Raw genomic sequence first — 57157 nt, forward strand, 5'->3', positions numbered from 1 at the left:
TCGGTGTAGCCGGGGAGGGCGCGCTGGATCGCGTCGGTCACGTTGAAGGTCAGCGCGAGGGCGAGCGCGAGCATGAGCACGCCGCCCGTCGCGCGGATGCCGCGCTGGTGCTCCCGGAACGCCTTGACCCGCTCCGCGACGCGGCGGCCCGCGAGCGCGAAGACGAGCAGCGGCAGAGCGGCGCCGAGCGCGAACGACACCGTCAGCACGACCGTGCCGACGCCGATGTCCCCGGTCGCGCCGGCCACGGTGATCGCCGCGAGCACCGGCCCGGCGCACGGCACGTACACCGCGCCGAGGCCAAGGCCCAGCAGGAAGCCGCTGCGGTTGGCGGTGCGGTTCCGCTTCGGGGCGAACCGCTGGAACGGCCGCTCGAGGACCTCCTCGAAGCGCGGGACGAGCAGGCCGACGCCGAGCAGCGCGAGCACGACGATGCCGGCCCAGCGCAGGAGGTCCTGCGGCAGGTCGAGCAGCGCGAGCACGAACGACCCGAGCAGCGTGAACAGCGTGAAGCTCGTGACGAGCCCCGCGATCACGAGGTACGGGCGCCACGCCTCGCTCGTGAGCCCGCGCCGACGGGGGGCCGCGTCAGCGTCGACCGTGGCCGTCGCACCCGCGGCCCGTCCGGCGACCGCCGCGCCGGCCCCCGTCCCGAACGACGGCTGCGCCATGGCCCCGACCTGCAGGCCGGCGAGCGCGGGCGTGCGGACCACGGCCGGAGCCGCACCTCCTCCCGCGCCGCGGGCGCTCTGCACGCCGCCCGAGAAGAAGATGACGGGCAGCACCGGGAGGATGCACGGCGAGATGCCGGTGATGAGGCCGCCGACCAGTCCGATCAGCGCGAGCGTGAGGAGGTCCATGACCGCCGTTCGGCGCGGCGGGCGGTCCGGATGGGTCCGGCGGCCGGTCGCCGCCGTCCCACGTCCCGGCACGGACCGGTCCCGCGGGGCGCCGCGCGGTCCGGCCCTGCGCTCGCCACGGGTCCTTCTCGAGATGCACGACCACGCTGCCCGCGGCACGTCATCGGCGGCGGGCCGGACGCCGTGCCGCCCGTTCTGTACGGATTCGTCCCTCGTCCGTACTCTCATCCCCGTGCCCACCGCGCCGTGCCACGTCGCGTCGGCGCGCACGACGACGGACCACGACGCCCGGGTCACCTGAGGCGTCCGGCGAGCGGCCGGAGCCCGCCGCCGTCGAGGGAGAGCCGATGAGCACGACCGCCACGACCCACGCCCCGCCCGGAGCAGCACCCGCGGCCGCCCCCGCCCCGACCCCCACGCCCGCGGAGCAGGCGGCCCGTCGGGCCCGCCAGCACGCGACCGTCGTCGCGTCGCTCGCCGCGGTCGTCCCGACGCTGCTGGCCGCACAGGGCATGGCGAGCGTCGCGATGGACGTGCTCGGGTTCACGCTCGTCGCGGCCGTGGCGCTTGCCGGGTTCCTCGAGCTCGCGCTCGTGAGCTCGGCGCTGCTCGCGCGCGCGTCCGCGCTGGCGGGTCGGCCGGGTGGCGCGGACGCCGCGGCGGTGTGGGCGGTCTCCGCGGTGTCCGGGCTGCTCGCAGGGACGCACGAGTTCGTGGGGCCCGAGGTCGACGGCGTGCGGTCCTGGGAGAGCGACCCGAGCACGCTGCTGGCCGCCGGGGTGCGCGTCGTCGCCCCGCTCGTCGCGGCGTGGCTGTGGGAGCGGGTGCTGACGGCCGCACGGCGGGAGCACGCCGACCGGACGCTCGTCGAGGTCCGCCGCGACCGCCGCCTGCTCGCCGTGGCCCGCGCGGCGCTCGTCGTCCGCCGGCTCGAGGAGTCCGGTCACGCGCAGGGCCGGCGCATCCGCTGGGCCCGCCGCCGGCTCGACCGCGCGCACGTCGCCGCCCTGCGGGCCGTCCCGCCCGGCGCCGACCTGCCGACGGTGCTCGCGGCCGTCGGCGCCGTCGACCTGCTGCCGACCGCGACCGGGCTCGGCCGGTTCCCCGGCTCGGGCGCCCATGCGCTGCCCGTCGAGACGCCGGCCCCCGCGAGCTGGCGGACGCCGGCCCCGGACGCGGCGCTCGTCGACGAGGCCGCCGACGGCCTGGACGCCCGGCCCGTCGGGACGTTCGGAGCCCCGGTCGCGGCAGGCGCCGTCGGGTTCACCGACACCCACACCGCCCAGCGCCCCGTGGTCCGCGCCGCCGAGGGCGCCATCCGCGAGGCGGCGATCCGCCAGCTCGCCGCGTCCGGCCTGTCGCAGCGCAGCATCGCCGCGCGGGTCGGGGTGTCGAAATCGACGGTCGCCCGCGTGCTCGGCGCCGCGGTCGAGGTGTCGCAGGAGACCGGCGCGCTGCCCCTCCTCGCGCACCGCGTCCCGGCCGGTGCCGAGCGGTAGGCCGCGGCCGCGCGGGCGCAGGAAAAACTTCTGCACATCCGACCCATCCGATCCCCCACCCGCTCCGAATCACCCTCGAAGGTCCCGCTCTCGGCGGGACGGACGAAGCATCCGGTGGGGGCACCCGCACCGGACCTCGAGAGGGAGAGTCCGATGATCAGCACCAAGCGCACCCAGTTCGCCGCCCTCGGTTTCCTGGCGGTCGCCACGCTCGGCCTGTCCGCGTGCAGCTCCGACTCGGCGGCTGACGACACGGCCGGCGCGGAGACGACGGCCGAGGAGAGCATGAGCCCGGAGCCCATGGAGACCGAGGACGAGATGATGGCCGACCCGGCCGCGAACCTCGTCGGCCCCGGCTGTGCGGGCTACGCGGAGACGGTGCCCGACGGTCCCGGCTCGGTCGTCGGCATGTCGCAGGACCCGGTCGCGGTCGCCGCGTCGAACAACCCGCTCCTGACGACGCTCGTCTCGGCGGTGTCCGGCCAGCTCAACCCCGAGGTCGACCTGGTCGACACGCTCAACGGCGACGAGTTCACCGTCTTCGCGCCGGTCGACGACGCGTTCGCGAAGATCGACGCCGCGACGATCGAGACCCTCAAGACCGACACCGCGCTGCTCTCGAGCATCCTGACCTACCACGTCGTGCCGGGGCAGCTCTCGCCCGACATGGTCGTCGGTGAGCAGAGCACCGTGCAGGGCGGCATGGTCGAGGTGACCGGCTCGGGCGACGAGCTCATGGTCAACGGCGCCAACGTCATCTGCGGCGGCGTGCAGACCGCGAACGCCACGGTCTACCTCATCGACTCGGTGCTCATGCCCACCAGCTGATCACCCGCGCGACCGCCCGGCGACGGGCACCACGGACCGGCGAGGCCCCCGCTCAGGGTACGGAGCGGGGGCCTCGCCCTCGTGCGCCCGGAGGTGGCCGCCGGCCCCGAGCGGCGCGCTGCCCGACGAGCGTCTCCGCAGGTCGCGGGCGCCCGCTGAGCCCTGGCCGGGCACCCGCGCACGTCCTAGCGTGGGGCCATGATCCTCGCGGAAGACGTGCTCCTGCTCCTGACCGACGACGTCACCGGCAAGCCCGTCGTCGACACCACGCGCCTCGACCTGGCGCTCGCCGGCGCCGTGCTGCTCGACCTCGCGACCGCCGGACGCGTCGACGTGAGCGGGCCCGGTGAGCCGGTGAAGCCGGGCCGGGTCGTGGTGCGCGACCCGCGGCCGACCGGCGACGGCGTGCTCGACGAGGGCCTGCGCCGCATCGCCGCGAAGGGTCCCCGGAAGCCGGCCTCGGTCGTGCCGGAGCTCGCGAAGAAGCTCCGCCCCGAGCTCCTGGCGCGGCTCGTCGAGCGCGGGGTGCTGCGCCTCCAGGAGGGCAAGGTGCTCGGCATCTTCCCGACGTCGGCGTGGCCGGCCGTCGACCCCGCGTACGAGGACGGCCTCCGCCGCGGGCTGCACGACGTGCTCGTCGTCGGCCGCACCCCCACGCCCAGCGAGGCCGCGCTGGTCTCGATGCTGCAGGCCGTCGACCAGGTCCCGCGCGTGCTCGGCGACGTCGGCGTCCCCAAGCGTGAGCTGCGGCACCGCGCGAAGGCCGTCGCGCAGGGCGGGTTTGCGGACTCCGCGGTCAAGGGCGCCGTCGAGGCCGTCAATGCCGCCGTGATGGCGGGGGTCATGGCCGCGACGGTCGCGGCGACGAGCGCCGCCGGGAGCTGAGCCTCAGGCCTCGGTCGGTGCCAGCACCACGACGGGGTCGGTCGTCGGCTCCTGCGAGCCCCCCGCCGGCTCGACGGTCACCGCGAGCGCGTCCCCGGGGGCGAAGTCGTCGGCGAGCCCCCGCAGCGCCCCGGACTCGTCGGGCATCACGACGTCGGGCAGCGGGACGCCGTCGCGGATGACCCAGAGCTGGTACTCCCGGCCGGCGCCCGGGTCGTCGAGCCCGGTCGCGGTGAACAGCGCCTGGTCCTCCCCGAGCACGCCGACCGCGGTGCCGCCGCCCTCGACGTCGGCGCGCACGACCTGCGTGCCCGGCTCCGCCAGGAGCTCGGCGAGGACGCGGGCCTGCTCGCCGGCCCGGCGGGCCTCCTGGTTCTGCTGCCACGCGAGCACGCTCGGCACGGCGGCGGCGCCGAGGGCCGTCGCGGCGACCGCGAGCCACGTCGTGCTGCGGCGCGGCGGGCGCCGGCGGGCGTCCAGCTCGGTCACCCCAGCGGGCGCGGGTGCGGGCGCAGCCGGAGGCGCGGCGGCGGTCGGCTCGGCGCCGTCCGCCACCCCGCGACCGGGGGCCGCGGGTGCCTCGTCGCGCACCCCGCGCACGCCGGCCTGCGGGGTCGTGCGGATCGCGGCGAGCACCGACGCCCGCACGTCCGCGGGCGCGGGCACCTGGGCCGCCGAGCCCAGCAGCGCCGCGGTCGCAGTCAGCTCCGCGAGCTCGCGGGCCGCGTCGGGGTCGCGCGCGACGAGCCGCTCGACGGCGCGGCGCTCGACGTCGTCGACCGCGTCGAGCGCGTAGGCACCCAGCAGGTCCCGCACGTCGGGGGTCTCGTCCCGGCCCGCGCCGTCGGTCGTGCTCATGCGGCCACCCCCAGGCAGTCGCGCAGGCGGAGCAGGCCGTCGCGGATGCGGGACTTCACGGTCGCGAGCGGCGCGGCGAGCTCGTCGGCCACCTCGCGGTACGTGCGGCCGCCGTAGTAGGCCAGCACGACGGCCTCGTGCTGCGTGGGCGTGAGCCCCTCGAGGCAGTGCCGCACGCGGGCGCGGTCCATGCTCTCCTCGACCTCCTCGGCCACGACGTCGAACGGCCGCTCGACCTGCTCGTCGAGCGCGCGCTGGTCCCGGTTCCGCTGCGCCTGCACCGCGCGCACCCGGTCGACGGCCCGGCGGTGCGCGAGCGTGAGCGCCCACGTGCGGGCCGAGCCGCGCTCGGGGTCGAACCGGGCGGCGGTGCGCCACACCTCGACCATGACCTCCTGGAGCACCTCGGCGGCGTGGTTCCGGTCGCGCAGCACCGCGAGGCACGTCCCGAACACGGCGGGCGAGAGCGCGTCGTACACGAGCGCGAACGCGGCCTCGTCGCCGGCGGCCGCGCGCACGAGCAGCGCGTCGGTGCTCTCCGGCTCGTCGGCCACGGGCTCGGGGGCCGGCAGCACGGGCCCGCCGGGAGTCGTGGTCACGAGCGACAGTGTGCCCCACGGCCGCGGCGCGCGACCCGGCCGCTCGGCCGGTGCTCGGGTCGGGGACATCGGGTGGGCTCCTCCTCGGGGCGGGTTCTGCGCAGGGTTCGGAGCCGAGCGGCCCGCGGATGGCCCCGGGGACGTGACGAACCTGACAACCGTCCAGGAGTGTCGGAACGTTCACCGCGGGGCCGTCCGTGCCGATCCTGAGGCATGACGTGCGTCGAGAGTGCGGACGAGGTGACCGGGGACACCGGCGCCCTCGTCGTCGTGCCCGCCGCACCCGACGCTCCCGACGCCGCGGAGATCTCCCGCGAGCTCGACGTGCTCGACGACCAGCGCGGCAACGACCTCGTCGCGATGCTCGCGCGCGCCCTCGAGCTCGAGCAGGCCGCCCGCGCGATCGGCGACGTCGGGCTCGTGTGGCGCGCCCGCCTCGTCCGCGCCGACGTCTTCGAGCGCCAGGGCCGGCTCGCCGAGGCCACGCGCATCATGTGGCAGGTGCACGACCACGCGACCGACCACGGCCGGGCGCGCCTGCTCGCCCGCAGCCACCTCGGGCTGTCCTGGGCGTTCCGCGACATCGGGGACCACGCCTCCTACCTCGAGCACTCCGTGAAGGCGCTCGACGCGCTCGACGACGACGCGCCGCCCTCCATGCGGGCGCACTACGTGATGCGCCTCGCCGACGCGCTCGACGAGTCGGGGTCGATCGACGAGGCCCGGGCGCGCTACACGCAGGCCGAGCAGCTCGCGGTCGAGGCGGACGACGTCGTGCGCCGCCTGCGGTGCCTGAACAACCGGGCCTACGGCGAGTACGCGGCCGGCGACTTCGACCTCGCGCAGGAGACCATCGACCGCCTGCTCGACGTGAGCGAGCGCCACGGCATGCCGCTGGGGTCGCACGTGTGGGACACGCTCGCGCGCGTGCAGATGGGCCGGGGCGACCACGCGGCCGCCGTCGCCAGCGCGCGCCGGGCCCTCGAGGAGAACGGGAACCTCGCGACGCGCGAGGTCACGGCGGACGCCGAGTTCCTGCTCACGCTCGCGACCGCGCTGCGGCTCCTCGGGGACCACGACGCCGCGCAGGAGACGCTCGACCGGTGCCGCACGCTCAGCGACACGCACGGCCTGCGCTACCGCACGGCACAGGTCGAGGAGGAGCAGGCCGAGATCCACGCGGCGCGCGGGGACCACGAGCGCGCGTTCCACGGGTACAAGCGGTTCCACGCGCTCGAGAAGGCGCTCGTCTCCGAGGAGCGGGAGGCGCAGGCCCGGCTCCAGCAGGCGATGTTCGAGACGTCCGAGGCGCGGCAGGCCGCCGCCCGCTTCCGCCACGAGTCCCTGCGCGACCCGCTCACGCAGCTGCTCAACCGCCGCCACGTCGACCAGACGCTGCCCGGGCTGCTCGTGGACAGCCGCGCGCAGGGCCTGCACCTCGCGGTCGCGCTGATCGACCTGGACCACTTCAAGCGGGTCAACGACACGTTCTCCCACGGGGTCGGCGACGAGGTCCTCGTGCGGGTCGCGCGCCTGCTCGACGACGTCGCGGACGCCGTCCCGCTGCCCGGCTCGGCGTTCGCCGCACGGCTCGGCGGCGAGGAGTTCCTGCTCGTCGTGCAGTCGGCGACGGGCGACGGCGTGGTGACGTACCTCGAGGGCCTGCGCCGCGCCGTCGCGGACCACGACTGGTCCCCGCTGACCCACGACGTGCCCGTGACCGTGAGCGTCGGGCTGGCCACGAGCCACCCCGACGACACCCAGCGCACCCTGCTCGCGCGCGCCGACGCGCTGCTGTACGCCGCGAAGCACGCGGGCCGCAACCGGGTCTCGACCGACCCGTCGGACTGACCCGCTCGGGCTGACGACCTCGGGCAGCCGTGCCTACGCTGGTCCCCGAGCCCGCGCACCGGCGCGCGGGCGTGGTCGACCGGGGGGTCGGGGCATGACGACGACAGCACAGCAGGGCGCGACCGAGTACCGCGCCGAGGACCTCAGCCGTGAGATCCAGGAGCAGGGCATCACGGTCGTCCGGGGCGCGTTCCCGCCCGAGTGGGCCCGCGACCTGGATGTCGACCTCGCGCGCGAGTTCGTGGAGGCCCTGCGCACGCCGGGCGGCGTCGCACCCCGCGGCTGGAACCGGTTCTACTTCGAGCCGTACGCCGAGCGGGTCCGCGGCTTCTGGGACCTCGCGTCGCACCCGGTCGTGATGGCGCTGTCCGAGCAGATGTTCGGGCCCGACTGGCAGATCGTGGAGCTCGGCTGCGACGTGCCCCTGCCCGGCGCGGAGAACCAGCCGTGGCACCGCGACTTCCCGATGCCGGCCGCGACGCGCGACGAGCACCGGCTCACGTCGATCGCGGTCAACGCCTCGGCGGTCGACGTGGTCGACGGCCCCTTCCAGGGGGTGCTGGGCACGCAGCTCGAGGTCGGCGAGGACTTCGAGGGCGCGATGTTCCCGCCCGACGAGCGCACGCCCGAGTACGACGCCCGGCTCCAGGCGTTCTACGCGAAGGGCGGCAACTTCTCGGTGCGGTCCGGCCTGATGCTGCACCGCGGCTCGGCGATGGGGAACGGCTCCCGCATGCGGCAGGTCATGATCCTCGGCATCGTCTCGCCCGAGGACCGGGCGGTCGTGGACCGGCTCAAGGACCCCGCCGACCCGCACCCCCCGCGCATCCGGCTCTCCGCGGAGGCGTACGAGCGCGTCGACCCCGCGCTGCGTGCGCACCTGAGCCACGAGATCGTCGCCGACACCGACGCCGAGCTCCCGCCCTACCGCACCGAGCACTCGTTCGAGGGGCTCAAGATGGACCAGCGGAAGTCCTGACGCCCTCTCGGCACGCCTGTCGGACCGGCACGGCACGATGGGCGCATGGCCCCTGACCTGCCCGAGCTGCTCCTGCCCGACGCCGAGGCCTGGCGGGCGTGGCTCGACGAGAACCACGCGACGTCCGAGGGCGTGTGGCTCGTGCTGCACAAGAAGGGCGGCACCGTCACGACGCTCGCGTACGCGACGGCGCTCGACGAGGCCCTCTGCTACGGCTGGATCGACGGGCAGGGCCGCGCGCGCGACGCGGAGTCGTCCTACCAGCGGATGACGCCGCGCCGGGCGCGCAGCCGGTGGTCCGCCCGCAACGTCCAGCACGTCGCGCGGCTCGAGGCCGAGGGGAAGATGCAGGAGGCGGGTCGCGCGCAGGTCCGCGCGGCGCAGGCCGACGGCCGGTGGGACGCCGCCTACGAGGGGCCCAAGAACACCGTGGTGCCCGACGACCTCGCAGCGGCGCTCGCCGCCGAGCCCGCGGCCCAGGCGTGGTGGGACGTGCTGACCTCGACGAACCGGTTCGCGTGCATCCTCCGGATCACCGGCGTGAAGCGCGCCGACACCCGGGCCCGCAAGATCGCCGAGACCGTCGAGCGCCTCAGCCGCGGCGAGACGCCGTACCCGCAGAAGCGCCGCCCGGACGAGGCCGGCTGACGCCACCGCACCGATGCCACGGCGCTGACCTCACCGCGTGGCGAGGTCAGGCAGCGGCCGTCCTGACCTGCGGAAACGCTGCGGTGCGGAGGGCAAGGGATTCGAACCCTTGAGGATGAGTTCATCACCCTAACGGTTTTCAAGACCGTCGCTTTCGGCCGCTCAGCCAGCCCTCCCCACGCCGCCAGGACCGCACGACGCGCGCCCATTGTGCCAGTCGCGCGGCCGCCGGAGCCCGGGCCGGGGGAGGTCGCACGGGGGACGTCGCACCCTGGCGACGTCGGCCCAGGACGCCGCGACAGGTCAGCTGTCGCTCTGGGTCCACCAGCCGGGCCGGCGCCCGGGCGAGACGACCTGGAGGCCCTCCTTCGCCGCGGTGCGCGCGAGCTTCCCGTCGTAGGTGGCGATCCGGTCGACGTCCGGCTCGGTCAGGGCAACCCCGAGGTGCAGCGCCTGGAACGGCGTCAGGCCCTTCGCGCGGGTCACCGCCGCGCCGAACGCCTGGTCGGAGAACGGCACGACGCGCAGCCGCTCGGTGACGCCGTGCGCGACCGCCCGGTCCGCGGAGCCCTTCCACGCCGCGGCGCGCCGCAGCTCGTTGACCCCGAGCGCGGTGGTGAGGAGCTCGGCCTCCCACACCGCCGCCCACGCGCACCAGTCGCCGGTGCTCGTGGCGTCGATGAGGTACCTGCTCAGCGCTGACCCGTCGACATACACACCCATCTGCACGAGCCTACCGACCGCGGGGACACATCGGACGAACCGGGCACCGCGCGCGCCCCGGCGCCCGGTCACGGGTGGTGCCCGGGCGCAGGGACCGAGCACCCCGGACACGCCACCGGCCGGCCCCCACGAGGGAGGACCGGCCGGTGGTGAGGTCGAACGCAGGCGTCAGGCGCCGCGCAGCCGCTCCATGGCGAGCTGCACGAGCGCGATGAGCGCCTGCTTGGTCGCCGCGCGCGAGCGGGCGTCCGTGTAGAGGACCGGGACGTGCGCCGGGATGGCGAGCGCCTCACGGACGTCGTCGAGCTGGTGCTTGGCGACGCCGTCGAAGCAGTTGACGCCCACGACGAACGGGATGCCCCGGCTCTCGAAGTAGTCGACGGCCGGGAAGCACTGGTCGAGGCGGTCGGTGTCCACGAGGACGACCGCGCCGATCGCGCCCCGTACCAGGTCGTCCCACATGAAGAGGAAGCGGTCCTGGCCCGGCGTGCCGAACAGGTAGAGCCACAGCGCACCCGGCAGCGCGATGCGACCGAAGTCCATCGCGACCGTCGTGGTGGTCTTGCGGTCGGAGACCCCGCCGGCGTCGTCGACGCCGACCGAGTGCTCCGTCATCGCGGCCTCGGTGTTCAGGGGCTCGATGTCGGAGATGGACCCGATGAAGGTCGTCTTGCCGACGGCGAAGCCACCGGCGACGACGATCTTGACGACAGTGGGCGCGACGCTGCCTGGAGTGCCCGCCGGGGCGGCCACTGCGGCGTCAGAGGGCGGAAATGCCATTGAGAACACTCTCCAGCACGCTCAGGGACAGGGCGGGGGACTGACCGGTGTGGACCTCAACCGGCTGGGACGTGTGCACACGGATGTACTTCGCGTCGGCGAGGTCGGAGACCAGGACCCGCACCACGCCGAGCGGCAGGTGCAGGAGAGCCGACAGCTCGGCGACCGAGATGTAGTTGTGTGCAGCGTGCTGCAGGATCGCCCGCTTCTCGGGGGGCAGCCCCTGGCTCGTGACGGCACCGGGCATGACCTCGACCAGGGCCTCGAGAGGCAGGTCGGAGCGTGCCGAGCGCACGCGGCCACCGGTCACGGCATAGGGCCGGACCGTCCTGGCCTCGTACTCGATGTGGTCGCTCATCGCGTCCTCACGCCACCGGGGTCCGGGTGGCGCCGTCGACGGGCAGCTGGCCGCGCATCTCGCTGATGAGCTGCGGGGTCAGCGTCGCCTCGGTCCGCGAGACGAGCATCGCCATCTCGTAGCCGATGAGGCCGACGTCGCAGCTCGCCTCGGCGACGACCGACAGGACGGAGCCGTTCGAGACGCTCATCAGGAAGAGGAACATGTTGTCCATCTCGATGATGGCCTGCCGCACCTCCCCCGCACGCAGCTGGCGAGCCGCGCCCCGGGTGAGGCTCGACATGCCCGAGACGATCGCCCCGAGCTGGTCGCCGCTGGTGCGGTCGAGCTGGTCGGACATGGCCATGAGAAGACCGTCGGCGGACACGACCAGCGTGTGCCGGGTGCCGGGCACGGTCCGGACGAAGTTGTCCAGGAGCCAGCCGAAGTTGGCTGCCTCGGTGCTGAGCGCTGTCACACTTCCTCCTTGCGGTGGCAGCCGGAGTTGACTGCGTGCTGTGTCGTCACCATGTCGGCGACGGCGGGGTGCTGTGCTGGTCGGCGGAGCCGATCAGCGGTTCGGAGCTCGTGGAGGCGGCCGATGCATCGTCCGGCGCCTCCGCGGCACGGCGACCGCGTGACGTCCCCTGCTGGAAGCTCGACAGCCGCGAACGCAGCTGGTCGGCATCCCGGGGGTTCCCACGGTCGGACTCCGGCGCCGCGAGAGGCGGTGCAGCCGGGATCGCGTTCGGTACGCGCTTGGTGAGCGACGCACTTCCGGTCGAGCCGTTCATCGCGGCCGGCCGGTACGCGGACAGCTGGCTCAGCTCGGAGAGAGCCTGCTCCTGGATGTCGGAGCGGAGCGCCAGCATTGCAGCGACCTCGTCGTCCAGGGCACCGATGCGCGGTGCCGCTGACGGCGGGGGAACAGAGCGCGAGGACTCGGGGCCGCTCGCGGTGCCGGACGGGCGGGCAGCCCACTCCGGCGGGGCCCAGGACGCCGGGGGCGCCGCCGGGGCGGGACGGTCAGCCGTCGGCGGCCGGAAGAAGGCCGACAGCGGCTGCGGGGCACCGGAGCCCGGGTTCGCCGGCTCGGGAGCCGGGCTCGCCGGGGGCTGCCAGCCGCCACCCGTGGGACGCGTGCTCTCGCGTTGCGGGAACGGCGCCGAGGGCGGTGCCTGCGGGGCGGGCGGCGCGAACGTCGAGACCGGAGCCGGCTGAGGCTGCGCCGGGGCGGGCTCGGCCCAGGCCGAGGTCCGCAGACCCGCCGCGGGGGCGGGCTCGGACGTCGGCTGGAAGCCGCCCGCGAACGGCGACGGCGTGGCCGGGGTCCCGGCGCCCGGGGTCGGGGCGTCGTCCTTCTTGCGACCGAAGAGCCCCCAGCGGCGGCCCTTCTTGGAGTCGTCGCCGGCGTCGCCGTTGACCAGGTCCGTGAACGCCGGTGCCTGCTCGGCGGGGCGCGTCGAGGCCCACGACGGGGTCGCGGCGCGCTCAGGAGCGGGAGCGGCGACCGGCGCCGGTGCGGCGGCGGGTGCCTCGGCCTGGGCGTGCGACTCCGCGAGGAGCTCGGCCTCGACCGGGGTGAACAGCTCCGTCTGGGCCTGGGCGTCCACGAAGGACGACCCACGCGGGCGGCGCTGGGCGAGCGGCTCGGGCTCGGGCTCGGCGGCGGCCCACGACTCGACGGCCGGGTCCTCCTCGAGCGCCGGGACCGTCCACTGCTCGGTCTCGGCGATGTGCGACGCGGGCTGCGCCCACGACGGCGAGTCGACCTGGGCCGGCTCCTCGAACGCCGGGGGGGCGGTCCAGCCGTGGTCGGCGGACGCGGGCTCCGGGCTCTCCCACGCCTGCTCGGCGACGGGCTGCGCGTCCCACGACTGCGCGGCGGCAGGCTGCTCGTCCCACGACTGCGCGGCGGCAGGCTGCTCGTCCCACGACTGCGCGGCGGCAGGCTGCTCGTCCCACGACTGCGCGGCGACGGGCTGCTCGTCCCACGACTGCGCGGCGACCGGCTCGGACCACGCCTGCTGCGCGGCCTCGGGCTGGTGCCAGCTCTCCTCGGCCGGGGCCGGGGCGTCGTGCTGGGCGGTGTCGCCGTTCCAGGCCCGCGACTCGTCGAGGATCGGCGCGAAGCCGTCCCGGACGTACGAGGCCGTGTAGGGCGAGGTGTACCGCGGGGCCGGCTGGTCGGACTCGACCGGCGTGGCCCAGCCCGAGTAGCCGCTGTACGCGGTGAACTCCGGGTAGGCGCCCGTCGGGGGCGAGACCTCGTGGCGCGGCTCACGCGTGCGCTCGGCGACCGGCGTCGGCTCCCACGCCTCGGCGGCGGTGGACTGCTCGACGTGCTCGACCGGGGCGTGCGCGGCCGGGGCGTCCTCGACGCGAGGGGAGCCGGACAGCGGCGCCGAGTCCTCCCACGCGGGGGTCGGGGACCACGCCTCGGCCTGCGGCGCCGGCTCGGGAGCCTGCTCCCAGCTCGACGTCGCGGCCCACGGCGCGGGCTCCTCGGTGCGCTCGGGCGCCTGCTCCCAGGAGGCGGCCGGGGCCCACTCCTCGGCGGCCGGCGCGGCGGGCCGCTCGGCCGGGGCGTCCCAGCTCTGCGTGGGGGCCCACTGCTCGGTCTCGTCGGCCACGGGTGCGGCCGGCGTGGACGCGGCAGCGGCAGGCTGCTCGTCCCAGCCCTGGCTCCACGAGCCGGTGGAGGACTCGTCCTCGTCGGGCACGAGGCCCGGGACGACGAAGCCCTGCGCCGCACGCTGCGGGGCGTCCGCCTGCTCGTCGCGCTGCGGCGCGCCCGGGAGGTCGGCCGGAGCCGGCGCGGGCAGGTCGCCACGGGTGCGGAAGCCGGAGAACAGGCCGACGCGTGCCTCGGGTGCGGCCGGGGCGGCGGGGGCCGGCGTGGCCTCCTCCTCCGGCTGCGCCCAGGCGGGCGTCGCGGCACGGGCACGGGTCGGCAGACCCGACTTGACCGGGGCCGCCTGGACCGCGGGCGTCCACCCCGAGCTGTCCCCGGCGAGCTCGGGCGACAGGGCCGTCGCCTGGGCCTGCGGGAGCACGATCTTGCTCTCGTCGAACGTCTTGTGCGACCGCTGCGGGAGCACCGGGTTCTGCGGCAGGGGGATCTCCGCGGAGTCCTCGTCGCCACGCAGGCGCCGGCGGGGCAGGCCGAGCGACGTCTCGCCGTCGGTCAGCGCCTGCAGGTCGACCGCCTCGACGACGGGCGCCTCCTCCGCGACCGGCATCCGGCGCTCGGGGGCCTGCGTCAGGGCCTGCTGCGGGGGCATCGAGCCGAAGACCGGGGTCTCGTTCGTCGTGAACAGCGTCACCGGGAACCGGACGGTCGTGACCGTGCCGGTGCCGCGCGGGCTCTTCGCGAGCGTGACCTCCGCCCCGAGGCGGTGGGCGATGCGGCCGACGACGAAGAGGCCGAGGCGCTGGGCGCCCAGGGAGTCGCTGGCCGAGGTCGAGCGGATCTTCTCGTTGGCCGACTCGAGCTCGGCGTCGGACATCCCGAGGCCGTGGTCGAGGACCTGCACGATCACGAACTCGCCGACGACACCCGTCTTGACCTCGACCGGCGTCTCCGGCTCGGAGAAGATCGTCGCGTTCTCGAGGAGCTCGGCGAGCAGGTGGGCGGCGCTCAGGGCGTTGAAGCCGAGCATCTGCGGGTCGACCGTGAGGTCGAGCTCCACGCGGTCGTACTGCTCGATCTCCGACGAGGCGGTGCGGATGACGTCCGAGAGCGGCATGGCGTCACGGACGCGGCGGCCCGAGTCGATGCCGGCCAGGACGAGGAGCGACTCCGCGTTGCGTCGCATGCGCGTCGCGAGGTGGTCGAGGCGGAACAGGTTCGCCAGGGTGTTCGGGTCTTCCTCGGAGCGCTCGAGCGAGTCGATGAACGACAGCTGGCGGTTGAGGAGGACCTGGTCACGACGGGCGACGTTGATGAACATCTCCGCGATCGAGCCACGGAGGGCGGCCTGCTCCTGCGCGACCTGGAGGGTCGTCGCGTTGACGGAGTTGAACGCGGCGGCCAGCTGGCCGACCTCGTCGGACGACTCGACCGGGATCTGCACGAGCTCGAGACCGGGTCCCTCACCGGGGACCGCGACCTGCTCGACGAGCTTGGGCAGCTGCTCGCGGACGTCACCGGCCGCGGCCGTGAGGCGCCGCAGCGGGACGGTGATGCCTCGGGCGACGACGACCGCGAAGGCGAAGGACGCGGCTGCGGCGAGCAGCGAGATCACGATCGTGATGATCGCCGCGGTGCGCTCCGCCGAGGCGGCGACGTCGGCCTCGGCCTTGCCCTCCGCGAGCATCTCGATACGCACGTCGTTGATGCTGACGAGCTGCTTCTGGATGTCCTCGGTCCACGCGACGGGGTCGACCGCCGTCACGGAGCCGGCGTTGCCGGTCGTGAGGAGGTTCCGCTTGCGCGTGAAGTCGGACGTCGGGTCCTCGCTCGGGAGGCGGATGTCGTCGCCGAGCGCGGCCAGCGCGACTCGGGCGTTGGCACGGGCCAGCTCCGTCGACGTGGTCTGCGTGTCGAAGTTGCGGACCGCCGCGGGCGACGAGGCCTGCGTGATGATGAGCCCCGTACCCTGCGTGAGCTCGTTCGCGAGGCTCTCGGCGAGGGTCACGAGCTCGTGGTACGCCGTGACGTACTGCGCGACCTCGCGGTTGTCCATCGTCTCCGCGACCTGACCGACGAGCTGGATCTGCCCGCCGATGATCTGGTCGTAGTTGCGCTTGATGATCGCGGCCTGAGAGTCCGTGTCCACCGAGCGGCGGACGGCCGGGAGCATCTCGTTGTGCGCGAGCTGTGACTCGGCGAACGCCGCGGTCACGCTGGCCGGGAACTCGTCCTGGTCGATGCGTGCCGTGAGCGGCTTCAGCTCGGCGAGCGTCTTGTCCGTTGCGGCACGGGCCGCGTCCAGCTGGGCCTGGTCCCTGGCAGGGGACAGCGAGAGCGCGCGCTCGGTCTGGAGGTTCGCCCCGAGGGGGGCGTACGCGTCCAGCACTTCCACGACGGTGGCAGCAGCGGCAGCGGTCTTCGCCGAGCGGAAAGCCCCGTACGAGATGTATCCACCAGCGATGAGCAGCACGATCATGGGCACGGCGAGGACAGCCAGAACCTTGGCGCGGATGCCAAGCCTGCGCAGCATGTCGACCTCTTTCCTTCACCCGACGCGGGCGTCGCACCGACGACGCCCGACGGAACCGCTCTGTGGAGAGGTTGCCGCACGCTTCTCATCGGCTACTGGACAGTGGACCATTAGCCCCGCGCAGAGTTTGCCACGACCTCACCCGCAGCGGTACGCCCCGGGTCCCCCTAACGTGGCGCTCATGCGAGCCGTCGTCGCCGCCCGAGCGGGCGGGCCGGATGTCCTGGTGTGTCACGAGATGCCCGATCCGGCTCCGGGACCCGGTGAGCTGCTGCTCGACGTGGTCGCCGCGGGCGTGAACCGGGCGGACCTCCTGCAGCGCGCGGGGAGCTACCCGCCGCCGCCCGGGGCGCCGGACTGGCCGGGCCTCGAGGTCTCGGGCGTCGTCGCGGCGCTCGGGGACGGCGTCGCAGGCCCGCAGGCGGGCGGCTGGGCGGTCGGCGACCGCGTCGCGGCGCTGCTCGCCGGCGGCGGCTACGCGTCGCGCGTGACCGTTCCTGCAGGTCACGTGCTCCCCGTGCCCGACGGCACCGACCTGGTCGACGCGGCCGGCCTGCCGGAGGCGGTGTGCACCGCGTGGTCCAACCTCGTCGACGTCGGCCGGCTCCGGGCGGGCGAGGTCGTCCTCGTGCAGGGCGGCTCGGGCGGGGTCGGGTCCGTCGCGGTGCAGCTCGCCGCGGCGCTCGGGGCCCGTGTCCTGGCCACCGCGGGGGGTCCGGAGCGCGCCGCGCGGTGCGAGGAGCTCGGTGCGGCCCTGGGGATCGACCACCGGGCCGGCCTTTTCACCCGGGTCGTGCAGGACGCGACGGCGGGTCGAGGGGTCGATCTGGTGCTCGACGTGCTCGGCGCGGGGGCGCTCGCGGACAACCTGGGGGCGCTCGCGACCGACGGGCGGCTCGTCGTCATCGGGCTGCAGCGCGGCCGGCGGGCCGAGATCGACCTCGGGCAGCTGCTCACGAAGCGGCTCAGCGTGGCCGGGACGACGCTGCGCTCGCGACCGTCGGCCGAGAAGACCGCGCTCGTGGCCGCCGTCCGCGAGCACGTGTGGCCGATGCTCGCCGACGGGCGCGTCCGGCCGGTCGTGCACGCCCGGCTCCCGCTCGAACGCGCCGCCGACGCGCACCGCCTGCTCGACTCGGGCGAGGTCTTCGGGAAGGTGCTGCTGACGACCTGACGGCCCGGGCTCCGGCGGGGCGTCGCGCTCCGCCGTGGGCTGCGGGCACCGCCGCTCGGGGCCGCGCGCGTCGAGGGCTCAGGTCAGGTCGAGCGCACCCGCCGCGAGCGCCGGGGCCAGCACGGGCGTGAGCGGGAGGCGCGGGATCAGCGTCGCCTGCACCGCGTGGTAGAGGTCGGCCTTGCCCTCCCACACCGTGCGCGAGACCTGGTTGTCCGTCCCGAGCTCGTGCCACCACGACCCGCCCGCGCGGTCGAGCAGGAACAGCTCCGCGTAGTCCCACCACGTCCGGTACCAGGTGTCGAACCGCTCGTCGCCCGTCGCGGCGTGCAGCGCGGCCGCCGCGGCGATCCCCTCGGCGACGACCCAGTGCATGCGCTCGCGCACGACGGGTGCGCCCACCCAGTCGACGGTGTAGACGAAGCCCGGTGCGCCGTCGACGTCCCAGCCCTCGGCGACCGACGCGTCGAACAGCGCGACCGCGTCGTCGAGCATCCAGCCGGGAGCGACGTCGCCGCGGGCCGTGAGCGCGGCGCGCGCGTGCAGGGTGAGCCGCGCCCACTCGAGCCAGTGGCCGATCGTCGCGCCGTACGGGCGGAACGGGTGCGCCGGGGTGTCGGCGTTGTACTCGAGGTCGGGCTGCCACCCGGAGTCGAAGTGCTCGGGGATCCGCCAGTGGTTCTCGCGCGCGTACCCGTGCACCACCCGCTCGACGACCCGGACCGCCCGGTCGAGCCACACGCGGTGCCCGGTCACGTCGGCCGCCGCGAGGTACGCCTCGACGGTGTGCATGTTCGCGTTGACGCCGCGGTACGCGTCGAGGTCGGTGAACGTGCGGTCCCAGCTCTCGACGGCCATCCCCGCCTCGTCGTCCCAGAAGTGCCGCTCCGAGACCGCGAGCGCCTCGTCCAGCAGCGCCCGTGCGCCGGGCCGCCCCGCGGCGGTCGCGCTCGACGTCGCGAGCACGACGAACGCGTGCGGGTAGGCGGCCTTGTCCGCGTCGAGCGGGCCGTCGGGGCCGACCTCGGCGAACCAGCCGCCGTGCTCCGGGTCGCGGAACAGCCCGTCGAGCGCCGCGAGCCCGTGGTCGACGAGCGCGCCCGAGCCCGGGCGGCCCAGCAGCACGCCGAGCGAGTACACGTGGGTCATGCGGCAGGTGATCCACAGCTCCGCGGGGCCGTCGACCGGCGCACCCTGCTCGTCGAGCCGCGCGAACCCGCGCCCCGGGACCGCGGACGGTCCGCCGAAGGCCAGCAGGCGGTCCGTCTCCTGCTCGAGCCAGCGGGCATGGGCAGGGGTCGCGAGCCACGTCATGCGCGCCAGCCTATCCAGGCCCCCGACCGCCTGCGGTGCGGGCCCGGTGCGACGAGAATGCTCCGATGAGCGAGCACACGAACGACGAGCACGCCCCTGACTCCCCCGCCGGGCGGACGCCCGCCGAGCCGGGGACCGACGCGCCCGCCACCGAGCCGACCGCGCACGCGCTGCCGGTCGACGGGCGGCACGGTCCGCGCGTCGTCGTGGTGGGGCCGGACGGCCGACCCGTCGCACCGGCGGAGCACCGCGCGGACGCGGCGCCGCACGACGACGGCGCCGACGCGGACGGCCCGGGCGGCGAGGACCCGGCGACGATGGTGGGGCAGCCCGCCAAGGTCATGCGGATCGGGACGATGATCAAGCAGCTGCTCGACGAGGTGCGCAGCGCACCGCTCGACGACGCCGCCCGCGCGCGGCTCGCGGAGGTGCACGAGCGGTCGCTGCGCGAGCTCGAGGAGGGCCTGTCCCCCGAGCTGCTCGACGAGCTGCACCGGATCACGCTGCCGTTCTCGGAGGACCGCTCGCCGAGCGACGCCGAGCTGCGGATCGCGCAGGCACAGCTCGTGGGGTGGCTCGAGGGACTGTTCCACGGGATCCAGACGGCGCTGGTCGCGCAGCAGATGGCGGCGCAGGCGCAGCTCACGCAGATGCGCCGCGCGCTGCCGCCCGGGGCCGGGGTACCGGGCGGGCTCGGCGGGCCCGCGCACGGTGCGCCCGGCGGCGAGCCGGCCGACCCGCGGCAGCGGCCCGGGCAGTACTTGTAGGGAGGTCGAGCCGGGGCGGTCGGTCCCCGGAGGCGCCGGGTGGGCCGCGGGCCCGTGCGTCAGCCGGTGCGGCGGGCCGTGAGCACGATCGCGACCGAGACGAGCGCGAGCCCGGCGACCTCTCCCCACGTCGGGAGCTGGCGCAGGACGACGACGCCCGTGACGGCCGCCGTCGCCGGGAGCATCGCGAGCAGCACCGCGAACGTCGCGGCGGTCACCCGGCGCAGCACGACCTGCTCGATCGCGTAGGGCACGACCGACGAGAACACCGCGATGCCGGCGACGAGCAGGAGCAGGTGCGGGTCGCGCAGCACGGGTGCGGCGGGCGCCGCGAGGAACGGCGCGAAGACGAGCGCGCCCACGGTCATCGCCACGGCGAGCGACGAGACGCCGTCGGGGCGCGCGCCCGCCGCGGGCGTCGCCCCGCCGGACGCCTGACCGGCACGGCCCGCGTCGTCGGGCACCGCGTCGTCACGCACCCCACCGCCCGCACGCCCGGCACCCGCGTCGGGCACCCCCGCGGCCCCGGCACCCGCGTCGCCCTCGGCGCGTCCGTGCGCCACGCGCCGCCCGAGCAGGATGTAGCCCGCCCAGCACACGGCCGAGACGCCGATCGCGACCAGCCCTCGCCCGGCGTCCGGCCCGGCGTCGAGGCTGACGCCGGCGAGCAGCACCACGCCCGCGGCGGCGACGGCGATCGCGACGCGCTCGCGCACGCTGCGCCCGGTCAGCGCGGCGACCGCGACGGGGCCGGCGAACTCGACGGCGACGGCGGTGCCGAGCGGGAGCACCTCGATCGCGACGTAGAAGGCGACATTCATCGCGGCGAGCACCGCGCCGAACAGCGCGGACGCGAGCAGGTCCGCGCGGGTCCACCGGAAGCGCCACGGCCGCCGCCACGCGAGGAGCACGAGCGCCGAGACCGCGATGCGCAGCCACGCGACGGTCGGGGCGGTGAGCACCGCGAAGAGCCCGACCGCGAGGGCCGCGCCGAGGTACTGCGTGAGGCCGGACCCGAGGAACAGCACCGGTGCGGGGACGGTCCGGCCGGCGCGCACGTCGGCCCCCATGCGTCTCCCCCGGTCGTCGGACGGGCACCCGGCCGCGTGCGCGGGCGCCCCGAGCAGCGTACGAGCAGACGCGCCGACCGCCCGCCCCGCGAACCGGGACGGGCGGTCGGTGCTGTCGTGCGCGGCGCGGGTGCCCCGCGGGTCAGCCCTTGACGGACCCCGCGAGCAGCCCGCGCACGAAGAACCGCTGGAGCGCGAGGAACACGATCAGCGGCACCACCATCGACACGAACGCGCCGGCCGAGAGGATGTGCCACTGCGCCCCGCGCGTGCCGGCGAGCTCGGCGACGCGGACCGTGAGCGGCGCGACGTTCGTCGAGCCGCCCGCGAAGGTCAGCGCGACGAGCAGGTCGTTCCACACCCAGAGGAACTGGAAGATCGCGAACGAGGCGATCGCCGGGGTGAGGAGCGGCATGAGCACCTGGAAGAAGATCTTCACGTGCCCGGCGCCGTCGACGCGCGCGGCCTCAACCAGCGACGGCGGGATGTCCTTCATGAAGTTGTGCAGCAGGAAGATCGCGAGCGGCAGCGCGAAGATCGAGTGCGAGAGCCAGATCGTCCAGAACGAGCCCGCCAGGCCCCAGTCCACGTACTGCGTGAGCAGCGGGATGAGCGTGACCTGGATGGGGATGACCTGGAGCGCGAACACCGCGACGAACAGGATGTTGCGGCCCTTGAAGTCGATCCACGCGAACGCGTACGCGGCGAGCAGCGCGAGCGAGATCGGGATGATCACGGCGGGGATCGTGATGACGAGCGAGTTCACGAAGAACGTCGAGAACGCGGTCGAGCTGCCGAACAGCACGTCGGTGTAGTTCTCGAGGGTCACGGCGGGGTTGGCGGGGAACGTCCACCAGCCCGTGCGGCGGATCTCCATGCGGGGCCGGAACGACGTGAGCAGCAGCCCGAACGTCGGGACGGTCCACGCGATCGCGATGATGATCGCCAGCGTCGAGGCCCACGGCGAGCTGATCTTCCCCTTCGCCTTGGCCGCACGCCGTTCCAACCGGGACAGCCGCCCCGGCTCCCGGTCCTTGACCGCCTGCTCGGCGCCGCTGACGAGCTCGATGCTCGGGATCCCTGTGCTCATCGGATGTCCTCGGAGAGTCGGAGCTGACGGACGTTGTAGACGACCAGCGGGATGACCAGCACGAACAGGATGACGGCGAGCGCGGCGCCGAGCCCGATCTCGCGGATCCGGAAGCTCTGCGTGTAGAACTCGTTGGCGACGACCGAGGTGCCGAAGTTTCCGCCGGTCATCGTCCGGACGATGTCGAACACCTTGAGCGTGCCCATCGCGATCGTCGTGACGACGACGACGAGCGCCGGGCGGATGCTCGGGACGGTGATGTGCCGGAACATGCCGATGCCGTGCAGGCCGTCGAGCCGTGCGGCCTCGACGATGTCGTCGGGGATGGCCTTGATCGCTGCGGACAGCACGGTCATCGCGAACCCGGCCTGGATCCAGATCATGACCGCGATGAGGAACAGCGTGTTCACGGGCGGGTTGAGCAGGAACTGCTGGGGCTCGAGGCCGATCCAGACGAGCAGCTGGTTGAGCAGGCCGATCTGGTTCACGTTCGGCTGGTCGGGGCGGTACTCGTAGACGAACTTCCAGATGATCGACGCGCCGACCATCGAGATCGCCATGGGGAGGAACACGAGGGTCTTCGCGAGGTACTCGAAGCGCGTCCGGTCGACGAGGACCGCGTACACGAGTCCGACGAACGTCGCGACGATCGGGACGAGGATCACCCACATCAGGGTGTTCCGCAGGACGACCTGGAAGGCCTCCTCGCCGAACGCGGTCGCGTAGTTGTCGAGGCCGACGAAGTTCTCGCCGGTGCGGTCGAACAGCGAGGCCCAGATGGTCCGCAGCCCCGGGTAGACGAGGCCGAAGCCGAGACCCAGGATCGTGGGCCCGAGGAACGCGACGGGCACGACCCACGGCGGCACCCGCTTGGGCCGGTCGACCGCGAGGAGGATCGCCCCCATGACGATCACGAACAGCGCGACCGCGACGAACATCAGGGCGAACTTGTGCCCGACGTCGTCCGCCTGCGTCAACCACTCGGTGACGGGCGAGAACTGCACCATGCTCCACCTCCACGACTTCTCTGGCCGGCCACCGGCGGCGGCGCCACCGGGTACGTGACGGGCCGCGGCGAGCGCCCCTGGTGGGGGACGCCCGCCGCGGCCTGGTGCGTGGCCTCCCGGGCCCGGGCGGACCTAGGAGGCGACGGTCACGACGTGGGCCAGGAGGCCTCGATCGCGTCGAGCACGTCCTCGTCGGACTTGTCGTTCGCGACCCATGCCGTCATCTCGGTCCAGAACGACCCGGTGCCCACGGCGCCCGGCATGAGGTCCGAGCCGTCGAAGCGGAACGTGTACTCCTCGTCCGTGAGGAGGTCGAACGCGAGCTGGTCGATCGGAGACTTGATGAGCTCGGGGTCGAGCCCGTTGTTCGCGGAGATCCAGCCCTGACCGGTGACCTCGGCCTTGGCGTTGGCCCACTCGGGGCTCGACAGGTACGACTGGAACGCGACAACCTCGGGACGGTCGCTGAACGCCGTCACGAACTCACCGGCGCCGAGCAGCGGCTTGTCGTCCTCGGTCGCACCCGGGAGGTAGAACGCGTAGACGTCGCCGTCCTCGGCGACCTCGAGCGACTCGTCCCAGTTGGCCTGGTAGAAGTTCGCCGCGCGGTGCATCCAGCACGTGCCGTCGGGGATGCCGTTGCCGGACTCGTTCCATGCCGCGGTCGCGATGGACTGGACGTTGCCGAGGCCGCCGTTGACGAACTCGTCGTTCTTCAGGATGTCGCCGACCGTGCCGAGCGCCTCGACGATCTGCGGGTCGTTGAACGGGATCTCGTGGTTGACCCACTGGTCGTAGACGTCGGGGCCCGCGGTGCGGAGCACGACGTCCTCGAGCCAGTCGGTGGCCGGCCAGCCGGTCGCGTCGCCGGACTCGATGCCGGCGCACCACGGGATGCCGTTGCCGTCGTCGACGATCTGCTGGCTCAGCTCCATGAGCTCGTCCCACGTCGTGGGGATCTCGTAGCCCGCGTCCTCGAACGCCATCGGCGAGTACCAGACGAACGACTTCACGTTCGAGCCGAGCGGCGTCGCGTAGAGCGTGCCGTCGACCGTCCCGTAGTTGACCCACTCCTCCGTGTAGAACTCGTTGGCGTTCTCCACCACGGGCTCGGGAGCGGGCTTGACCTGGTCCGGGAAGTCTGCGACGAGCGACTTCAGGAACCCGGGCTGCGGGACGTACGCGATGTCCGGCGGGTTGCCGGCGGTCAGACGCACGGGGAGCTGCGCCTCGAACTCGCGCGACCCTTCGTAGTCGATCTCGACGCCGGTGCAGTCGACGAACGGCTGGTAGGAGTTGATCTGCTCCTCGGACTCGGGGTCCACGATCGAGGTGTAGACCGAGACGGTCTTGCCCGACAGGTCGCCGTACTCCTCGAACGCGCTGCAGTCGGTCTCGCTCGCGGTCTCCTCGGCGTCACCGCCACCGCCGTCGCCGCCGCCCGAGCACGCTGCCAGGAGGAGGGTGAGTCCCGCCCCCGCTGCCACTGCCGCGGTCCCGCGGCGCCTGCGCATGCCGTTCATCTGACCTCCACGTCGTTGTGCGTCGCAGGCGACCCGCACCGACAGTGCGTCCTCGGCGCCGCGACCTTGCTGACGATGCAAGCGTTTACATTCCGTTGCCGCAAGCCGAAACCGCAGTTCAGCGGGTCACGATTACGTCACGAACGGGACGAGTCGCCCGCGGGCACCGGCCGCCCGCAGGGTGCTCACCCTCCTCTCACCGGCCAGCACTCGACCTCACCGACCGGCGAGAACCTCGACACGCGGCACGGTGGTCGACGAGCGCACGAGCAGCTCCGTGCCGAACACGACGTCCCCGGGCGGCAGCGGCTCGCCCGACACCCGGTCGAGCAGCACCCGGGCCGCCGCCCCGCCCTGCCGCACCGCGGGCTGCACCATGGTCGTGAGGCCGACGAGCTCCCCGAGCGCGTGCCCGTCGACGCCCACCACCGAGAGGTCCTCCGGCACGCGCAGCCCGCGGTCGCGCGCCGCGAGCACGACGCCCATCGCCATCTCGTCGGACGCCGCGAACACCCCGGTGACGTCCGGCCGCCGGTCCAGCAGGACGTGGGTCGACGCGCGGCCGCCGTCGACGTCGTAGCGCCCGTCGACCTCGAGGTCCGGGTCGGCCGCGAGCCCCGCGTCCGCGAGCGCCCCGCTCCACCCGACGCGCCGCCACCACGACGGCGCCGCGGGGCCGTCGTCGACCACCGCGCCCGTGACGTGCCCGACGACCCGGTGGCCCAGCTCGAGCAGGTGCTGCGTCGCGACCCGGGCCGTGCGCGCGTCGTCGAGCCGCACGACCACGTGCCCCGGCGCACCCGAGCCGACGAACACGACCGGCACCCCGAGGTCCTCGACGACGCGCACCTCGTCGGGCACGAGCGGGCCGCCGACGACGATCACACCGTCGACCCGGCGGCGCAGCGCCCCCGGGTCGAGCCGGCGCCGCGGCCGCTCGCGCTCCATGTCGAACGTGTGCAGCAGCGCGTCGTACCCGTGCTCGCGCAGCGCCTGCTCGGCGCCCTCGATGACCTCGGCGTGGAACCAGTGGTTGACCCACGGCGAGATGATCCCGACGGTGCGGGTGCGCCCGGTCGCGAGGCTCGCGGCCGTCGGCGAGGCGACGTACCCGAGCTCGTGGGCGACGGCGAGCACGTGGTCGCGCGTCGAGGGGGCGACGCCCGGGATCCCGCGCAGCGCGCGCGACACGGTCGCCGTGGAGACCCCGGCGACCCGGGCCACGTCCTCGATGCCGTGCGCCATGTCAGGGATTGTCCACCCCGCGGGCGTACGACGGCTCGTCAGACGAGCAGGCTCCGCAGCACCTCGAGCGCGCCGTCGTCGTCGATCGTGCCGGTCACCTCGTCGGCGGCGGCCCGCACGGGCTCAGCGGCGTGGCCCATCGCGACCCCGCGCGCGGCCCACCGCAGCATCTCGACGTCGTTGTTGCCGTCCCCGATCGCGACCGTCGCGAACGGCTCGACGGCGAGCGCGCGCCGCAGCTCCTCGAGCGCCGTGCCCTTCGACACCCCGCCCGGCGACAGGTCGAGCCACGCCGACCAGCCCACCGCGTAGGACACCTCGTGCAGGCCGACGCGCTCGACGAGCGCGTGGAACTCCTGCGGCGTCCCGTTGGGGTCGCGCATGACGACGCGGGTCACCGGCTCGCTGCACAGCTCCTCGAACGACACGACGCGGTGCTCGCCCTGGAGCTCGTCGGTCGGGAACGGCGCGCTGACCCGGAAGCCCGTCCCGACGTCCTCGACCGCGTAGAGCGCGTCCGGCATCTCGAGCCGGAGCACCCGCAGCACGGGTTCCGGGTCGAAGCGGATGACCTCGGTCACCTCGTACCCGGGGTCGAGCGACGGGTCGAGCCGCAGCGTGACGGCGCCGTTCGACGCGATCACCCAGCCGGTGTCGAGGCCGAGGTCGTGCGCGACGGGCACGGCCGAGATCGCCGAGCGCCCGGTCGCGAGCACCACGTGGGCGCCCGCGTCCCGCAGCGCGTGCACGGCCCCGCGCACCTCGGGCGAGATGACGCCCGCGTAGGACATGAGGGTCCCGTCGACGTCGAGGGCGACGAGGCTGCTCGCCACGCTGCGGGTGTGGCTCATCGCACCGGCTCCAGGGTCTCGAGGCCGCCGAGGTACGGACGCAGGCCCTCGGGCACGCGCACCGACCCGTCGGCCTGCTGGTGGTTCTCCAGGATGGCGACGATCCAGCGGGTCGTCGCGAGCGTGCCGTTGAGCGTCGCCACGGGCCGGAGCTCGCCGGTCGCGGTGCGCTCGCGGACGCCCAGGCGCCGGGCCTGGAACGTCGTGCAGTTCGAGGTCGACGTGAGCTCGAGGTAGCGCTCCTGCGTCGGCAGCCACGCCTCGCAGTCGAACTTGCGGGCCGCGCTCGACCCGAGGTCGCCCGCCGCGGTGTCGATGACCCGGTACGGCAGCTCGGCGAGCTGGAGCATCTGCTCCTCCCAGCCGAGGATGCGCCGGTGCTCGTCGGCGGCGTCCTCGACGGTGGTCCAGCTGAACGCCTCGACCTTGTGGAACTGGTGCACGCGGATGATGCCGCGGGTGTCCTTGCCGTACGACCCGGCCTCGCGGCGGTAGCACGCCGACCAGCCCGCGTAGCGCTTGGGGCCGCCCGTCAGGTCGAGGATCTCGCCCGCGTGGTACCCGGCGAGCGCGACCTCGCTCGTGCCCACGAGGTACAGGTCGTCGGCCTCGAGCCGGTAGACCTCGTCGGCGTGCGCGCCGAGGAAGCCGGTGCCGGCCATGACCTCGGGCTTGACCAGCGTCGGGGTGATGACGGGCGTGAACCCGGCGCCGAGCGCGAGGTCCACGGCCGCGTTGAGCAGCGCGAGCTCGAGCCGCGCCCCGATGCCCGTGAGGTAGTAGAACCGGGCCCCCGAGACCTTGGCGCCGCGCTCGGTGTCGATCGCCGCGAGCCGCTCGCCGAGGTCGAGGTGGTCGCGCGGCGTGAAGCCCTCGGCGGCGAAGTCCCGCGGGGTCCCCTCGTGGCGCAGCACCACGTAGTCGTCCTCGCCGCCGGGCGGGACGCCGTCCTCGATCACGTTGCCGATGCTGCGCGCGAGGTCGGTGGCGACGCGCTCCGCCTCGTCGGCCTCGGCCTGGAGCGCCTTGACGCGCTCCGAGAGCGCCTTGCCGTGCGCGAGCAGCTCCGCCTTCTCGTCGCTCTTCGCGGCCGCGACCTTCTTGCCGTGCTGCTTCTGCTCGGCGCGCAGCTGCTCGAACTCCGTGAGGGCCGAGCGGCGCCGGGAGTCCGTCTCGAGCACCCGGTCGACGAGGTCGGGGTCGTCGCCGCGCGCACGCTGGCTGGCACGGACGAGCTCGGGGTCCTCCCGCAGGAGTCGAAGGTCGATCACCGTCCGAGCGTATCGAGAGGTCCGACGACTGCGTCACGGGCATAACGGACGGGTCGCCGGGTGACGGGGCCCGTCCGCAGCCCGAGGAGGTGACCTGCGCCTCGATGGTGCGCCGCCGCGCGCGCGCCGGCGCACCTGCCCCTAGGTTGACCGCATGACATGGGAGGGCTGGCTCGCGCTCGCGGCCGCACTGATCGCGACGGTCTCGCTCGGGCTCGGTCTGTCGCTGCGCGGTCGTCAGCGCGACATGCAGGCGACCGTCGACACCGCACGCGCCGAGACCCGCGAGGTCGCCGACGCGGCAGACGTGCGGCACCCGCTCGTGGCGTTCGTCGCGAACCCGTCGAAGCCCGACGTCGCCGACCTGCGCGACGGCGTCCTGCGCGCCGTCACCGAGCGCGGCCACCCCGAGCCGCTGTGGATCGAGACGAGCGTCGAGGACCCGGGCGTCGGCCAGACGCGCGAGGCCGTCGAGCAGGGCGCGAAGGTCGTCGTGGCCGTCGGCGGCGACGGCACCGTCCGCGCGGTCGCCGAGGGGCTCGTCGGCACCGGGGTGCCGATGGCGCTGCTGCCGTCGGGCACCGGGAACCTGCTCGCGCGCAACCTCGACATCCCCGTGGCCGACGTCCCCGAGGCGCTGCGGATCGCGCTCGCGGGCCAGGACAAGACGATCGACGTCGGCTGGCTGCGGATCACGAAGTTCGCGCCCGAGGGCGAGGGCGTCGAGGGCCCGCCGGCCCCGCCCGGGACCCCGATGCACGAGCCGATCGACACGACCTCGGAGACGACCCCCGAGGCGCCGGCCGACCAGGACCACATCTTCCTCGTGATCGCCGGCGTCGGGTTCGACGCCGCGATGGTCGCCGACACCGACGACACCCTCAAGGCGCGCGTCGGCTGGATGGCGTACTTCGTGTCCGGCATCAAGCACCTGCACGGTCGGCGCCTGCGCACGATGGTGCGGCTCGACGACCACCAGCCGACCCCGGTGCGGCTGCGCAGCCTGCTCATCGGCAACTGCGGCAAGCTGCCCGGCGGCATCACGCTGCTGCCCGACGCGGTGCTCGACGACGGCTGGCTCGACATCGCCGCGATCGACACGCGCGGCGGCGTCGCCGGCTGGGCGCAGCTGCTCGGCGAGGTCGCGCTGCAGGGCGTCGGCGTCAAGACCGACCTGCCCAACAAGATCGGGCGCATCGACCACGCGCGGGCCCGCAAGATCCGCGTGCGCGTCTCGGGCGGCGAGCACGTCCAGGTCGACGGCGACCTCGTGGGGCGCGCGCTCGAGCTCACCGCGCGCGTCGACAAGGGCGCGCTCGTGGTGCGGGTGCCGAGCCTCTGACCGTCCGCGGGCGGGCCCTCGCCGGGCCACCCACCGCGTCCTGACCCGGCCGGGACCGCCCGAGGGTCAGACGACCTCGCCGCGCCGGAGCGTCGCGAGCCAGCCGCGCGCGTCGCGGAAGTCCGCGTCGGCGGTGCCGGTGTGGACGTCCGCCGGGACACCGTCGGCGCGGGGGTACGAGCCGAGGTACCGCACGTGCGGGCACACCCGGTGCAGCCCCATGAGCGCCTCGCCCATGCGCTCCTCCGCGATGTGCCCCTCGGCGTCCATCGAGAACGAGTAGCGGCCGAGCTCGTCGCCGATCGGGCGGGACTCGATGCGCGAGAGGTTCACGCCGCGCACCGCGAGCTGCTCGAGCATCGTGAGCAGCGCACCGGCCTCGTTGCTCGGCAGGTGCACGACGATGGTCGTCTTGTCGGCGCCCGTCGGCGGCGGGACCTCGCCCGGGCGGCCGATCACGACGAAGCGCGTCACGGCGTTGTCGTGGTCGGCGACGTCCGCGGCGAGCGTCTGCAGGCCGTAGTGCTGGACCGCGGGCGGCGGGACGAGCGCGGCGTCGAACCCGGGGCCGTCCGGGCCGCTGACGGGACGCCCGGTCGCGACCTGCTCGGCGACGAGCGACGCCGGGGCGGTGTTCGACGTCGCGGGCACGTGCACCACGTCGGGGAGGTTCTCCGCGAGCCAGCGCCGGCACAGCGCCCACGCGTGCGGGTGCGCGCTCAGCCGGTGCACCTGGTCGAGCGTGACGCCCGGCCCGGCGGCGAGCGTGAACCCGACGGGGACGAGCACCTCGCGCAGCAGCACGAGCGGCGTGCCGACCGCGAGCGCGTCGAGCGTCGCCGTCACGCCGCCCTCGGCGGTGCTCTCGATCGCGACGACCGCGCGGTCCGCGGCCCCCGTCCGCACCGCCTCGATCGCCGACACCACGTCCGCCTGCGGGAGGTACTGCGCCTCGTCGGGGCTCACGACCTGACGCAGCGCGGCCTCGGTGAACGTCCCGGCAGGGCCGAGATAGGCGTAGCGCAGGGCGGCCATGCGAGGTCCTCCGTGGTGCTCGGCAGTCGGTCGGGCCACCGGTGGACGCCCGCGCGTGCGGAGCGGGCGTGGACGTCCTGTGCACGCGTGCGGCGGTGGTCGTGGACGTCCCGGGCGGTCGCGGCACGACGGCAGGGCCACCGGCCCGACGAGCCTAGTGCGACCGTAGGCTGGACCGGTGCCCCTCCCCCACCCCGCGCGCCCGGCCGTGCCGGCGCGTGCGCCGCGCGCCGTCCTGACCCGGGCGGTCGGCCGGGCCGTCACCGGGGTCCTGGCCGGGCTGCTGGTCGCGGCCCCGGCGCTGGCGGCGGCACCGGCGCTCGGCCTCGCCGCCGCCGGTGCACCCACCGTCGCCCGGGAGGGCGCACCCACCGCCGTGCGCGACGACGCAGCCGCCGCGGTCAGGGAGGACGCGCCCCCGGTCGTCCTCGTCGGGACGACCGGGCTGCGCTGGGACGACCTCGGCTCGCTCACGACGCCCGCGCTGTGGACGCTCTCGCGCGAGGGCGCCGTCGGGACGGTCGCGGTGCGCAGCATCCGCACGTCCGCGTGCCCCGCGGACGGCTGGCTCGCGGTGTCCGCGGGCAACCGCGCCGGCGACCTGCTCGTCGAGGACGGCACGTGCCGGCGGCTGCGCGAGCCCCTGCCGGGCTCCGCGGTGCCCGGCTGGGCGGACTACGTGGAGTCGGCCGAGCTCGAGTCGTACGACGCGCGGCTCGGGATGCTCGGCGACACGCTGGTGAAGGGCGGGGCACGGGCCGTCGGCATCGGGCCCGGCGCGGCGATCGCGCTCGCGGGGTCCGACGGCGTGCCCGTCGGCGAGCACCTCGCCTCCCCCGTCGACCCGGACGACCTCGAGCGCCGTGCCGAGGACGCGCTGGCGACCGCGGACCTGCTCGTCGTGGACGTCGGGTCGGTGCGCGACCCCGGCTACGCGACGCGGCCCCGGCCCGCGAGCGACCCCGCGCTCGACGGCCTCGACGGGGTCGACGGCCAGAGCGTGGACCCGTCGCTCGACGAGGTGCACGGCACCGACGCCGTGACCGAGCCCACCCGCGGGGAGCAGGCGCAGGCGATCGACGCCCGTGTGCGCGCGGTGCTCGACGCGGTCGACGACTCCCGCACCGACGCGACCGTGCTCGTCGTCTCGCTCGCGGACTCCCGGCGCAGGGCGACGCTGCAGCTCGCCGCGGCGACCGGCCCCGTCGTGACGGGCGACGGCCGCTACGCCGACGCGTTCCTGGTCTCGGGCTCGACCCGTCAGCCCGGGTACGTGCAGACGACCGACGTGACGCCGACGCTGCTCACCGGGCTCGGGCTGCGGGACGTCGCCCCGAGCGGCGTGGTCGTCGGAGCGCCGATCCTCACCGCCGGCGGGCTCACGCTCGCGAGCGAGCGCGTCGCCGCGCTGATCGACGCCAACCGCCACGCGCTCGCGACGCAGCCGCTCACGGGCCAGGTGTACCTCGTGCTCGTCGGCATCAACCTCGTGCTCTACGCGCTCGTGTCCGTCGGGCTCAACGGGCGCGTGCTCGACTGGCTGCGCCGCACCGTCGCCCGGCGCTGGCCGGGCCGCGGCCGCCGGCTCGTCGCCGCGACGACCCGCCCCGCCGCGGTCCTGCGCCAGCTGCGCCTCGCGGGCGTCGCGGTCGCCACGTACCCGGTCGCGACGTTCCTCGCGAACCTGACGCCGTGGTGGCGCGCGAGCACCCCGTCCTACGCGCTCGCCGCGCTCGTCGTCGCGTGGATCGCGGTGCTCACCGCGCTCGCCCTGCTGCCGCGCTGGGGCCGCTGGCCGCTCGGGCCGCTCGGGGTCGTCTCCGCGGTCACCGCGCTGGTCCTCACGGTCGACGTCGCGACGGGCGCGCGGCTGCAGCTCGCCGCCCCGATGGGTGTCCTGCCGCAGGTCGCGGGCCGGTTCTACGGGTTCAACAACACCGCGTTCTCGCTGTTCGCCGCCGCGAGCATCCTGCTGACCGTCGCGATCACGAACCCGCTCGTCGCACGGGGGCGCCGCCGCCTCGCCGCCGCGCTCGTCGCCGTGGTCGGCGTCGTGGCGACCGTGCTCGACGGCCTGCCCAGCATCGGGGCGGACTTCGGCGGCCCGCCCGCGCTCGTGCCCGGGTTCGCGGTCCTCGCGCTCCTCGCGGCCGGGGTGCGGCTGACCTGGTGGCGCTCGCTCGCCGTGCTCGGCGCCGGCGCGCTCACCGTCACGTCGTTCGCGGTGCTCGACTGGCTGCGCCCCGCCGACGACCGCACGCACCTCGGCCGGTTCGTCGCGACCGTGCTCGACGGCGGGCTGCTGCCCGTCGTGACCCGCAAGCTGGAGCAGAACCTCGACAACCTCGTCGGGAGCGAGCTCACGCTGCTCGCCGCCGGCGGGCTCCTGCTGCTGCTGCTCGTGCTCGGCCGCCCCGTGCGCACCGCGGTCGGGGCACCGGACGGCGGCGCCTACGGCTGGCTGTCGTCGGGCGCGCCGCTGACCCGGCTCGGGACCGACGCCCCGATGCTGCGGCCCGGGCTCGTCGCGCTCGCCGTGACGCTCGGGATCGGCTTCGCGCTCAACGACTCGGGCGTGCTCATCCCGGCGATGGGCGGGGCGCTCGCGGTGCCGCTGCTCGTGGCGGCGTGCGCGAGCTGGATGCTCACGCTGTCGCCAGGGGCGCCCGAGCCGGCGGAGGCGCCGGCCGGCGCGCCCGCGGTCGTCGCACCGGCGGCCACGAGCCGGGCCGGCGACGGCCCGGACGACCTCAGCGGTGCGTCCGAGGGGGCCGCGGCCCGGGGTTGACGGTCGAGCGAACCGCGCCCGCGGCCCGGCGCACGCGGCGCGCGTTCACGGCGAGCTGGACGTCGCGGTACTGCGCGGCCCGGTGGAGCTGGCCCTTGAGGTCGGTGCCCGACGGGCGGTGCCGCAGGTCGCACGGGACCTCGACCGCGACGAAGCCCTGCCGCAGCAGGTCGATCGTCATGCCCGTCTCGACGCCCCACCCGCGCGCGAGGGGCGTCGCGGCCTCGAACGCCTCGCGCGTGAGGCAGCGCATCCCGGACAGGGGCTGCGTCGGCGTCCAGCCCGTCATGGCCGCGATCGCCCGGCGCGCGGCACCGACGACGATGCCGCGCCCGCCCGCACCCGGCTGGGGCGGCAGGAGAGCGATCGAGAAGTCGGCCGAGCGCTCGAGCACCGGCGGCACGAGCGGCGCCGTGTTGACCGCGGTGTCCCCGAGGTCGCCGTCGATGAAGAGCAGGAGGCGCGGCGGGCGGTCCGGGGCGTCGCGCATCGCGACGACGGCGGCCCCGGTCTCCATCGCGGCGGCCTTGCCCCGGTTGTGCGAGTGGCGCACGACGACCGCGCCGGCCTCGCGCGCGACGTGCTGGGTGTTGTCCTCGGAGCCGTCGTCGACGACGAGCACGAGGTCGACGTGCGGGATCGCGCGCGCCGAGCGGACGGTCGCGGCGATGCGGCGGGCCTCGTCCTTGGCGGGGATGACCACCGCGACCCGCTGGCGCGAGCGCGCCCCGGGGACCTTGGTGGTGGGGCTCGTGAGCGGTTCGCCCGTCCGGGGGCCGCGGGGGGCCGCGCTCCGGGACGGCTCGCCGTCGGAGGAGGTGCGCGCCGCGCCGGTGCCGCCCGCCGAACCGGCGGACCTCGCGACGGGCCGGGTCGCGGTCCTCGTCGGGCCGCCGCGCGGCAGGTCACCGGCGACCCCGGCCGAGCCGGACCCGGTGCCGTGGAGGGTCGTCACGGGCGCCTCGTCGTCATTGGCTTCCCCGCGCGTCCCGGTCACGGGCGCCAGCCTAGCGAGCCACCGAGGGGTGTGCCGCCCGCGCCGCCGAATCACCCGCGCGGGGCGGGCGGACGGCCGGGCGGCACACGCCGAGGTGCGGACGTGCTGGTCAGCGCAGCGTGACCTGGCGGGCGACGAGCCCGGCGCGGGCGCGGCGCGCGTTCGCGTCGAGCGGCGCGGTGTCCGCGAGCGCGGCCTCGAAGCGGGGCGCGAACTCGGCGACGGGCTTCTCGAGCTCCTCGGCCTCCGTGCCGCGCGCGAGCTCCCAGACGGGCACGACGAGCCCGCTCGAGCGGAAGTAGCCGACGAACTTCGCGTCGTCGAACCCGGACTCGCGGCGCGCGTGCAGGCGGGCGAGCGCGTCGAGGACCTGCTGCTCGTCGTGCGGCTGGGCCCAGCGCAGGAACTCGCGCGAGCCGAGGCGCGCCCAGTACGCCGAGTCGACCGACGTGAGCCGGACCGTCTCGACGATCCCGGCGTCGGCCTCCTCGATCGCGCCCTGGAGGTCGGTCGTCATCTCGGTGTCCGGCGCGAGCCAGTAGGAGAAGCTCGGCTGGACGGTGACCTCGAACGGGACGCCCAGGTCGAGCACGTCCTGCAGGCGCGGGCCGGGGCCGGGCAGCCCGCCGGGCTGGACCGCGGTGCCGGGCTCGACCTCGATCGCGGCGAGCAGGTGCGCGGCGAGGTCGCGGCTCGCGTCGCCCGAGCCGCTCGTCGTCTGCAGCGCGAGCAGGATGACGCCGTCGGCGCGGTGCAGCGCGGGCCAGCCCATCGGCAGGACGGTCGTGACGAGCACCTCGCGCGAGCCGTGCTCGGCGGTCGTGCGGGCGGTCGCGGTCGCCGCGGGGACGACCTCCTTCAGCGCGACCCAGTCGGGCTCACCGGGGAGCCCCTCGAACGGGCGCAGCACGAACGGGACAGATGCAGAGGCCATGGCGCGAGCCTACCGACGCGCGACCGGGCCGGCCGCACGGCGGTCGGGCGCCGGCGGCCGTGCGCGTCACCGGACGACGGTCAGACCAGACCCTCCTCGACCGGCAGGTGCCGGATCGACTCGCTGCCGTGCCGCCGGTCCGCCTCCTTGCCGAGCCGGCTCGTCAGCAGGTGCACGAGCTTCTGCACCGCGCCCATGCACGCCTCCTCGGCCGAGGAGCCGTGGTTGGTCACGGACAGGTTCTTGTGCCCGGTGACCTGCGCGTCGAGCGTGCACCGGTGGTCGTTGCCGTCGGAGCTGCCCGACGCCTCGTCCGCCACGTGCACCTCGACCGTCATGACCCGGTCGCCGAAGCGCGCGAGCGACTGCTCGAGCGACTCCTCGACCCGGTCCTGCGCCCTGTCCTCCACGGTTTCGCCGTGCTTGCTCCGCCACTGGATGTCCATGCCTCCACGACACCGGCAGCGGCGGGTGCGCGCAACCGGACGCCCGTCCACCACGGCCCTCCCGCGGCCCGGCGCCGGACCGCGCGACGGGCGGTGACCGCCCCTGTGCCGGGCACTTCACCCGGTGGCAGGATCGGGGCATGGATCCCCGCGCAGGAACCCCGGCCCAGACCTCCGACCTCGTCGACGTCGACGCGCTGCTGACCGCGTACTACGACCGCGTGCCCGACCTCGACGACCCCGCGCAGCAGGTGGTGTTCGGCACGAGCGGGCACCGCGGGTCGAGCCTCGACGGCGCGTTCAACGAGGCGCACATCGTCGCGACGACCGCGGCCATCGTCGAGTACCGCCGCTCGCAGGGCACCGACGGCCCGCTGTTCATCGGCCGCGACACGCACGCGCTGTCCCGCCCGGCCCTGGAGAGCGCCGTCGAGGTGCTCGCCGCCGCGGGCGTCCAGGTCTACGTCGACGCGCGCGACTCCTACACGCCGACCCCGGCGGTCTCGCACGCGATCCTGCTGCACAACGGCGCGACGAGCACGGAGGGTGTCCGGACCGGCAACGGCGGGAGCTCGCAGGGCACGGGGCTCGCGGACGGGATCGTCGTGACCCCGTCGCACAACCCGCCGCGCGACGGGGGCTTCAAGTACAACCCCCCGCACGGCGGTCCCGCCGACTCGGACGCGACCGGCTGGATCGCGGCGCGCGCCAACGAGATCCTGCGCACCGGCGTCGGCCAGGTCGCGCGCACGCCCCTCGAGCGGGCGCTCAAGGCCGACACGACGCACACGCACGACTTCATGGCCGCGTACGTCGACGACCTCGCGAACGTCCTCGACCTCGACGCGATCCGCTCGGCCGGCGTGCGGATCGGCGCGGACCCGCTCGGTGGCGCGGCCGTCGAGTACTGGGGCGCGATCGGCGAGCGGTACGGGCTCGACCTCACGGTCGTGAACCCGCGCGTCGACCCGCAGTGGGCGTTCATGACGCTCGACTGGGACGCCAAGATCCGGATGGACTGCTCGTCGCCGTACGCGATGGCGTCGCTGGTCAACCGGATGACCGCCGCGGACGCCGGCACCGCGCCGTTCGACGTGGCGACCGGGAACGACGCGGACGCGGACCGCCACGGCATCGTGACGCCGGACGCCGGGCTGATGAACCCGAACCACTACCTCGCGGTGGCGATCCGCTACCTGTACTCGGGTGCGCGCCCGGGCTGGAACCCCGACGCGGCGATCGGCAAGACGCTCGTCTCGTCGTCGCTGATCGACCGGGTCGCCGCGTCGCTCGGCCGCCGCCTGCTCGAGGTCCCGGTGGGCTTCAAGTGGTTCGTGCCCGGTCTGCTCGACGGGTCGGTCGGGTTCGGCGGCGAGGAGTCCGCGGGGGCGTCGTTCCTGCGCCACGACGGCCGGGTGTGGACCACGGACAAGGACGGGCTGATCCTCGCTCTGCTCGCCTCCGAGATCATCGCCACGACCGGGAAGTCCCCGTCGCAGCACCACGCCGAGCTCGTCGGGGAGTTCGGGGAGTCCTGGTACGCGCGGGTCGACGCGCCCGCGACGCTCGAGCAGAAGGCCACGCTCGGCAGGCTGTCGCCCGAGCAGGTCACCGCGACGTCGCTCGCGGGCGAGGACATCACCGCGCGGCTCACCGCGGCGCCCGGCAACGGCGCGTCGATCGGCGGGCTCAAGGTGACGACCGAGAACGCGTGGTTCGCCGCGCGCCCGTCGGGCACCGAGAACGTCTACAAGATCTACGCCGAGTCGTTCCGCAGCCCCGAGCACCTCGCCGAGGTGCAGGTCGCGGCGAAGGACGTCGTGTCGGACGCGCTGGGCTGAGCCGGCCGCGCCCGGCGCCCCCGACGCCCCCGGTCCCCCTCGCCCGACGGCGGGGGCCGGGGCGTCGTCGTGCCCGGCCCCGGTGACGCCGAGGGGACCGGGTGGTGACCGGCGCGCGGGGCGGGTGCGTCAGCCCTCGCGGTGCGGGGGCTCCTGCACGAGGTCCGCGTACTCGGGGTGCCGCTCGACGTACTCGCGCACGAACGGGCACAGCGGCACGACCGGCACGCCCTCGCTGCGGGCCTGGTCGAGCGCGAACCGGGCGAGGCTCGAGCCGACGCCGTGACCGGCCGCCGCGTCCTCGACCTCGGTGTGCGTGATCACGAGCGCGCCGCCGCGGCGCTGGTAGCCGACGAGCCCGACGCGCGCACCCTCGGGGGTGTGCGCCTCGAAGCGGCTCTCCTTCGGGACGTCGGAGTAGGTCAGGTCGTCCGGGGTCAGGGTGCTCATGCGGACGATCTTGCGTCGCGCGGCCGCCGCGCGCCACGGCTGGCGGCCCACGTCCGGAGGTCCGTCCCCGTCGGCCCGCGCCCGGCGGCCCAGCGTCAGCACCACGTACGCGAGCCCTCCCGCGACGAGCCCCCAGAACGGGGACGCGACGGTCAGCACGGTGAGGCCCGAGGCGGTGACCGCGAGGGTCAGGAGCGCCGCCTCCGACGTCGGGCCGTCGCCCGAGAAGGAGTCCTTGGTCGCGCCGAGCAGCGCCCCCAGCAGCGCCGCCCCCGCGAGCGCTGCGACGAGGTCGCCCGGGATCGCGACGAACAGGGCGACGAGCCCGCTGCTCACGAGGCTCAGCGCGAGGTAGAACACGCCGCACCAGACGCCCGCGACGTAGCGCCGGCGCCGGTCGTGGTGCGCCTCGCGGCCCGTGCAGATGGCCGCGGTGATCGCCGCGAGGTTGATCCCGTGCGCCCCGAACGGCGCGAGAGCGGTCCACACGGCCGCGGTCGAGCCGACGAGCAGGCGGTCGTCCGGGTCGTAGCCGTCGTTGCGCAGCACCGTCAGCCCGGGCGCGTTCTGCGAGGCCATCGTGACGACGAGCAGCGGCAGCCCGACGCCCACGACCGCGCCGAGGTCGAACGTCGGCACGGTGAGGTGCGGGCCGTCGATCCGCAGCGTCACGTGCGGGTTCCCGAGCTCCCCGGTGAGGACCGCGAGGAGCACCCCGACGACGAGCCCACCCAGCACGGCGTACCGCGGCGCGACGCGACGCCCGACGAGGAACGCCGCGACGAGCCCGCCGGCGACGAGCGGGGACGCACCGACCGCGAGCGCCGCGGTGAGCACGAACGGCAGCAGGACCCCCGCGAGCATCGCCGAGAGCACCTGCCGGGGGACGAGCGCGAGGAGCCTGCCGAACAGCCCCGAGAAGCCGAGCACGGTCGCGACGACGCCCGCGACGAGGTACGCGCCGACGACGTCCGAGAACCGGTAGCCGCCGAGCGTGGTCACGAGCAGCGCCGCGCCGGGGGTCGACCACGCGGTGATCACCGGCTGCCGCGTCACCCAGCTGAGCACGAGGCACGTCAGGCCGCTGCCGAACGAGATCGCCCAGACCCACGACGTCGTCTCGGCGACGCTGAGCCCCGCGTCGTCGGCGGCCTGGAGCACGATGAGGAACGGCCCGGTGTAGGAGACGAGGACCGCGACGAAGCCCGCGACGACGGCGGAGACGGAGGTGTCGCGCAGGAGCGAGCGGCGGACCGGTGCGTCCGGGGTCGCGGGGACGGTGCCCGGGGTGGTGGGCGTCGGGGGCTCGGCGGCGGCCATCGCGTCAGTCAACCCGGCGGGCCGCACCGCCGCTCCCGACGTCCGCGATGAGGGCAGCGTCCTCCCGGGGGCGGCCGCCGGGGCGGGCAGTGCCGTCGGTGACGGTCCCGCCGTCCCCGGCGCGCGCAGCCACTCCCGACGTCTACCGCCCGTCGGGCGACGACGCCACAGTCGGCCGCAACCCGCGCGGCTCGACCGGTGCGGCCGGCGCCGTCGAGCCCGGCGGCACCGGGTACGGGGAGCCCGACGGCGACGGGGTCGGCATCGGGAACGACGGGCGGGGGTCGGGGTCGTTGCACGAGCTCAGCGTGTCGAGCGCGTCGGCGCTGCACGTGTCGTGGCCGTCGCCGCCGTCGAGCCGGTCGTTGCCCTCGACGCCGTCGGCGCCGCGCAGCGTGTCCTTCCCGCCGGCGCCGCGCAGCAGGTCCGCGCCGGGCCCACCGACGAGCGTCTCGTCCCACCGCGCGCCGGTCAGCAGGTCGTCGCCGTGCCCGCCGACGACCTCCTCGATGTCGGGCGACGCGCTCCACGGCGCCGGCACCCCGACCGCGTCGCCCTCGCCGGGCGCCCCGTCCCCGCCGACGCCGTCGAGGCTCACCGTGACGGGTCCCGTGCGCGCGCTGTAGTCGGCGACGTCCCACCCGCGGCCGCCGAGCAGCTGGTGCGCGCCGTCCGGCGCGGCGCCCGTGACGAACCGGTCGTCGCCCTGCCCGCCCTCCGAGCGGCCGCTGTCGGCGCCGGCGTCGAGCACGTCGGCGCCCCAGCCGCCCTGCAGCAGGTCGTGGCCGTCGCCGCCGAGCAGCACGTCGTCGCCCGCGCCGCCGATCAGGACGTCGTCGCCGCCGAGCCCGGACACCCGGTCGTCGCCCGCGCCCGCGCAGACCACGTCCGCGCCGGGGGTGCCGGTGAGGACGTCCGGGCCGTCGGTGCCGCGGAGCGTGCAGGGGTGACCCGGGGCGGTGTCGTACCGGAGGTAGTCCCAGGTCGAGCTGCCCTGGTGGGTCTCGAAGCCCAGGGCGACGGTGCCGGCCCCGCGTCCGGTCAGCGTGCGGTCGAGGACCGTGCGGCCGTCGACGGTGAGGCGCAGGTGCCGGCCGCGGGCCTCGAGGTGGTACCGGTGCCAGCGGTGCGTGCTGAGCGGGACGACCTCGCGGTCCTCGTACGGGTAGAGCAGGCACAGCTCGCCCTCGCCGAACCCGATCTGCACGAGGTCGGTCTGGTCACCCACCCACAGGAGCGTCGCGGGGGTCCCGGTCTGCTCGTCGAGGCAGCTCTTCGTCGCGTCGGCGCCCAGCCGCATACGGAACTCGACGTCCCAGCCGGTCAACCGGTTCGCCGAGCCGGTCCACTCCGCGGGCTCGGTGTACTCCAGCAGCATGACGAGCGTCTGCTCGCCGATCGTGATCGCGCCGCCGCGGGTCGAGACGACCGGGTCGCCGCCGAACCCGCGCACCTGCCACGGGGCGGTCGGCGTGCGCCGGAACTCCTCGCGCTGGACGTCGCCCGCCCAGGCCGGGCCGGGCGTCAGCAGCAGGGCGGCGAGCGCCGCGGCGGCGGTCAGGCCGAGCCGGGTCCGTCTCATCGTCGAGCTCCCCCCACGTGTCAGGTGGTGAGCACGGTAGGGGCCGCCGGCGCAGCGCGGCCCGGGTCGGCGCGTGCGAAAGGGTTCACGGGCGCGGCACCGCACGTCGGGGCAGCCGGGCCGTGACACCGACCACATGGTCGGATTCTTGGTGGGCGGCGTCGGACCCCGGTGCGACACTGGGAGGGTGCTCCGCCCCTACCGTGACATCCTGTCGCGGCCGGGCGCTCTGGCGTTCTCCGCGTCGGGTCTGCTCGCACGCCTCCCCATGTCGATGGCCGGGATCGGCATCGTCCTGCTGGTCGAGGCGCTGTACGACTCGTACGCGCTCGCCGGTCGCGTCTCGGCCGTCTACGTCCTGACCCAGGCCCTCTGCTCCCCGCGTCTCGCGCGGCTCGTCGACGGCCACGGCCAGGCCCGCGTCATGCGCCCGGCGATCGCCGTCGCGTCGATCGGGCTGGTCGGCCTGACCGTGGCCGCCGCCCTGCACGCCCCGACGCCCTGGCTGTACGCGACGGCGATCGTCGCGGGGGCCACGATCGGCTCGTTCGGCGCGTTCGTCCGCGCGCGCTGGAACCACCTCGTCCGGTCGCCGCGCGAGCTGCACTCGGCGTACTCGCTCGAGTCCGCGGCCGACGAGCTCGTCTTCATCGTCGGGCCCGTGCTCGCCACGACCCTCGCGGCCGGCGTCACGCCCACCGCGGCGCTCGTCGTCGCGGTCGCCGGGATGCTCGTCGGCGGCTACTGGTTCCTCGGGCTGCGCGCGACCGAGCCGCCGCCCAACCCGCCCGTCGTCGGCGCGCCGCGCACGCGCTCGGTGCTGCGCTCGGGCGGCATGGTCGTGCTCGCGATCGTGTTCGTCGGCATGGGCACCGTCTTCGGGGCGACCGACGTCGCGACCGTCGCGTTCGCCGAGGAGAACGGCCGCCCCGACCTCGCGGGCGTCGTGCTCGCGGTGTTCGCCGCCGGCTCCCTGATCTCGGGGCTGCTCTACGGCGCGCGGCACTGGGTCATGCCGCTGTGGAAGCGGTTCGCGCTCGGCATGGTCGCGCTCGGCATCGGGGCGTCGCTGTTCGTGCTCGTCACCTCGATGACGGTGCTCGCCGTCGTCATGTTCGTCGCGGGCTTCGCGATCGCGCCGACGATCATCAACGGCAACGGGCTCGTGCAGCACTTCGTCGCGCGGGAGCGGATCACGGAGGGTCTGACGATCGTCGGGACGACGCTCGGGGTGGGCGTGTCCGCCGGGGCGTCGCTCGCCGGGCTCGCCATCGACGCGAGCGGGTCGCACGGCGGGTTCCTCGTGGTCGTCGCCGGCGCGGGGCTGATGGTCGTCGCGACCGCCGTCTCGCTGCGCACGCTGCGCGCCGGCACCGCGGACCTCGGCACCGACGTGGACGCCGCGCTCACGCGCGAGGACGCCACGGGCTGACGCTGCGACACCCGTCCGGCCCCGCCCCCCGGACCCCACCCGCCGGCGCGGACGACAGCGCGCGGCTGCGCCGAACGGGTGCACCCGTCCCCCGCGCCGACTGTCTGTGACGCAACACACACCGCCGCTCCGGACCGCCCATCGACGGACGATTCCCGACCACTCGTACGGCATCTGTGCAGGTCAGCGCGTCACGACGCCGCCGGCGGCGCCCCGCCGCCGGCGGAGCAACGGACGTCACCGGGACGAGGGAGCCCGCGAGCGGCTCAAGCCCCCGGGGCGAAGCGGTCGATACGCACATGTCGACCGTCGCGCTGAGTGGAGATGTCCCATGTTCGTCCGCCTCCGGGCTGCCCTGACCGGCACCTCCACCTCCCCGCAGCGCCGCCTCGTGCGGCGCTCCCGGGTCGCCGTCGTCGTCATGAGCCTCGTGCTCGCGCCGCTGACCGTGCTCGGCGGCGCCTCCCCGGCGCAGGCCGCGCCGATCCGCGACTTCACGCCGGTCTTCTCCGCGAACACCAACGGGGAGATCCTCGTCGCGGCGAACACGCTCATGACGTGCAGCACCACGAGCGGCGCGACGGGCGCGGCCTCGTGCGCCGCGGCGCGTGCGGCGACGAGCGGCAGCTACAGCAACAACGACTACGCGATGCAGTACGTCGACGTCGACGCGAACGCCGCCACGTTCAACTCGTCGTCCGCGACGCTGACCCTCCCGGCGGGAGGCGGCGTCCTGTTCGCGGCGCTGGTCTGGGGCGGGCGCACGCGCGGCACCAGCGCCGTCGGGAACAACCCGTCGCTGCGCGGGCAGGCGCTCCTCACCGTCCCCGGCGGGACGGTGAGGACGGTGACGGCCCGCGCGGCCGACGTCGCGGTCGCCCCGACCGACCAGTGGGGCACCGCCTACCAGTCGTGGCTCGACGTCACCGACGTCGTCGCGGCCGCGGGCAGCGGGAGCTACACGCTCGCGAACGTGCAGTCCGCCGCGGGCGTCGACAACAACTACGCGGGCTGGTCGCTCGTCGTGGCCGTCGCCGACCCGTCCGCGCCGGCCCGCAACCTCACCGTCTTCACGGGCCTCGCGTCCGTCGCCAGCGGCGACCCGCTCCCCACGTTCACCGTCAGCGGCTTCCTCACGCCACCGAGCGGCCCCGTCCGCACGACCGTCGGCGCTGTGTCCTACGAGGGCGACATGGGCCTCACCGGCGACACCTTCACGCTCAACGGCACCCCGATCACGAACCCGCTGAACCCTGCCACCAACGTCTTCAACTCCACGGTGAGCGACCGCGGCGCCCAGGTGGGGACGCGCACCCCGGCGTACGCGAACCAGCTCGGCTTCGACGCCGACCTGTTCAGCGCCAACGGCGTCCTGCCGAACAGCGCCACGAGCGCGCGCATCTCGCTCACGACGTCGCAGGAGCAGTACTTCCCGGGCGTCGTGACGTTCTCGACCGAGCTGTACGACCCCAAGCTCCTCGGCACCAAGACCGTGGTCGACGACAACGGCGGGCAGGTCCTGCGCGACGACACCCTCACCTACACGGTGCCCGTGGAGAACATCGGCCTCGACACCGCGTCGGTCAGCCGCTTCTTCGACGCCATCCCGACCGGCACGTCCTACGTCCCCGGGTCGATCACGGTCGACGGCCGGCCGCTGACCGACGCCACGGGCGACGACCTCGCGGAGTACGTGCCCGCGGGCGCGCTCGGCCAGGGCCACGTCCTCGCCTACCTCGGTGCCGGGGCGACGCCGGCGCAGGGCGGGGCCATCCCCATGTCGACCGGGACGGCGCAGCACCTCGTGACGTTCCGGGTCCGGGTCGGCGCCGACGCGACCAACGGCCAGCGCCTCGTGAACGCGGCCGCGCTGAGCTACCGCGGGCACACGACCGAGGCGTCGTCCTCGTCGGCCACGAACGCGGTCCTGAGCCCCGTCGTCACGACCCCCGTCGCGGGCAACGCCCCGCCGACCGCCTCGTCGCACATCGTCACCCTGACCCCGGCCCCGGGGGCGCGCACGCTCGGCGTCGACGTGCTGGCCGGTGACACCGACCCGGACGGCGACGCGCTGGGGGTCGTCGGGGTGACCGACGCCTCGGGTGGCGAGCTCACGGTCGCCTCCGACGGCACGGTCACGTACGCGCCGCGCGACGACTTCGCCGGGCGCGACGTCTTCACCTACACGATCCAGGACACCGCCGGGAACCGCGCGACCGCCGTCGTGCAGGTCGAGGTCGTCAACACGGCACCCGACGCGGTCGACGACGCCGCGACCGTCCCCGCGTCCACCACGACCGCGGTCGCGGTGCTCGGCAACGACACGGACGCCAACGGCGACACGCTCGCCGTGCGGTCCGTGAGCCCGACGAGCACGCGCGGCGGCACCGTCGCCCTCGTCGGCGGCGAGGTGCGCTACACCCCGGCCGCCGGCTTCCGAGGGCTCGACTCGTTCACGTACGTGGTCGAGGACCCGCGCGGCGGCTCGGACACGGCGACCGTCAACCTCACCGTGACCAACAACGCCCCCGTGGCGAACCCCGACACGTACACGGTCGCGGCCGGGTCCAGCGCCGCGCTCGCGCTGACCACGAACGACACGGACGCCGACCGCGACGCCCTCACGGTCGCGCTCGTCACGGCCCCGAGCCACGGCACCGTCACGCTGAACGTCGGCGGCACGGGCACGTACACGCCCGTCGCCGGGTACACCGGGCCGGACTCCTTCCAGTACCGCGTGACCGACTCCCAGGGCGCGACGAGCGCACCGACGACCGTGCACGTCACCGTGAACGGCGCCCCGGTCGCGGTCGACGACACCGCGTCGACGACGACGGGTGCCGCGGTCGACGTCGAGGTCCTCGACGACGACACCGACCCGAACGCCGACGCGCTCGCGGTCACCGCGGTCACGCAGCCCGCGCACGGCGCGGCGGTCGTGCTGCCGGGCGGCCACGTCCGGTACACCCCGGCGACCGGCTTCGCGGGGACGGACACGTTCACCTACACCGTCTCCGACGGGACCCTCACCGACACCGCGACGGTCACCGTCACGGTCGCGAACGCGAACCCCGTCACCTCCCCCGACGCCACGGGCACCGCGACCGGGACCCCGGCGACCGGCGTCGTGGTCCTCGGCAACGACACCGACCCGAACATCCCCGGCACCGCGCAGACCCTGCGGGTCACGGGCGCGACCGCGGACAACGGCGCGACCGTCGTGGTGAACGCGGACAGCACGCTGACCGTCACCCCGGCCGCGCGGTTCGCCGGGGCGATCACCGTCACCTACACCGTCTCCGACGGTGCCGGGGGCACCGCCACGGGCACCCTGACCGTCACGGTCGACAACGCGACGCCGACCGCGGCGCCGGACGGCCCGGTCAGCACCCCGACGGGCACCTCCGTCCTCGTCGACGTGCTCGGCAACGACACCGACCCCAACGGCGACGCCCTGACGCTCGTGCCGGGCTCGCTCGGCACCCCGGTCGACGCGGGCGGCACGACGCGCGGCACGGTGCGGGTCGAGGACGGCCAGGTCCGCTACACGCCGCCGGCGGGCTTCAGCGGGACCGTGACGTTCGACTACACGGCGACCGACCCGGGCGGGAAGACGTCCACGTCGACCGTGACGGTCACCGTCGACAACGCGGCACCCGTCGCGGTCGACGACGCGGCGCCCGTCGTGGCCGGCGGGGTCCTCGAGCTCGACGTGCTCGCGAACGACACCGACGCCAACGGCACCGCGCTCACGGTCACCGCGGTGACGCAGCCGGCGCACGGCACCGTCGTGGTGCTGACGGACGGCCGGGTGCGCTACACGCCCGCGCCCGGGTTCGCGGGGACGGACACGTTCACCTACACGGCCGGCGACGGCGCGCTCGCGGACACCGCGACCGTCACGGTCACGGTCACCAACGCGGCCCCGGTGGCCGACGACGAGACCGCCACGACCCCGACCGGCACCCCGGTGACGGTCGACGTGCTCACGGGCGACACCGACCCCGACCTCCCCGGCACCACCCAGACCCTGCGGGTCACGGGCGCGACCGCGGACAACGGCGCGACCGCGGTGGTGAACCCGGACGGCACCGTCACGGTCACGCCGGCCCCCGGTTTTGCCGGGACCGTCACCGCCGTCTACACCGTCTCCGACGGCGCGGGCGGCACCGACACCGGCACCGTGACCGTCACGGTCGACAACGCGGCCCCGGTCGCGGACGACGACACCGCCACGACGCGCGCCGGGACCCCGGTCACCGTCGACGTGCTCACGGGCGACACCGACCCCAACATCCCCGGCACCACGCAGACCCTGCGGGTCACGGGCGCCACCGCGGACAACGGCGCGACCGCCGTGGTGAACCCGGACGGCACGCTGACGGTCACCCCGGCCCGCGGGTTCGCCGGGACCGTCACCGTGAGCTACACCGTCTCCGACGGCGCGGGCGGCACCGACACCGGGACGCTGACCGTCGCGGTCGACAACGCGGCGCCGGTCGCGGCCGACGACTCCACGGCGACGCCCTACGGCACGGCCGTCGAGGTCCGCCCCGTGGCGAACGACACCGACCCGGACGGCGACACCCTGGTGCTCGTGCCCGGCAGCGTCACGGCGCCCGTCGACGCGGGCGGCACGACGCGCGGCTCCGTCACGGTGGTCGGCGACGTCGTCACCTACGCGCCGCCGGCCGGGTTCAGCGGGCCGGTGACGTTCACCTACGAGGTCACCGACGGCACCGTGCGCCGGAGCGCGACGGTCACCGTGACCGTCAGCGCGGCAGCCCCGACGGCGAACCCGGACACGGCGACCGTCCGTGGCGACGAGCCGCTCCGGCTCGACGTCCTCGGCAACGACACCGACCCCGACGGCGGCACGCTGACGCTCGTCGCGGTGACGCAGCCGACGCACGGGACGGTGACGATCGTCGGCGACGAGGTGGTCTACATCCCGGAGCCCGGGTACGCCGGCACCGTGAGCTTCACGTACACGCTCAGCGACGGCCAGGGGGGCACGTCGACCGGCACGATCACGCTGGACGTGGCGGGGACGGTCCCGTCCGCCCCGGCGCCCGTCGCCCCGGTGGCCCCGGTCCCGACCGCACCCGCGCCGGTCACGACGCCGGGCGGCACGGCCTCGGGTGCGCTGCCCACGACCGGCGCCGAGCCGGGGCTGCTCGCGACGCTCGCGTCCCTGCTGCTCGCGGCGGGCGGTGTCCTCGTCGGGCTCACCCGCCGCCGGCGCCGCGGACGGCACGCGTAGCACGACGAGCACGGCGAGGGCCCCGGACCACCACGGTCCGGGTCCCTCGCCGTCGGGCGGCAGTCGCTAGGGTCGGCGGGTGCTCGACGAGACCGCGGACGTGCGCGACGACGCCGTCCCCCCGCAGACCCTCCGTGACCTCGGCCGCGTGCTCGCCCCGCTCGGCGCGCCCGCCCACGTGGCGCTCCTCACCGGGGGCACGTTCGCGACGACGTACCGCGTCACGCTGACCGACGGCACCCGCGTGGTCGTGAAGACCGCGCCGACCGGGACCGACCGGCTGCTGCGCTACGAGCACGACCTGATCCGGACCGAGGCCGAGGTCTACACCCTCGCCGCGGACCGGCCCGACCTGCTCATGCCGCGCGTGCTCCTCACGGACTTCTCCCGGACGGTGCTGCCGAGCGACGTCGTCGTCGTCAGCCACCTCGACGGGGTCCCGCTCGTCGACGTCGCCGCGCCGTCGGCCGCCGTGGGCGCGCGCGTCGACCACGAGCTCGGGGCGTTCATGGCACGGCTGCACACGGTGACCGGGGACCGCTTCGGGTACGTCGGTCCGGGGTCGGGGCTGACGGCGCCGACGTGGCCCGAGGCGTTCGGCCTCATGCTCGGCGCGCTGCTCGACGACGCGGCCCGCTGGAGGACGCCGGTGCCCGACGCGGAGGTCCGCGCCGCGCTGGCCCGGCACACCGACGCGCTCGCCGAGGTCACGACCCCGGTGCTCGTCCACGGCGACCTGTGGGCCGGCAACCTGTTCGTCGAGCCCGGGACCGGGGAGCTCGTCGGGGTCATCGACACCGAGCGCTCGCTGTGGGGCGACCCGCTCTACGAGCTCGTCGGTGCCGACCAGATGGGGGCGCGGACGGCGCCGCCGACGCTGCTCGCGGGATACGCCTCGGCCGGGGGCGCGTTCGCGCTCGACACCGCCGCGGGGCGGACGCGGCTGCAGCTCTACCGGCTGTACCTGAGCCTCGTTCTGCTCGTCGAGATCGCGCCGCGCGCCTACACGGGCGACTGGCTCGTGCCGCACCGGGCGACCGCGGAGCGGCTCGTGCGCGAGGCGCTCGACGTGCTGCTCGCGCGGGCTTGAGCGGGCGTCCCCGCCGCCGGGTCAGCCCGGCAGGTCGTCGAGCACGCTGAGGGCGTCGCGGACCTCGGCCATGATCGCGGTCATGGCGCGCTCCGCCTCGGCCGGGTCGCCGTCGTGCACCGCGCGCGCGACCGCCTCGTGGGCCTCGAGCGCCTCGGGGCGGACGATGTCCGGCATGAGCCCGTGCCGGGTCCGCCCCGCGAGCACCTCGGTCACGACGCCGGTCAGCGCGGCGAACATCTCGTTGCGGCTCGCGCGCAGCAGCAGCCCGTGGAACTCGACGTCGAGGTCGAGGAACACCTCGCGGGCGCCGTCCTCGCCGTGCGCGCGCATCCGGGCCGCGAGGTCGACGATCCGCTCCCGGTCCCGGTCGGTCGCGTAGCGCGCCGCGGCGCCGGCGGCGAGCGGCTCGACGGCGGCGCGCAGCTCCGTCAGCGAGCGCAGCTGGGCCTCCCGCTCGCTGCCCTGCAGGCGCCAGCGGATGACGCGCGGGTCGAAGACGTCCCACTCGACGACGGGCCGGACGACGAGCCCGACGCGCCGCTTGGACGTGACGAGCTGCATGGACTCCAGGAGGCGCATGGTCTCGCGCGCGACCGTGCGGGAGACGCCGAACCGTCGCTGGATCCGGTCGAGCGTGATGATCGCGCCGGGCTGGATGACGCCGCCGGTGATCTCCCGGCCCAGGGCGTCGAGCACCGAGCTGTGCAGCACCTCGGCGCCCACGCCCGATCACCTGCCCCTTCGCACGGTGCCGGCCGGGAGAAGATCCCGGTCCGGTGGGCCCTCGCGGCCCGGCGAGAGAGTACCGTGCACGCCCGACAACGCACATTGGTATCATCTTTCATGAACCGGCTGCGGGTGCGAGGATGACGCCAGGGCAGACGACGACGTCAAGGAGCACGCACGCATGAGTGAGATCCAGCACCTCGTGGTCATGGGGGTCTCCGGGTCCGGCAAGACGACGGTCGCCCGGATCCTCGCGGACCGCCTGGGCTGGCCGTTCGCCGAGGCGGACGACCACCACCCCGAGGCGAACGTCGCGAAGATGGCTGCCGGGACCCCGCTCACCGACGAGGACCGCTGGCCGTGGCTGCGGATCATGCGCGACTGGCTCAGCGAGCAGGCCGCCGCCGGCCGCTCGACCGTCATCACGTGCTCGGCGCTCAAGGTCGCCTACCGGGACGTGCTCCGCGAGGCCGAGGGCCGCGTGCGGTTCGTGCACCTCGCCGCCGCCCCCGAGGTCATCGGCGGCCGCCTCGAGCACCGCAGCGGGCACTTCATGCCCCCGTCGCTGCTGCCCTCGCAGCTCAGCACGCTCGAGCCGCTCGCCGAGCACGAGGACGGCGTGAGCATCGCCGTCGACGTCCCGCCCGACGAGGTCGCCGACACCGCCCTGCGCGGGCTGGGGCTCGACGCGCCCGCACGCACCTGACGCCGAGCCCTCGCGGGACCGCCGACCTACCCTGACCGCATGGGTCCGCACGACCAGGTCTGGCACCTGCACCACGGCGACCGCGTCGTCGCCTCGCTGCACGTGACCGAGGCGGACTTCCCCTGGCTGCGCGCCCGCGTCGAGCCGGCCCCGGGCTTCGACGCCGTCGCCCCGCTCCTCGCGGAGGAGGCACGGCTCGCGGACGCGATCGACGGCGACGTCACCGCCGAGTGGGAGGCGGCCCGCGACCGCGTCCGGGCCGCGACCCGGCTCAGCCGTCCCGACGGGCGGGACGTCCGGGAGTACCTGCTCCACGTGGACGGCTCGGAGGCGTGGTGGCGCTGCGGCGACGAGGGCGCCGGCGCCGGCCGGTAGCCTCCACGGCCGTGGGACCGTGGCCGCGCCGTCCGCCACCCCCCGGCATGCGGCCCGTCCGCGCGCGGGACGTCCCCGCCGTCGCCCGGCTCGCGGCTCGGGCGATCCTCGCGCCGTCGCGCCCGTGGGTGCGCCGCGGGGCGGCTGCGCCGGTCACGGCCGCGATGCCCGGGCAGACGACGAGGCGCCCGGTCACGTGACCGGGCGCCTCGTCGGGCCGCGTGGGCGGCGGTGGTGCGTCAGTACCCGCGCGTCGGCTCGTCGTGCGAGCCGCGGGAGTCGGGCGTCGTGAAGTCGTCGCTCGACTGGATGTCGCCGCTCGTCCCGACCGTGCCCGACACGTCACCCGCCCACTGCGTGCCCGAGGGCGAGTCGGCGGAGTAGGTGACGTCGTCCTTGGACGTGCCGGTGCCCGTGGACGTGTCGTTGCCCTTGGACCCGGTGAGGCCCGTGCTCGCGACGGCACCCTTGACGGCGGTCGCCGCCTTGTCCACGAGCGTCGAGCCCTGCTCCTTGGCGAACTGGGTCGCCTGCGACTCGATCGTGCTCACCTTGGACTGCACGCGCGGGTCGTTCCAGAGGTGGTTCGCCTTGGCCTTGATGACCTCGAACTGCTGGCGGCCGGCGCGCGTGCCGAGCACGTACCCGACACCTGCGCCGACAAGGAACACTGCCTTGTTCTTCATGTGCGGTCCTCCGTCTGCTGGGGGGAGCGGACGTCTCCCGAGGAGCCGAGCCTAGGGAGGAGTGTCCGGTTCCGCCTCTCGGGACGGCGCCCTCACCACGGGATCTGCGGCGAGCGGTACCAGCGGAGGCCCGCGCGGTCCCAGGACCGGGCGAGGTGCCGGACCCGCACGCCGAAGCCCTCCCACGACCGCCGGTCTCCTTGCGTCCACGCCACCTCGGCGACCGCCGCGAGCCTCGGCAGGAGCAGGAAGAACAGGTCCTCGGGCGTGCGGACGGTCTCCGTCCAGATCGCGGCCTCCACCCCGACGACGCTGCTCTCCGGGACGCCCGGGACGACCGCGAGCGGGTCCCAGTCGTAGGAGTCGCGCAGCTCGACGTGGCCGGCCCACTCGAGGCCGATCGGCGTGCTCGCGTCGTACTTCAGGTCGAGGTACACCTTGCTCGCGGGCGACAGGAGCAGCAGGGCGCCCGCCTCGACCGCCGGGCGCACGAGCTCCGCACCGTCGCGCTCGTCCCACAGCTGCACGACCGTCCCGGGCGTCAGCGTCGCCTTCGCGACCTCTTGCCAGCCCACGACCGTCTTGCCCGCGCCCTCGACGATGCGTGCGGCGGTCTCGACGAGCCGCGCGTACTCGGCGCGCTCCATCGTGTGCACCTCGTCGCCGCCGACGTGGACGTACGGGCCGGGGGTCATCGCGGCGACGTCGGTGAGCACGTCGCGCAGGAACGGCTCGGTCGTGGGAAGGTCGGCGTGCAGGCGGCTGAAGCCGACCTCGATGCCGGTGTACGGGTCGGTCGGCTCCCCGGACGGGGTGAGCTCGCCGAGCGCGTGCAGCGCCGCGTTGACGTGCCCGGGCAGGTCGATCTCGGGGACGACGGTGATGCCGCGGGCGCGCGCGTAGGCGGTGAGCTCCGCGAGGTCGTCGACCGAGTAGTAGCCGCCCGGGTCGTCGCCGACCGCGGTCTTGCTCGAGACGTCCACGAGCTGCGGGCGCGAGGGCACGTCGAGGCGCCAGCCCTGGTCGTCGGTCAGGTGCAGGTGCAGCACGTTGAGGCGCAGGCTCGCCATGACGTCGACGACCGTGCGCAGCACCTCGGGACCGAAGAAGTGCCGGGCGACGTCGACGCTCAGCCCGCGCCAGCCGAAGCGCGGGGCGTCCACGACGACGACCGCGGGGAGCCGCACGGCGCCGGGCCCGGCGTCGGGGCCCGGCGCGGCGAGCTGCTCGAGCACCGTCGCGGCGTGCAGCAGGCCGTCGACCGCGAGCGCGCTCAGCGTGACCCGGCGCTCGGTGACCTCGACCCGGTAGGCGCCGACGGCACGCTCGGGCGAGAGCCCGGCGTCCGGCAGCCCCAGCGCCGCCGCGTCGTCGACGAGCCGCAGGACGACGGTGTCCGGCTCGTCGGCGCCGTTCGCGGTCACGGGGACCGCGAAGCCGGCGAGCCGCGAGAGGCGGTGCGCGACCGTGGAGGCGACGTCGGGCAGGGCGCCGGCGACGACGCGCGTGCGGGGGCCGAGGACGTAGCCCGGGCCGCCCGTCGTCGTCGCGCTCAGCGGGGCGGGCACCAGGGGCAGGTCGGTCATCCGGCGTTCTCCTCGGTCGGGGGGCGTGCTCGGCTCAGGGGCGCGCGGCGTCGGCGTCCGCGTCGACCCACGCGCCCGCGCGCAGCACGCGCACCGGCAGGAGGTCGTCGTCGACCACGAGCACGTCCGCGCGGCGCCCGGCCTCGAGCGCCCCGACGTCGCGCCGGCCGAGCACCGTGGCGGGCGTCGTGGCAGCGGCGTGCACCGCGTCGACCAGCGGCACCCCGGCGGCGACGGTGGCGCGCACGACGTCGACGAGGTGCGCGGTCCCGCCGGCGATCGCCCCGCCCTCGGCGAGCCGGGCGACGCTGTCCGCCACGTCGACGTGGAGCGTGCCGAGCCGGTAGGAGCCGTCGGGCATCCCCGCGGCGGACATCGCGTCGGTGACGAGCGCGATCGCACCGGGCCCGACGAGGTCGAACACCGCGGCGACGGTCGCGCCGGCGAGGTGCGTGCCGTCGGCGACGAGCTCGACGACGGCGTCCCCGCGCGCGGCGGCGGCGAGGCACGCGGCGACGGGGCCGGGGTCGCGGTGGTGCAGCGGGCGCATGCCGTTGAACAGGTGGGTGACGGTGGGCCGGCCGGAGCGGCTCGCGACGGTCGCGAGCGCGCGGACGGCCTGCGCGACGCCCTCGGTTGCGACCTCGGCCGGCGCGTCGGTGTGCCCGATCGAGGGGACGGCGCCGACCTCGGCGAGCGTCTCGACGACGCCGCCCTCCCCGAGCACGCCGGGGACCTCGGGCGCGACGGTCATCGTGAGCAGGTGCCCGCGGGCGACGCGCGCGACCTCCCGGACGAGGCGCGAGCGCCCGTCGAGCACGAGCGCGGGGTCCTGCGCGCCGCAGCGGGCGCTCGACAGGAACGGCCCCTCGAGGTGGATCCCGGCGATCTCCCCGGCGTCGGCGAGGACCGCGAGCGTCGCGGTGCGCTCGAGGAGCGTCGCCTCGGCGGCGGTCACGAGGGACGCGACGAGCGTCGTGGTGCCGTGGCGCAGGTGCTCGCGGACGGCGGTGCGCGCCTCGTCGGGCGTGGTGGCGTCGGGGAAGCTCGCGCCGCCGCCGCCGTGGCAGTGCAGGTCGACGAGCCCCGGGAGCAGCGTGCGGGGGCGCTCGTCGGCCGGGGGGACGTCGAGCCCGGCAGCGGCTGCAGACACCGGCCCGACCCACATGATGTGCTGGTCCCCGACCACCACGAGCGCGTCGTCGAGGACCTGCTCCGGGGTGACGACCCGGCCGCGGATGACGGTCGTGTGAAGCGCAGGTCTCGATGTGATCTCGGCCACTCGAAGATCTTGACACACCCTTGTTAGGAAGGTCTACTAACAAATGTGACGACGCGCACCCTCCGCCCGACGGACAAGGTCCTCCCGGAGCACGGACGCGCCCACAACCGGGCCATGCTGCTGCAGCACCTCTTCCACGAGGGCCCCGGTTCGCGGGCCGACCTGGCCCGGGCGACCGGCCTCACGCGCGTCACCGTCTCCGACCTCATCGCCTCGCTCATGGCGGAGAACCTCGTCGAGGAGCTCGGGCTGAGCCCCGAGGCCAAGGTCGGCAAGCCCGCGATCCTCGTGGGGCTGCGCACCGAGGCCTTCCAGATCGTCGCGCTCGACCTCACCGACGACGAGCACATGCACGGCGCCGTCCTCGACCTGTCCGGGACGCTCGTCGAGCGCCGCTCCGCCCCGGTCGACGGGCGCACCGGACCCGCCGCGGTCGACGCGCTGCTCGCCTTCGCCCGCGAGCTCGCCGCGACCGCGACCTGCCCCGTGCTCGGCGTCGGCGTCGGCTCCCCCGGCGTCGTCGACGACGAGGGCGTCGTGCTCCAGGCGCCCAACCGCGAGTGGTTCGACGTGCCGCTCGCCGCGACGCTCAGCGCCGGGCTCGGCCTGCCCGTGCACGTCGCGAACGACGCCAACGCCGCGGTGCTCGGCGAGTTCACGTACGGCGGCGCGTCGGGCGAGGGCCTGCTCGTCCTCACCGTCGGCCAGGGCGTCGGCGCGGGCATCGTGCTCGACGGCGCGCTCGTCCAGGGCCACCGGCACGCCGCCGGCGAGCTCGGCCACGTCACCGTCGTCGACGACCGCGACGACCACGACACCGCGCCCCTCGGCCGCGCCGCGCACTGCGCGTGCGGACGCCGGGGCTGCCTCGAGACCGTGCTGTCGGTGCCGGCCCTGCGCCGCCGCGTCGCGGACCTCGACCCCGAAGCCACCGACGCCGCCCTGGCGTCGGTCGGCCGGCGCCTGGGCATCGCCCTCGCACCGGTCGTGAGTGCGCTGAACCTCTCCGAGGTGGTTCTCAGCGGCCCCCCCGAGCTCCTGGACGGCCCTCTGCGCGACTGCGCGCTGGCGACCCTGCAGGAGCGCACCATCCCGGTCATCAGCAGCGACCTCCAGCTGCGGATGACCCCGCTAGGCGAGGACGGCACCCTCCTCGGGGCCGCCGTCCTCGTGCTGTCGGGACAGCTCGGGTTCAGCTGACGAACCCGAGCTGCCCGCCCTGCAGTCGAGAGCTACCGACCAGCGAGAGCAACCGGCAAGACGGTGCGGCCACGCCAATGACCCGCACCGCCGTGACACGACATGGGAAGGAACCCCCACCGTGAGGATTCTACGTAGTGCAGCGTTCGCGACCGTGGGACTGCTCGCGCTCGCCGCGTGCAGCTCCGGCGCCGGCGACGACGCCGAGACCGACGCCAGCCCCGACGGCGGCACCGAGATCCGCCTGTGGCTCAACGGGACGGACACGTCCGACGAGCTGCGCGAGTACCTGATCACGACGTTCGCCGAGGAGAACCCCGGCTCGACGCTCGTGATCGAGGAGCAGGACTGGAACGGGCTCGTCCCCCGCCTCCAGACGGCCCTGACCTCGGCCGACCAGACCCCCGACGTCGTCGAGATCGGCAACACCCAGACGCCGACGTTCGCCTACGCGGGTGCGTTCAGCGACGTGAGCGACCTCTACGAGGAGGTCGGCGGCGAGAAGCTGCTCCAGGGCTTCGTCGACGCGGGCAAGGTCGACGACACCGTCTACGCGCTCCCCTACTACTCGGGCGCCCGCGCGGTGTTCTACCGCAAGGACCTGTTCGCGGCGGCCGGGGTGTCCGTGCCCACGACGCTCGCCGAGTTCAACGACGCCGCGGTCAAGCTCCAGGCCGCCAACCCGGCCGGGACGCCGAACTTCTCGGGCTTCTGGTTCCCCGGGCAGGACTGGTACAACGGCACCGCCTGGATCTACACGCACGGTGGCGAGCTCGCGGTCAAGGACGGCGACGAGTGGGCCGGCGCGCTGTCGAGCCCCGAGTCGCAGGAGGCCCTCGCCGAGGTCCAGACGCTGTTCCAGACGGGGACGAGCGCGCCCAAGGACGCCGACTCCAACGAGCCGTGGGTCCCGTTCAACAACGGCGAGGCCGCGATGTTCTCGGCGCCGACGTGGGCGCGTTGGAGCATCGACCTGCCCGAGTGCAACAAGGCCGTCGACCCCGAGGACGAGTCCGAGGAGGCCAAGGCGCTGCGCACCGAGCAGCAGAAGTGCAACGAGGAGAAGACCGGCGTCTTCGCGCTCCCCGGCACCGAGGCGGGCACGCCCGCGACGGTCTTCGCCGGTGGCTCGAACCTCGCGATCCCCGCGAAGTCCGAGAACCAGGAGCTCGCGCAGAGCCTGCTGAAGATCATCTTCAGCGAGGAGTTCCAGGTCATGCTCGGCGCCAACGGGCTCATCCCGGGCAACTCGGAGTACGCCTCGTCGCTCGGTGACGACGTGTACGCCTCGGCCGCGCTCGACGCCGCACTGGGCGCCAAGCTCACCCCGGCCGCCGAGAAGTGGGCCGACGTCGAGGGCGCGCGGATCCTGGAGGACTTCTTCCAGCAGGTCGCGAGCGGTGCGGACCTCAAGACCGCCGCCGCCGAGGCCGACCAGCTCCTGGCCGACACGCTCAACTGACCCGGCGAGGACTCCCCGGGGGCGCTGCGCGACACGTGCGACACGTGCGCCGGTGCCCCCGGGCCCCCGCCCGACCCCCTGGAGCACCCATGTCCGGCCCCCGTCTCGGCCGAGCGGTCGCCCCCGCCGCACCTCCCCCGCCCGGCGTCGTGCCGGCCCCGGGCCTCACACCCCCCGACCTGCCGCCCGCCGGCCTGCCGCCCGCGGCCGCCGGCACCCGGCCCCCCGTCGTCCCCCGCCGGCGCCCGCTGCGCACCCGGCTCGGCGCCTACCTGCTGCTGGTCCCCGCGACCGCCGCGGTCGCCGTGGGCCTCGGCTACCCGCTCGTCCGCCAGCTCGTCCTGTCCTTCCAGGAGTACGGCCTGGCCCAGCAGTTCGGCCGGCCCGCGGAGTGGGTGGGCCTCGCGAACTACCGGACGCTGCTGTCCGACCCCTACGTGTGGGGCGTCATCGGCCGCTCGATCGCGTTCTGCCTCGTCAACGCCGCGCTCACGATGGTGATCGGCATGGCGCTCGCGGTGCTCATGGCCAAGGTCGGCCGCGCCGCCCGCATGACGCTGCAGGTCGGGATGCTGCTCGCGTGGGGCACCCCGGTGCTCGCCACGATGACCGTGTGGCAGTGGCTGTTCGACTCGCAGTACGGGGTCATCAACTGGCTGCTGGCCGAGCCGCTCGGGCTCGACGGCTGGCGCTACCACTCGTGGCTGATCGAGCCGCTGTCCTTCTACGCCGTCGCGACGGTCATCGTCGTGTGGATGAGCGTGCCGTTCGTCGTCTTCACGGTGTACGCGGGCCTGCTCCAGGTCCCGACCGAGACGATGGAGGCGGCGCAGCTCGACGGCGCGAACGGCTGGGACCGGTTCCGGCTCATCACCATCCCCATGGTCAAGCCCGTGCTCTTCGTCGTCGCGCTGCTCCAGGTGATCTGGGACCTGCGCGTGTTCACGCAGGTGTACGTGCTGCAGCGCGCCGGGGCACCCACGCGCGACACCCACCTGCTGGGCACCTACATCTACTCGCTCTCCAAGGAGTTCTCGATGGCCGGAGCGATGGCCACGATCATGCTGGTCCTGACCCTCGCCCTGACCTGGTTCTACATCCGCCGGATGCTGCGCGAGGAGGAGCTGTGAGGGCCACCGTCGGGCGCTGGTCGCTCGGGACGGTCGCCGTCCTCGTCGCGGTCGTCTGGGTCTTCCCGATCTACTGGATGATCTCGAGCTCGTTCCTGCCGTCGAACCGGCTGCAGACGCCGACGCCGACGTTCTTCCCGACCGACGGCACGATCGC

General features: G+C 74.9%; 46 protein-coding genes and 1 tRNA gene (2 of these 47 running past the window's edge). 20 read left to right on the top strand and 27 right to left on the bottom strand.

The annotated features are described in order from the left end of the window. Window positions 1-860, bottom strand: the 5' portion of a protein-coding gene (locus NXY84_RS19910; protein WP_258724759.1) for a cytochrome c biogenesis protein DipZ. The gene continues 1036 nt to the left of window position 1, outside the view; only the first 860 of its 1896 coding nucleotides appear in the window; it begins with the start codon at window positions 858-860; its stop codon lies beyond the left edge, outside the window. A gap of 347 nt (window positions 861-1207) precedes the next feature. Here NXY84_RS19910 and NXY84_RS19915 point away from each other — a divergent pair, with 347 nt between their 5' ends. From NXY84_RS19915 to NXY84_RS19925, 3 genes are all read left to right on the top strand, one after another. Next, window positions 1208-2359: a helix-turn-helix domain-containing protein gene (locus NXY84_RS19915; protein WP_258724760.1), complete on the top strand. Its 1152-nt coding sequence runs from the start codon at window positions 1208-1210 to the stop codon at window positions 2357-2359. A gap of 153 nt (window positions 2360-2512) precedes the next feature. Continuing rightward, window positions 2513-3187, top strand: coding sequence for a fasciclin domain-containing protein (locus tag NXY84_RS19920; RefSeq protein WP_258724761.1), 675 nt, complete (start codon window positions 2513-2515; stop codon window positions 3185-3187). Window positions 3188-3385: 198 nt separating this feature from the next. Further along, a complete protein-coding gene (locus NXY84_RS19925) occupies window positions 3386-4072 on the top strand; it encodes a GOLPH3/VPS74 family protein (protein WP_258724762.1) in 687 nt (228 codons plus the stop codon). 3 nt (window positions 4073-4075) lie between these two features. Here NXY84_RS19925 and NXY84_RS19930 read toward each other — a convergent pair whose 3' ends face one another. Further along, window positions 4076-4930 carry an anti-sigma factor domain-containing protein gene (locus NXY84_RS19930; RefSeq protein ID WP_258724763.1) on the bottom strand — a complete coding sequence of 285 codons (855 nt, stop codon included), beginning with the start codon at window positions 4928-4930 and terminating at the stop codon, window positions 4076-4078. Continuing rightward, window positions 4927-5529, bottom strand: a complete 603-nt coding sequence (gene sigK / locus NXY84_RS19935) for an ECF RNA polymerase sigma factor SigK (RefSeq protein ID WP_309485025.1) — start codon at window positions 5527-5529, stop codon at window positions 4927-4929. Before sigK ends, NXY84_RS19930 begins: the two co-directional genes overlap by 4 nt. Before the next feature lie 213 nt (window positions 5530-5742). Between sigK and NXY84_RS19940 the strand changes: the two genes are divergently transcribed. The 3 genes from NXY84_RS19940 (at window position 5743) to NXY84_RS19950 (ending at window position 9007) form a co-directional block, all read left to right on the top strand. Further along, the gene (locus NXY84_RS19940) at window positions 5743-7380 is read left to right on the top strand and encodes a tetratricopeptide repeat-containing diguanylate cyclase (protein WP_258724764.1); all 1638 of its coding nucleotides are present in this window, start codon (window positions 5743-5745) and stop codon (window positions 7378-7380) included. A gap of 94 nt (window positions 7381-7474) precedes the next feature. Then, window positions 7475-8359, top strand: a complete 885-nt coding sequence (locus NXY84_RS19945) for a phytanoyl-CoA dioxygenase family protein (RefSeq protein WP_258724765.1) — start codon at window positions 7475-7477, stop codon at window positions 8357-8359. Window positions 8360-8404: 45 nt separating this feature from the next. Beyond that, window positions 8405-9007: a YdeI/OmpD-associated family protein gene (locus NXY84_RS19950; RefSeq protein WP_258724766.1), complete on the top strand. Its 603-nt coding sequence runs from the start codon at window positions 8405-8407 to the stop codon at window positions 9005-9007. An 86-nt stretch (window positions 9008-9093) separates the two neighbouring features. Here NXY84_RS19950 and NXY84_RS19955 read toward each other — a convergent pair. The 6 genes from NXY84_RS19955 to NXY84_RS19980 form a co-directional block, all read right to left on the bottom strand. Further along, window positions 9094-9183, bottom strand: a tRNA-Ser gene (locus tag NXY84_RS19955). A 127-nt stretch (window positions 9184-9310) separates the two neighbouring features. Continuing rightward, window positions 9311-9730, bottom strand: a complete 420-nt coding sequence (locus NXY84_RS19960) for a hypothetical protein (protein ID WP_258724767.1) — start codon at window positions 9728-9730, stop codon at window positions 9311-9313. A gap of 168 nt (window positions 9731-9898) precedes the next feature. After that, a complete protein-coding gene (locus tag NXY84_RS19965; RefSeq protein ID WP_034628332.1) occupies window positions 9899-10510 on the bottom strand; it encodes a GTP-binding protein in 612 nt (203 codons plus the stop codon). Further along, on the bottom strand, window positions 10491-10868 hold the full coding sequence (locus NXY84_RS19970) for a DUF742 domain-containing protein (protein WP_034628329.1): 378 nt from the start codon (window positions 10866-10868) through the stop codon (window positions 10491-10493). Before NXY84_RS19970 ends, NXY84_RS19965 begins: the two co-directional genes overlap by 20 nt. A gap of 7 nt (window positions 10869-10875) precedes the next feature. Continuing rightward, window positions 10876-11325, bottom strand: a complete 450-nt coding sequence (locus NXY84_RS19975) for a roadblock/LC7 domain-containing protein (RefSeq protein ID WP_034628326.1) — start codon at window positions 11323-11325, stop codon at window positions 10876-10878. A 46-nt stretch (window positions 11326-11371) separates the two neighbouring features. Then, window positions 11372-16012: a nitrate- and nitrite sensing domain-containing protein gene (locus NXY84_RS19980; RefSeq protein ID WP_258724768.1), complete on the bottom strand. Its 4641-nt coding sequence runs from the start codon at window positions 16010-16012 to the stop codon at window positions 11372-11374. A gap of 181 nt (window positions 16013-16193) precedes the next feature. Between NXY84_RS19980 and NXY84_RS19985 the strand changes: the two genes are divergently transcribed. Continuing rightward, window positions 16194-17186: an NAD(P)H-quinone oxidoreductase gene (locus tag NXY84_RS19985; protein ID WP_309485026.1), complete on the top strand. Its 993-nt coding sequence runs from the start codon at window positions 16194-16196 to the stop codon at window positions 17184-17186. Window positions 17187-17264: 78 nt separating this feature from the next. Here the strand turns inward: NXY84_RS19985 and NXY84_RS19990 are convergent, their stop codons facing one another. Then, a complete protein-coding gene (locus NXY84_RS19990) occupies window positions 17265-18500 on the bottom strand; it encodes an AGE family epimerase/isomerase (RefSeq protein WP_258724770.1) in 1236 nt (411 codons plus the stop codon). A 65-nt stretch (window positions 18501-18565) separates the two neighbouring features. Between NXY84_RS19990 and NXY84_RS19995 the strand changes: the two genes are divergently transcribed. Further along, complete coding sequence (locus NXY84_RS19995; RefSeq protein WP_258724771.1) at window positions 18566-19267, top strand: bacterial proteasome activator family protein; 702 nt, start codon at window positions 18566-18568, stop codon at window positions 19265-19267. A 59-nt stretch (window positions 19268-19326) separates the two neighbouring features. Here NXY84_RS19995 and NXY84_RS20000 read toward each other — a convergent pair whose 3' ends face one another. The 7 genes from NXY84_RS20000 to serS all read right to left on the bottom strand — a co-directional run bounded on the left by NXY84_RS20000 (window position 19327) and on the right by serS (window position 27324). Beyond that, entirely contained in the window at window positions 19327-20337 is a 1011-nt protein-coding gene (locus NXY84_RS20000; RefSeq protein ID WP_258724772.1) for an EamA family transporter, read from the bottom strand. 142 nt (window positions 20338-20479) lie between these two features. Next, complete coding sequence (locus tag NXY84_RS20005) at window positions 20480-21427, bottom strand: carbohydrate ABC transporter permease (RefSeq protein ID WP_258724773.1); 948 nt, start codon at window positions 21425-21427, stop codon at window positions 20480-20482. Next, window positions 21424-22434, bottom strand: coding sequence for a carbohydrate ABC transporter permease (locus NXY84_RS20010; protein WP_258724774.1), 1011 nt, complete (start codon window positions 22432-22434; stop codon window positions 21424-21426). Before NXY84_RS20010 ends, NXY84_RS20005 begins: the two co-directional genes overlap by 4 nt. A gap of 146 nt (window positions 22435-22580) precedes the next feature. After that, the gene (locus tag NXY84_RS20015) at window positions 22581-23957 is read right to left on the bottom strand and encodes an ABC transporter substrate-binding protein (protein WP_258724775.1); all 1377 of its coding nucleotides are present in this window, start codon (window positions 23955-23957) and stop codon (window positions 22581-22583) included. A 216-nt stretch (window positions 23958-24173) separates the two neighbouring features. Beyond that, a complete protein-coding gene (locus NXY84_RS20020; RefSeq protein ID WP_258724776.1) occupies window positions 24174-25202 on the bottom strand; it encodes a LacI family DNA-binding transcriptional regulator in 1029 nt (342 codons plus the stop codon). Window positions 25203-25240: 38 nt separating this feature from the next. Beyond that, on the bottom strand, window positions 25241-26053 hold the full coding sequence (locus NXY84_RS20025) for an HAD family hydrolase (protein ID WP_258724777.1): 813 nt from the start codon (window positions 26051-26053) through the stop codon (window positions 25241-25243). Continuing rightward, window positions 26050-27324: a serine--tRNA ligase gene (gene serS / locus NXY84_RS20030; protein ID WP_258724778.1), complete on the bottom strand. Its 1275-nt coding sequence runs from the start codon at window positions 27322-27324 to the stop codon at window positions 26050-26052. Before serS ends, NXY84_RS20025 begins: the two co-directional genes overlap by 4 nt. 154 nt (window positions 27325-27478) lie before the next feature. Here serS and NXY84_RS20035 point away from each other — a divergent pair, with 154 nt between their 5' ends. Beyond that, the gene (locus NXY84_RS20035; protein WP_258724779.1) at window positions 27479-28666 is read left to right on the top strand and encodes a diacylglycerol/lipid kinase family protein; all 1188 of its coding nucleotides are present in this window, start codon (window positions 27479-27481) and stop codon (window positions 28664-28666) included. A gap of 66 nt (window positions 28667-28732) precedes the next feature. Here NXY84_RS20035 and pheA read toward each other — a convergent pair whose 3' ends face one another. Further along, on the bottom strand, window positions 28733-29701 hold the full coding sequence (pheA, locus tag NXY84_RS20040) for a prephenate dehydratase (RefSeq protein ID WP_258724780.1): 969 nt from the start codon (window positions 29699-29701) through the stop codon (window positions 28733-28735). Window positions 29702-29879: 178 nt separating this feature from the next. Here pheA and NXY84_RS20045 point away from each other — a divergent pair, with 178 nt between their 5' ends. Beyond that, entirely contained in the window at window positions 29880-32489 is a 2610-nt protein-coding gene (locus tag NXY84_RS20045) for a hypothetical protein (RefSeq protein ID WP_258724781.1), read from the top strand. Here the strand turns inward: NXY84_RS20045 and NXY84_RS20050 are convergent. The 3 genes from NXY84_RS20050 to NXY84_RS20060 form a co-directional block, all read right to left on the bottom strand. Further along, a complete protein-coding gene (locus tag NXY84_RS20050; RefSeq protein WP_258727286.1) occupies window positions 32452-33192 on the bottom strand; it encodes a glycosyltransferase family 2 protein in 741 nt (246 codons plus the stop codon). The genes NXY84_RS20045 and NXY84_RS20050 overlap by 38 nt on opposite strands. A 403-nt stretch (window positions 33193-33595) precedes the next feature. Next, entirely contained in the window at window positions 33596-34420 is an 825-nt protein-coding gene (locus NXY84_RS20055) for a DUF5926 family protein (protein ID WP_258724782.1), read from the bottom strand. An 80-nt stretch (window positions 34421-34500) separates the two neighbouring features. After that, entirely contained in the window at window positions 34501-34866 is a 366-nt protein-coding gene (locus NXY84_RS20060) for an HPF/RaiA family ribosome-associated protein (RefSeq protein WP_258724783.1), read from the bottom strand. A gap of 140 nt (window positions 34867-35006) precedes the next feature. Here NXY84_RS20060 and pgm point away from each other — a divergent pair, with 140 nt between their 5' ends. Then, window positions 35007-36707 (top strand): phosphoglucomutase (alpha-D-glucose-1,6-bisphosphate-dependent), encoded by a 1701-nt coding sequence (pgm, locus tag NXY84_RS20065; protein ID WP_258724784.1) that lies wholly within the window; start codon window positions 35007-35009, stop codon window positions 36705-36707. A gap of 129 nt (window positions 36708-36836) precedes the next feature. On the opposite strand, the gene NXY84_RS20070 is transcribed toward pgm, so the two are convergent. Both NXY84_RS20070 and NXY84_RS20075 read right to left on the bottom strand, forming a co-directional pair. Then, a complete protein-coding gene (locus NXY84_RS20070) occupies window positions 36837-38477 on the bottom strand; it encodes a benzoate/H(+) symporter BenE family transporter (RefSeq protein ID WP_258724785.1) in 1641 nt (546 codons plus the stop codon). Window positions 38478-38619: 142 nt separating this feature from the next. After that, on the bottom strand, window positions 38620-40059 hold the full coding sequence (locus NXY84_RS20075; protein ID WP_258724786.1) for a hypothetical protein: 1440 nt from the start codon (window positions 40057-40059) through the stop codon (window positions 38620-38622). 187 nt (window positions 40060-40246) lie between these two features. Between NXY84_RS20075 and NXY84_RS20080 the strand changes: the two genes are divergently transcribed. The 3 genes from NXY84_RS20080 (at window position 40247) to NXY84_RS20090 (ending at window position 47844) form a co-directional block, all read left to right on the top strand. Next, complete coding sequence (locus tag NXY84_RS20080; protein WP_258724787.1) at window positions 40247-41491, top strand: MFS transporter; 1245 nt, start codon at window positions 40247-40249, stop codon at window positions 41489-41491. A 331-nt stretch (window positions 41492-41822) separates the two neighbouring features. After that, entirely contained in the window at window positions 41823-46754 is a 4932-nt protein-coding gene (locus NXY84_RS20085; RefSeq protein ID WP_258724788.1) for a beta strand repeat-containing protein, read from the top strand. 79 nt (window positions 46755-46833) lie between these two features. Further along, complete coding sequence (locus tag NXY84_RS20090) at window positions 46834-47844, top strand: phosphotransferase family protein (protein WP_258724789.1); 1011 nt, start codon at window positions 46834-46836, stop codon at window positions 47842-47844. Window positions 47845-47865: 21 nt separating this feature from the next. On the opposite strand, the gene NXY84_RS20095 is transcribed toward NXY84_RS20090, so the two are convergent. Further along, entirely contained in the window at window positions 47866-48570 is a 705-nt protein-coding gene (locus NXY84_RS20095) for a FadR/GntR family transcriptional regulator (protein WP_258724790.1), read from the bottom strand. 184 nt (window positions 48571-48754) lie between these two features. Between NXY84_RS20095 and NXY84_RS20100 the strand changes: the two genes are divergently transcribed. After that, window positions 48755-49279 carry a gluconokinase gene (locus NXY84_RS20100; protein ID WP_258724791.1) on the top strand — a complete coding sequence of 175 codons (525 nt, stop codon included), beginning with the start codon at window positions 48755-48757 and terminating at the stop codon, window positions 49277-49279. A 39-nt stretch (window positions 49280-49318) separates the two neighbouring features. Continuing rightward, entirely contained in the window at window positions 49319-49654 is a 336-nt protein-coding gene (locus NXY84_RS20105; protein WP_258724792.1) for a hypothetical protein, read from the top strand. Window positions 49655-49893: 239 nt separating this feature from the next. On the opposite strand, the gene NXY84_RS20110 is transcribed toward NXY84_RS20105, so the two are convergent. The 3 genes from NXY84_RS20110 to NXY84_RS20120 form a co-directional block, all read right to left on the bottom strand. Beyond that, the gene (locus tag NXY84_RS20110; RefSeq protein ID WP_258724793.1) at window positions 49894-50340 is read right to left on the bottom strand and encodes a hypothetical protein; all 447 of its coding nucleotides are present in this window, start codon (window positions 50338-50340) and stop codon (window positions 49894-49896) included. A 92-nt stretch (window positions 50341-50432) separates the two neighbouring features. Beyond that, window positions 50433-51926, bottom strand: coding sequence for a beta-N-acetylhexosaminidase (locus tag NXY84_RS20115; RefSeq protein WP_258724794.1), 1494 nt, complete (start codon window positions 51924-51926; stop codon window positions 50433-50435). A 34-nt stretch (window positions 51927-51960) separates the two neighbouring features. Continuing rightward, complete coding sequence (locus tag NXY84_RS20120) at window positions 51961-53208, bottom strand: N-acetylglucosamine-6-phosphate deacetylase (RefSeq protein ID WP_258724795.1); 1248 nt, start codon at window positions 53206-53208, stop codon at window positions 51961-51963. 114 nt (window positions 53209-53322) lie between these two features. On the opposite strand from NXY84_RS20120, the gene NXY84_RS20125 reads away from it, so the two are divergent. The 4 genes from NXY84_RS20125 to NXY84_RS20140 form a co-directional block, all read left to right on the top strand. Next, entirely contained in the window at window positions 53323-54408 is a 1086-nt protein-coding gene (locus NXY84_RS20125; RefSeq protein ID WP_396126407.1) for an ROK family transcriptional regulator, read from the top strand. Between the two features lie 154 nt (window positions 54409-54562). After that, window positions 54563-55870: an extracellular solute-binding protein gene (locus NXY84_RS20130; protein ID WP_258724797.1), complete on the top strand. Its 1308-nt coding sequence runs from the start codon at window positions 54563-54565 to the stop codon at window positions 55868-55870. An 89-nt stretch (window positions 55871-55959) separates the two neighbouring features. Beyond that, complete coding sequence (locus NXY84_RS20135) at window positions 55960-57000, top strand: carbohydrate ABC transporter permease (protein ID WP_258724798.1); 1041 nt, start codon at window positions 55960-55962, stop codon at window positions 56998-57000. Then, window positions 56997-57157, top strand: partial view of a carbohydrate ABC transporter permease gene (locus NXY84_RS20140; protein WP_258724799.1) — the 5' end (the start) only. The gene runs 670 nt beyond the window's last position; the window shows 161 of its 831 coding nt (coding positions 1-161); it begins with the start codon at window positions 56997-56999; its stop codon lies off the right edge, out of view. The genes NXY84_RS20135 and NXY84_RS20140 overlap by 4 nt, the downstream gene beginning before the upstream one ends.

Origin of the sequence: Cellulomonas sp. NS3, assembly GCF_024757985.1 — a bacterium.
In the GTDB taxonomy this organism is placed as follows: domain Bacteria; phylum Actinomycetota; class Actinomycetes; order Actinomycetales; family Cellulomonadaceae; genus Cellulomonas_A.

Bases quoted from the DNA above. Each gene is read 5' to 3' on its own strand.
- pheA (WP_258724780.1), bottom strand. From the start codon at position 29,701: ATGGCCGCCCTGCGCTACGCCTATCTCGGCCCTGCCGGGACGTTCACC.
- NXY84_RS20105 (WP_258724792.1), top strand. From the start codon at position 49,319: ATGGGTCCGCACGACCAGGTCTGGCACCTGCACCACGGCGACCGCGTC.
- NXY84_RS20005 (WP_258724773.1), bottom strand. From the start codon at position 21,427: ATGAGCACAGGGATCCCGAGCATCGAGCTCGTCAGCGGCGCCGAGCAG.
- NXY84_RS19965 (WP_034628332.1), bottom strand. From the start codon at position 10,510: ATGGCATTTCCGCCCTCTGACGCCGCAGTGGCCGCCCCGGCGGGCACT.
- NXY84_RS20100 (WP_258724791.1), top strand. From the start codon at position 48,755: ATGAGTGAGATCCAGCACCTCGTGGTCATGGGGGTCTCCGGGTCCGGC.
- NXY84_RS19940 (WP_258724764.1), top strand. From the start codon at position 5,743: ATGACGTGCGTCGAGAGTGCGGACGAGGTGACCGGGGACACCGGCGCC.
- NXY84_RS20035 (WP_258724779.1), top strand. From the start codon at position 27,479: ATGACATGGGAGGGCTGGCTCGCGCTCGCGGCCGCACTGATCGCGACG.
- NXY84_RS19995 (WP_258724771.1), top strand. From the start codon at position 18,566: ATGAGCGAGCACACGAACGACGAGCACGCCCCTGACTCCCCCGCCGGG.
- NXY84_RS20110 (WP_258724793.1), bottom strand. From the start codon at position 50,340: ATGAAGAACAAGGCAGTGTTCCTTGTCGGCGCAGGTGTCGGGTACGTG.
- NXY84_RS19915 (WP_258724760.1), top strand. From the start codon at position 1,208: ATGAGCACGACCGCCACGACCCACGCCCCGCCCGGAGCAGCACCCGCG.
- NXY84_RS19985 (WP_309485026.1), top strand. From the start codon at position 16,194: ATGCGAGCCGTCGTCGCCGCCCGAGCGGGCGGGCCGGATGTCCTGGTG.
- NXY84_RS20000 (WP_258724772.1), bottom strand. From the start codon at position 20,337: ATGGGGGCCGACGTGCGCGCCGGCCGGACCGTCCCCGCACCGGTGCTG.
- NXY84_RS20115 (WP_258724794.1), bottom strand. From the start codon at position 51,926: ATGACCGACCTGCCCCTGGTGCCCGCCCCGCTGAGCGCGACGACGACG.
- NXY84_RS19945 (WP_258724765.1), top strand. From the start codon at position 7,475: ATGACGACGACAGCACAGCAGGGCGCGACCGAGTACCGCGCCGAGGAC.
- NXY84_RS20085 (WP_258724788.1), top strand. From the start codon at position 41,823: ATGTTCGTCCGCCTCCGGGCTGCCCTGACCGGCACCTCCACCTCCCCG.
- NXY84_RS20025 (WP_258724777.1), bottom strand. From the start codon at position 26,053: ATGAGCCACACCCGCAGCGTGGCGAGCAGCCTCGTCGCCCTCGACGTC.
- NXY84_RS20020 (WP_258724776.1), bottom strand. From the start codon at position 25,202: ATGGCGCACGGCATCGAGGACGTGGCCCGGGTCGCCGGGGTCTCCACG.
- NXY84_RS19980 (WP_258724768.1), bottom strand. From the start codon at position 16,012: ATGCTGCGCAGGCTTGGCATCCGCGCCAAGGTTCTGGCTGTCCTCGCC.
- NXY84_RS20070 (WP_258724785.1), bottom strand. From the start codon at position 38,477: ATGGCCGCCGCCGAGCCCCCGACGCCCACCACCCCGGGCACCGTCCCC.
- NXY84_RS20135 (WP_258724798.1), top strand. From the start codon at position 55,960: ATGTCCGGCCCCCGTCTCGGCCGAGCGGTCGCCCCCGCCGCACCTCCC.
- NXY84_RS19970 (WP_034628329.1), bottom strand. From the start codon at position 10,868: ATGAGCGACCACATCGAGTACGAGGCCAGGACGGTCCGGCCCTATGCC.
- NXY84_RS19925 (WP_258724762.1), top strand. From the start codon at position 3,386: ATGATCCTCGCGGAAGACGTGCTCCTGCTCCTGACCGACGACGTCACC.
- NXY84_RS20125 (WP_396126407.1), top strand. From the start codon at position 53,323: ATGCTGCTGCAGCACCTCTTCCACGAGGGCCCCGGTTCGCGGGCCGAC.
- NXY84_RS20055 (WP_258724782.1), bottom strand. From the start codon at position 34,420: ATGGCCTCTGCATCTGTCCCGTTCGTGCTGCGCCCGTTCGAGGGGCTC.
- NXY84_RS20060 (WP_258724783.1), bottom strand. From the start codon at position 34,866: ATGGACATCCAGTGGCGGAGCAAGCACGGCGAAACCGTGGAGGACAGG.
- pgm (WP_258724784.1), top strand. From the start codon at position 35,007: ATGGATCCCCGCGCAGGAACCCCGGCCCAGACCTCCGACCTCGTCGAC.
- NXY84_RS19930 (WP_258724763.1), bottom strand. From the start codon at position 4,930: ATGAGCACGACCGACGGCGCGGGCCGGGACGAGACCCCCGACGTGCGG.
- NXY84_RS19960 (WP_258724767.1), bottom strand. From the start codon at position 9,730: ATGGGTGTGTATGTCGACGGGTCAGCGCTGAGCAGGTACCTCATCGAC.
- NXY84_RS20075 (WP_258724786.1), bottom strand. From the start codon at position 40,059: ATGAGACGGACCCGGCTCGGCCTGACCGCCGCCGCGGCGCTCGCCGCC.
- NXY84_RS19950 (WP_258724766.1), top strand. From the start codon at position 8,405: ATGGCCCCTGACCTGCCCGAGCTGCTCCTGCCCGACGCCGAGGCCTGG.
- NXY84_RS20015 (WP_258724775.1), bottom strand. From the start codon at position 23,957: ATGAACGGCATGCGCAGGCGCCGCGGGACCGCGGCAGTGGCAGCGGGG.
- NXY84_RS20010 (WP_258724774.1), bottom strand. From the start codon at position 22,434: ATGGTGCAGTTCTCGCCCGTCACCGAGTGGTTGACGCAGGCGGACGAC.
- NXY84_RS19920 (WP_258724761.1), top strand. From the start codon at position 2,513: ATGATCAGCACCAAGCGCACCCAGTTCGCCGCCCTCGGTTTCCTGGCG.
- NXY84_RS19990 (WP_258724770.1), bottom strand. From the start codon at position 18,500: ATGACGTGGCTCGCGACCCCTGCCCATGCCCGCTGGCTCGAGCAGGAG.